The sequence below is a fragment of the Streptomyces sp. WMMC940 genome (assembly GCF_027460265.1).
GTDB lineage: Bacteria > Actinomycetota > Actinomycetes > Streptomycetales > Streptomycetaceae > Streptomyces.
On record NZ_JAPZBC010000001.1, the window covers coordinates 6,617,672 to 6,673,955 of the forward strand.

Here is a 56,284-nt window from a genome sequence, read left to right on the forward strand (position 1 = left end):
CGCCGTGGCGCAACGGGGCGGGGGCGTCATGGGCCCGCCCGGGGGAGCGGCGGGGGCGCCGAGGTGCCCCGCCGGGCGTATGCCGTCGCCGTCCCGGGGGACCGCCGCGCGTCAGCCCGCGGACTCGCCCGCGTGGGGGCTCAGTACGTCGGTGCCGACCAGGATGAAGATCAGGATGCCGAGGATGATGCGGTACACGACGAACGGCATGAAGCTCTTGGTCGTGATGAACTTCATGAACCACGCGATCACCGCGTAGCCGACGGCGAAGGCGATGACCGTCGCGAAGACGGTCGGGCCCCACGCCACATGGCCCTCGCCCGCGTCCTTCAGTTCGAAGACGCCCGAGGCGAGCACGGCCGGGATCGCCAGCAGGAACGAGTAACGGGCAGCCGCCTCGCGGGTGTAGCCCATCAGCAGGCCACCGCTGATCGTGGCGCCGGAACGGGAGACGCCCGGGATCAGGGCCATGGCCTGGCACACGCCGAAGATCAGGCCGTCCTTGACGGACAGGTCCCGCAGCGACTTCCGCTCCCTCACGACGCGGTGCTTGCCGCCCGTCTCGTCCCGGGCCGCCAGGCGGTCCGCCACACCGAGGACGATGCCCATGACGATGAGCATCGTGGCGGTCAGCCGCAGGTCACGGAACGGCCCCTCGATCTGGTCCTTGAGCGTGACGCCGAGCACGCCGATCGGGATGGATCCGACGATCACCAGCCAGCCCATCTGGGCGTCGTGGTCCCGGCGCATCGCCTTGTCCGTCAACGAGCGGAACCAGGCGCTGACGATGCGGGCGATGTCCTTGCGGAAGTAGATGAGCACCGCCGTCTCGGTGCCGATCTGGGTGATCGCGGTGAACGCCGCACCCGGGTCGTGCCAGCCAGCGAAGGCGGCGGTCAGGCGCAGATGCGCGCTGGAGGAGATGGGGAGGAACTCCGTCAGCCCCTGGACGAGCCCGAGGATGAGTGATTCGAACCACGACATGAAAGCTAAGCCGTCCAAGTACTGGTCAGGTCGGAACGTACGGTACGGGCCGCGATCATGCGCCCATCGCGTGGCAGCGTAGCGTCCGGAGGTTTCGGGGTCTCGGGCGGGCTGCCCCGCCGGCGGCAGCACGGGCCGGGACCGGCCGGAACGCCCGGCTCCGCACGACGGCGGTGTCGCGCGAGCCGTGCGCCGTCATGCACGGCCTTCTTCCGGGGACGGACCGGCGAGCGGGCGCTCGGCGACCGGTCCCGGGAGCGCGCCGACGGCGATGCCCGCCTAGCGGCGGAACGGGGGTGCGCGGCGGGGACCGGGGGCGGGCTCCCCGTGCCCCCTCTCAGACGCCGCGTGAAAGGCGGTGGCGCTTGCGCCAGGCGACGGTGGCGCCGGCCAGGGCCGAGACGGCGATAAAGCCCGCCGCGGCCAGGAAGACGGGCGATGTCGGCGACGCCGCGGTGCTGCCGGCGATCACGTACGCCGCGGTGTTCGGCACCGAGCCGAGGCCAGTGGCCAGCAGGAAGGGGACGTAGCCCATGCGGGACACGGCGGCGCAGTAGTTGGCGGCGGCGAACGGGATTCCGGGGAACAGCCGCAGCGCGAGCATCGAGCGGAAGCCGTGCCGGCTCAACTGGCCGTCGGCTGCCTTGAGCCAGCGGCCGCGCAGCAGCGGCCGCAGCGCCTCCTGGCCGAGGAACCGTCCCAGGGTGAAGGCGATGCCCGCACCCAGCACCGTGCCGGCGATCGCGGCCGCCAGACCGGCCTGTGAACCGAAGAGGGCGCCCGCGGCCAGGTTCAGCAGGGGGCGCGGGACGAACGCCGCGGTGCACAGCCCGTACGCCGCGGCGAAGAGCGCCACCGCCGTCGCGCCGCCGACCCGGGGCGGCCAGCCCGCCACCAGCAGGTGCTGCGGTTCGTAGGCCACGACCGCCGACGCGGCGGCCGCCAGGACGGCGACGAGCAGGGCCAGGCGGGACCGGGGGGAGAGAAGGACGCGGCCGAAGCGGGGAGCGAGGCCGTCGCGCGGCCCGGGGACGGGGTCGAGCATCCGGGGAGACTAACCGAACGCGCGATGTGATCGCCGTAAGGTGTGGCACATGACGCTCCCGGTGCCGCGCAGCGCCCTCGCCGACACGGTGCTCGAACGGCTCACCGCGACCTACCCGGCGGCCGCGGACCCGGTCCGGGCCCGGGAGGCCGCCGCGTACATGAAGGGCGTCGCGCCCTTCCTCGGGATCCGCACCCCCGAACGGCGCGCGCTGTCCCGGACGGTCCTCGACGGCACGCCCCCGCCGACGGAGGCCGACTGCACGGCCGTCGCCCTGCGCTGCTGGGAGCTGCCCGAGCGCGAGTACCACTACTTCGCCGCCGACTACCTGCGGCGACACGTCGGACGCTGCTCCTCGGAGTTCGTCCCGGTGGCGCGCCGGCTGATCACCACCGTCTCCTGGTGGGACACCGTGGACACCCTCGCCGCGCACGTCGTGGGCTCGCTCGTCGCGGCGGATCCCGGGCTGGTCCGCGTGATGGACCGCTGGATCGGGGACGACGACCTCTGGGTCGCCCGGACGGCCCTGCTCCACCAGCTGCGCCACAAGGAGGCCACGGACGAGGAACGGCTCTTCCGGTACTGCCTCCGCCAGTCCGGCCACCCGGACTTCTTCATCCGCAAAGCCATCGGCTGGAGCCTGCGCGAGTACGCCAAGACCGCCCCGGACGCCGTACGCGCCTTCGTCGACTCCGCCCGCGGTCGACTCGCGCCGCTCTCCGTGCGGGAAGCGCTGAAGAACCTCTGACGTGCGGCGGAGCCCGCCACTGCCCGGCGGGCCGGCCCGTGGAAAACCATTCGACGGGCGCCGCGAGGTCGGAGACCATCGACGCATGTTCCGGCAGACCTTCCCCGCAGCGCCGTCCGCAGTCGTGGACGCGCCGAAGGCTGCCCGCTTCCCCGCCTCCACGGCATTCCCCGCGGCCTTCGCCGTCGCGGCTGCCTTCCTCACGGCCGCCGCGGCGGCAGCCGCCGACGGCGCCCGAAGCTGACTCTCCCCGGATCGTCCGGCGGACCCCGCAGGGGGAGGGTCGGTACGGCCCAGGGGTCCCCCTCCGCGACGCGGAGTCCATCCTTCGAGTTCCGGGAAGGAACTGCGACAGCCATGCCCAAGACGGCATACGTGCGCACCAAGCCGCACCTCAACATCGGCACCATGGGCCACGTCGACCACGGCAAGACCACCCTGACCGCGGCCATCACCAAGGTCCTCAGCGAGCGCGGGACCGGCACCTTCGTGCCGTTCGACAGGATCGACCGCGCCCCGGAGGAGGCGGCCCGCGGCATCACCATCAACATCGCGCACGTCGAGTACGAGACCGACACCCGGCACTACGCACACGTCGACATGCCCGGGCACGCCGACTACGTGAAGAACATGGTCACCGGTGCCGCCCAGCTGGACGGGGCCATCCTCGTCGTCTCCGCGCTGGACGGGATCATGCCGCAGACCGCGGAGCACGTCCTGCTGGCCCGTCAGGTCGGCGTCGACCACATCGTCGTGGCCCTGAACAAGGCCGACGCGGGCGACCCCGAGCTGACCGACCTCGTCGAGCTGGAGGTGCGCGAGTTGCTGACCGCGCACGGCTACGGCGGGGACTCGGTGCCGGTCGTGCGGGTCTCCGGCCTCAGGGCCCTGGAGGGCGACCCGCGCTGGACGGCCGCCGTCGAGGCGCTGCTCGACGCCGTCGACACCTATGTGCCGATGCCGGTCCGCTACACGGACGCGCCGTTCCTCCTTCCGGTGGAGAACGTCCTCACCATCACCGGCCGGGGCACGGTCGTCACCGGGGCGGTCGAGCGGGGCACCGTCCGCGTCGGCGACCAGATCGAGGTGCTCGGGGCCGACACGGCCACGGTCGTCACCGGACTGGAGACCTTCGGCAAGCCCATGGACTCCGCGGAGGCCGGGGACAACGTGGCCCTGCTGCTGCGGGGCGTTCCGCGCGACGCGGTCCGTCGCGGCCATGTGGTGGCCGCCCCCGGCAGTGTGACGCCCAGCCGTCGGTTCACCGCACAGGTGTATGTGCTGTCCGGCCGAGAGGGAGGCCGGACGACACCGATCACCACCGGCTACCGGCCGCAGTTCTACATCCGGACGGCGGACGTCGTCGGCGACGTGGACCTGGGCGTGGTGGCGGTCGCCCGGCCGGGCGACACGGTCGACATGACCGTCGAGCTGGGCCGTGACGTGCCGTTGGAGCCGGGTCTGGGGTTCGCGATCCGGGAGGGCGGCCGGACCGTGGGCGCGGGCACCGTCACCGGTCTGGGCTGAGCACGGGGTCCGCCGCCCGCCACGACGGGCGGCGGATCCGCCCCGTACACGTCACACTGCATCCATGGCGGACATGGACCACAGGGATGCGGAGCCGGACACCGACGGGGGAGCACCGTCGGGACGACGGGGAACCGCGCTCGTGCTCGGCGGGGGCGGGCTCGCCGGCATCGGCTGGGAGATCGGCGTGCTGCACGGGCTCGCCGAGGCCGGTGCGGACGTCTCAGCGGCCGATCTGGTCGTCGGTACGTCGGCGGGATCCGTGGTCGGCGTCCAGCTCTCCTCCGGACTGCTCACCCTTCCGGAGCTGTATGAGCGTCAGCTCGCCGACCCGGAGGGGGAGGTCCCCGCCGGCATGGGGCCCAGCGTGCTCGCCCGCTACCTCTGGGGGGTGCTGCGCTCGCGCGACGCCGAGGCGTACGGTGCGCGCATGGGACGGCTCGCGCTGTCCGCCCGCACCGAGCCGGAGGAGGCCCGCCGCGCCGTCTTCGCCGCACGGCTCCTCACCCACGAATGGCCCTCGGCGCCTCGGCTCGTCGTCACGGCGGTGGACGCCGTCACCGGGGAGTTCCGCGCGTTCGACCGGGAGAGCGGGGTGGGACTGCTCGACGCCGTCGGCGCGAGTTGCGCCGTGCCGGGAGTCTGGCCGCCCGTCACCATCGACGGGCGGCGCTTCATCGACGGCGGGGTGCGCTCGTCCACGAACGCGGATCTCGCCGCTGGATACGGCACCGTCGTCATCGTCGCGCCCATCTCGGTCGGCGGCGGCCCCGTGGCGTCCGCACGCGCCCAGGCGGCCCGGCTCGCCGCGGCCGGGGCGCGCGTCGTGCTGATCACCCCGGACCGCGCGGCCCGGAGGGCGTTCGGGCGCAACGTCCTCGACCCCGCGCGCCGGGCGCCCTCCGCCCGCGCCGGCCACGCCCAGGCGGTCGCGCACGCGGATGCCGTACGGGCGGTCCTGCCGGTCTGATCCCCGGCCGGCGCCGAGTACCGGGCGCTTCCTGCCCCGGGACCCCTCCGGCGTTCGCGGGGACGCCCATGGGCGGACAATGGGAAGGGTGGACGACCCCATTCCCGTCGAGCGCGCCGTGGACAACGGCACCGCCAAGCTCCTTCCCGACATCGACCGGCCCCGCGCCTGGCTGCTCACCGTGGAGGGAGCGCCGCAGTCCTACGTGGACCTGGACGATCCGACGCATCTGGAGTTCGAGTACGCACGGCGGCTCGCTCACGTCCTCGACGGAACGGGGGACGAGGGCGCACCGCTCGACGTCCTGCACCTCGGCGGCGGTGCCCTCACCCTGCCCCGGTACGTCACGGCCACCCGCCCCGGCTCACGGCAGGACGTGGTGGAGGCGGACCGCGGGCTGCTGGCACTGGTCGCCGAACGACTGCCGTTGCCGCCCGGCTCCGGGATATCCGTGCACGCGGCGGACGCACGCGCGTGGCTGGAGCGGGCGCCCGAGAACTCGGCGGACGTCCTGATCGCCGACGTGTTCGGCGGCTCGCGCGTACCGGCGCACCTCACCTCCCGGGAGTACGCCGGGGCCGCCTGCCGTGCCCTCCGGCCCGGCGGCGTCTACGCGGCGAACCTCGCCGACAGTGCCCCGTTCGGATTCCTCCGCTCCCAACTGGCCACCTTCGCGGACGTGTTCCCGGAACTCGCCCTGGTCGCCGAGCCGGGAGTGCTGCGCGGACGCCGCTTCGGCAACGCGGTCCTGCTGGCCTCGCACACGCCGATCGACGTCGCCGCCCTGGCGCGCCGCACGGCGTCGGACGTCTTTCCCGCCCGCGTGGAGTACGGCGACGGTCTGCGGCGCTTCATCGGAGCCGCCCGGCCCGTGGACGACGAGGACGCGACGGGATCGCCCGAGCCGCCGGCGGGGTCGTTCGGCATCGGCTGACCGGCGAGTTCCGAGCGCGGGGCCGGGCGCCGGGCCGCTGCCCGTGGGAGCGGCGGTGCGGCTCACGGCACCCTCCCCCCGGCGTGGGCGGGGCGGGTCAGATGGTTTCCCGCGTGTGGAGTTCGGTGGCCGTGCCGGCGGCCGGCGCCGGGGCGGAGTCGTGACCGGCCACGTGCTTCGTACGACGCGTCAGATTCCGTACGTCCGGGACCAGCAGCACCAGCGCCGTCACGAGGACGATCAGCGCCGCGCAGCCCCACAGGGCGGTCTCCCGGCCGAAGAAACCCTCCGCCGGACCTGCCAGTGCCGTCGACAGCGGCAGCATCGCGGTCGAGCCGAACCAGTCGTACGCGGAGACCCGGGACAGCTTCTCCTCCGGGATCTCCTGGTGCAGTGCGGTCATCCACGCGACGCCGAAAACCTCGATCGCGACACCGCTGACGAACATGACCACGATCAGAGCACCGATCGGCACCGGCACGGCGAGCGCCGCCGAGGGGAGCGCCAGCGGGAACACGCACAGCGTGCCGACGAGCAGCATCCGCCGGGGCTTCCAGCGCATCATCAGCAGCGCCCCGCCCAGCGTGCCCGCCCCGAACGCCGCCAGTGCCAGGCCCCACGGGCGAGCTCCGCCCAGCGACTCCTCGGCGACCAGCGGCCCGTACACGGCGTCGGCGGCACCCACGACCGCGACCACGACCGAGAACTGCGCCACGATCGACCACAGCCAGGGGCGGCCGGTGACCTCGCGCCAGCCCTCCCGCAGGTCGGCGAGCAGTCCGTCGCCGGGCGCCCGCTCCGGGGTGTGACCGACGTCGAGGAACGCGCGAAGCGCACCGGCGACCGCGAAGGCGGCCGCGTCGACCGCGAGTACCCAGCCCGGACCGACGGCGGCGATCATGGCCCCGCCGAGCGCCGCGCCGCCGATGCCGGCCCCGTGCATCGCCATCCGGAAGAGCGCGAACGCCCGGCCGGCGTGCTCGCCGTCGACGGTGGACATCAGCATGCCCTCGGCGGCGGGGTTGAAGAACGCCTGCCCCGTGCCGCAGAGCGCGGTGAGCAGCATCATCTGCCACAGTTGCGGATCACCGGCCAGCACCAGCGCGGCGAACGCCGCCTGCGACACGCAGTTGAGGGCGTTGGCGGCCACCATCACCCGGTGCCGCGGCAGCCGGTCCGCGATCGCCCCGCCGATGAGCAGGAACAGCACGAGCGGGAGGGTGCGGGCCGCGGCGACCAGGCCCACGTCGCCGCCGTCGCCGCCGGACTCCAGCACCGCGAACGCCGCCGCGATCAGCGCGCCGTGGGTACCCAGGTTGGTGACGATCGCGGCGGCTGTCAGCAGTGAGTAGTTGCGGCCGGCCCATTCGGGACGGCGGCGGAGGAGCGGCGTACGAGAAGTCACCCGGGGACTATCGCCGCCGCCGCCTCCGCTTGCCAAACGGGTTTCAGGACGACGGGATCTCCGCGAGCCGCACGGTGCCAAGGATCCGCTGGATCGTCGCGTCCGGGATCTCGCCCGTCACGCCCTTGTTGGCGTACAGGACCCAGGAGGCGAAGTCACCCTTGGCGTTCTTGAAGGAGAAGGCGATCGCCTTGCCGTCGCTGTCGCACTTGCTCTCCTTCTTCACCCCGATCGCGGTCGCCGTCGCGACATGGCCGCTGAGCCCCGACTCGGTCGTGTACGGCTGCGCCTTGGTGACCTTCACCGTGCCCTTGGGCTCGGTCTGGGCGTAGGCGGCCCAGACCCAGTTGCCGGCCTCGTTGTACGCGGCCTCGGCGGTGTCCTTCGCACCCTGGCCGCCCTTGGTGCCGGTCGCGCCCAGTCCGGTGTCCTCGGCCTTGCCGTCGAGGTCCGAGTCGACCGAGCACCACTTGCTCTTGAAGTAGGCCGGCGCGGTCATCACGACGACGGGTGAACCGTCGCCCTTCTTCTCGTCCTCGAAGCCGGTGGCCACGCCCGTGCCGGCGACCTCCCAGCCCTCGGGCACGTCGAACTGCGTGCCGTGCTTGGGGTTGGTGACGACCTTCCAGCCCGGGATCGTCGGCTCGGCACCGCCCGAGCCGTCGCGGGGGTTGTCGGTGGGAGAGGGCGCCTCGGCGGGCCCTGACGACGATGCGGCGGGCTTGTCGCCGCCCGCGGCCTCGGGACCCTCGTCGTCGTCCCGCAGCACCAGGGCGCCGGTGATCACTGCCGCGGCGACCACGGCCGTGGCGGCGACGATCGCGACGACGGCCGTCTTCTTCCGGTCCGGGGAGGGGCCTCCGGACTGCGGCGGTCCGGGGACGGTGTACTGCGGCGCGGTCGGCTGCTGGTACGGACCGGGCTGCTGGTAACCCTGCTGCGGGTACCCGGGCTGCTGCGGGTGGCCCGGTTGCTGATACGGGTTCGGCTGCTGGTACCCCGGCTGCGTGTAAGGGTTCTGGTCCTGCGGGTTCTGCTCGCCCCCGGGCGGCTGCTGTCCTGGCCACATGGCGAGTAACCATAGAGGTGCGGCGTGTTCGGTGGCACGTCCGCCCCCGTGAGGGGATGGCGAAGTTCTGCTACTCGTGGGTAACATCCGGTGTATGAGTGCAGACCAGATGTCCGTCGGTGAGCTGCTTGCCGCCACGGTCCCCATGGCCAGGACCCTGAACCTGGAGTTCCTGGAGACCTCCGCAGAACGTGCCGTCGTCCGGTTGCCGGACCAGGCCGACTACCACAACCACGTCGGCGGGCCGCACGCCGGAGCGATGTTCACGCTCGCCGAGTCCGCCAGCGGTGCGATCGTGCTCGCCGCCTTCGGCGAGCAGCTGACCCGGGCCGTGCCGCTCGCGGTGAAGGCCGAGATCGCCTACCGGAAGCTCGCCAAGGGCGTCGTCACCGCCACCGCGACCCTCGGGCGCCCCGCGGCCGAGGTCGTCGCGGAACTGGACGCCGGGGGGCGCCCCGAGTTCCCGGTGACCGTCGCGATCACCCGTGACTCGGACGACGCGGTGACCGGTGAGATGACGGTCGTCTGGACGCTGCGCCCGAACGGCTGAGACGCCCCGGGGCGCGGTCGTCCGCGACCGCCCGCAGCGAGGGCGGCGTGCCGTCGCGCCCTCCTCGGACGCCGGATCCCGGAGCGTCCCCGCGGCCGTGGCCGGATGCGGCGACGCCCTCCGCTCCAGGTAGGCTGCCCGGCGTGCGCCGCAGGGGCGCACGCCGGGCAGCCCGAGCCCGATCGCACACGGGCACGGGCATCCGCTCCTCGACGACGGGCCGGCGCCCGGGACGACGGGAGGATCCTGCGTTGCACGTCCAGGAGTGGCTCGAGACCGTGCCGGCCGTGGCCGTCTACGTCCTGGTGGGCGGGGTCATCGGACTCGAGAGCCTCGGGATCCCGCTGCCGGGCGAGATCGTCCTCGTCAGCTCGGCCCTCCTCGCCTCCCAGCACGGCGACATCGACCCCTGGGTCCTCGGCACCTGCGCCACCGCAGGCGCGATCATCGGCGACTCGATCGGCTACGCCATCGGACGCAGAGGCGGACGGCCCTTGCTGACCTGGTGCGGCGGCAAGTTCCCCAAACACTTCAGCGAGGCCAACATCGCGCTGGCCGAGCGGTCCTTCCAGAAGTGGGGCATGTGGGCCGTCTTCTTCGGCCGTTTCGTCGCCCTGCTGCGGATCTTCGCCGGCCCCCTCGCGGGCGTGCTGCGCATGCCGTACTGGAAGTTCCTGATCGCCAACGTCTTCGGCGGCATCCTCTGGGCAGGCGGTACGACCGCCGTCGTGTACTCCGTCGGCATCGTCGCCGAGGCGTGGCTGAAGCGCTTCTCCTGGCTGGGTCTCGTCCTGGCCGTGGCCTTCGGCCTGACCTCGATGCTCGTGCTGAGGAGCCGCGCGAAGAAGGCGGCCGCGCGCGGCGGGGCGGCCCGGGCCGACGACGCCGCGGCGGCCGCCCCGGCGGAGGGCGCGGCCGCGCCGTCGCCTACGGTGCACGTGGGCGCGGCACGGAAGTAGCAGGGGTGAGGAGAAGACGATGTCTGAGCGCGAGCGGGCACTGATCTCGGCGGTCGGCGGCAAGGAACCGGTGATCTCCCCGGAGGCGTTCACCGCGCCGACGTCGGTGGTGATCGGGGACGTCACGATGGCCGCGGGGGCGAGCGTCTGGTACCACACCGTGCTGCGCGCGGACTGCGGGCCGATCGTCCTCGGGGCCGACAGCAACATCCAGGACAACTGCACCGTCCACGTCGACCCCGGATTCCCGGTGACCGTCGGCGCACGCGTCTCCGTCGGCCACAACGCCGTGCTCCACGGCTGCACCGTCGAGGACGACGTCCTCGTGGGCATGGGCGCGACCGTCCTCAACGGCGCCCACATCGGCGCCGGGTCCCTCGTCGCGGCGCAGGCGCTGGTGCCCCAGGGCATGCGCGTGCCGCCGGGCTCCCTCGTCGCCGGCGTCCCCGCCAAGGTCAGGCGCGAGCTCACGGACGAGGAGCGCGAGGGCATCAAGCTCAACGCGGCGATGTACCTGGAGTTGGCCGAGGGCCACCGGGCGGCGGTCGACGGCTGACGCCGAGGGCGGCCGGAGCCTCGGTCCCCAGCCGTCCGTCGCGCTCGTCCTGCCCGAGGGCGGGAAACCCCGGGCCGACGCAATCGGGAACGGGCGAAGGAACCGGGCGAGGAGCGCTACGGGCAACCGCTCGGCCGGCGAGCCGGTCGGCCGGGCCCGCACCGGAGTCGCGCACCTCGGGACTCCGGCGCGGGCATTCCCCGCCGTCACGCGGGTACCCGCATGCGCGCAAGGCCCGAACGACCTTCGAGACACCCGGAAGGCGCAATCATGACCACCCCGAAGGAACCGCCCCCGGACGGGCCCGAACCGGTTCCGAGCGGTCCCCGTCCCGTACCGCGTGATCCCCAGCCGCCCGAGCCCTCGCCGGACCCGGCCCCGCCGGCCGACCCCGAACCGGGCACCCGTCCGACCCCGGAGCCGCCGGACTGACGCCCGCCCCTCGACCGCCCGTGTGCTCGTCGTCACCGATTGCGAACCCTGGGTGAGGGGCGCACTGTGGACGTGCCAGTCCACCCCCCACGCTGAAGGGACAACCGACATGGGCAAGGCAAAGGCCAAGGCGAAGCAGGCCAAGGGCAAGATGAAGGAAACCGCCGGCAAGGCCATGGGCGACCGCCAGATGCAGGTCGAGGGCCGTGGCGAGCAGATGGCGGGCAAGGCCCATGAGGCCGCGCACGACGCCGGCGAGCGGATCAAGAAGTCCGGTCGCTGAGTCGGGCCCACGCCGCTCATGCCCGGGGCGGCCGCACCGCACGCCGTGCCGGTGCGGCCGCCCCGGCGCGTCAGCGGTTCCGCCGATGTGCCGGGGACGCACCGGACACCGTCCTCAGTCGCCGTTCCGCCCCAGGCTTCGGCGGATCCGGACCTTCGCGTCGTCCAGCCACCTGCGGCTCGACAGGCGCTCGCGGGCGTGCCGGTCCAGTTCCTCGATGAGGCGTTCGGAGCGCTTCTCCACGTCCAGTTCGTCGAGGATGCGGTCCGCCTCCGCGAGCAGGGCCCCGTGCAGCTGCCAGTTCGTGTGGTCCTCGCGGAGGTCGTCGAGCAGCATCGCGGCGACGCGGTCCCGGCAGGCGCGCCCCTCGGCGAGCTCCTCCGACAGCCGGGCCTCGGCGTCCGCCCCGGTGACCGACGTCTGGGTGGTGATCAGTGCCGTGAAGGCCGCGATCGCGTCGGACAGATGACCGAACAGATCCTGCAACCCCTTGGTCGCGGCCGGCGGGAAGATCGTCCCCTGGGGCTGGGTCTTCGCCAGGTCGGTGAGCGTCCGGCAGGAGACCCGCAGGATCACGGCGCAGATCTCCAGCGCGTCCAACCCGGTCCTGAGGACGACGCGGGAGAGCACCGGCTCCTTCACCCGCGGGTTGAACCGCAGGCTGTCCTCCGCCTGCCGCAGCGCGGCGTCGACCTCCACGATGTCGTGGTCCAGCCGGCGTGCCTCGTGCAGCCTGGCCGCCGCCTGCGCCACCGGCGTGTGCTCGCCGAGTTCCTCGGCGATGTGCGCCAGCAGCCCCCGCATCCGTCCCGACAGGTCGCCGATCGCGGCGCTGGCGTCGCTCACCCAGACGGGCGGCACGAAGAGGACGTTGAAGAGCAGCCCCACGACGGCGCCGATCAAGGTCTCCAGCACCCGGTCCCAGCCCGTCTCGGTCACCTGCGTCACGCCGAGGACGAGCATGGCGCTGATCGCCACTTCGGGCACGAACTCGCCGACCTTCACGAAGCGCCCGATCACCAGCGAAGCGAGGATCACCAGCCCCAGACTCCACCAGCTCAGCCCCACCAGAGCGCTGAAGCCGATCGCGATCAGCACGCCCGCCACGACCGAGTTCACCCTCCGGATGCCGGTGGTGAGCGTCGAGTAGAGGGTGACCTGGACGACGAGGAGCGCTGTGAGGGGCGCGGTCAGGGGCAGTGCCTCGCCGCTCAGCCGAAGGGCGATGACGTAGGAGACGACCGCGGCGGCGGTGGACCGCACCGTCTGGACGACCGCCGGCTCCCGATGACGCCTCACCAGATCGCGGAGCGGTTCGCTGGTTGCTGCCACCCTGTTCCTTTCCCCTCGTCCCCTCGTCACGGATACGCAGGTCCCCCACCCCAGACTGCCGTCTGGGCCGCCCCTCGCAATTCCGCGCGCGGTGCGGCGTGGGGCAAAGATCACAGCGCGCGCCCCGGGTCGCCCGCGCCCAGGCCCACTAACGTGTCCTGGTGCCGAAAAACCGAAACACGTTCTCCCCGCCGACGGCCTGGTGGCGACGGCTGCTGTCGCGGGCCGTGCACGGCGGCTGGGCCTGGGCGCGGGAAGCGGGCGCGGTGACCGCGGAGCGGCCCGGGCCACTGCGTTTCCGCAGGATCGGCACCGGCACCCGGCTGGCGTTCCCGCAGGGAACGGTGTTCGGTGAGGCGTGGATCGAGCTCGGCGAGCACTGCATCATCGCGGAGCAGGTGACGCTGACCGCGGGCATGATGCCGGGCCTCGATCTCGGACCCGATCCGATCCTCACCCTCGGCAACGGCGTGGTGCTCGGCCGAGGCAGTCACGTCATCGCCGACACGACGGTGACCATCGGCTCGGACACGTACTGCGGCCCGTACGTCTACATCACCTCGACCAATCACAGCTACGACGACCCGCACACACCCGTCGGCAAGCAGTGGCCGCGTGCCGAGCGCGTGGAGATCGGACCCGGCTGCTGGCTCGGCACGGGCGCGGTGATCCTTCCGGGGGCCCGGCTCGGCCGCAACGTAGTGGTCGCGGCCGGGGCCGTCGTCCGCGGCGAAGTCCCCGACCACGCGGTCGTCGCGGGGGCGCCTGCCAAGGTGGTCCGGAGCTGGGACCCGGTCCAGGGCTGGCAGCCGCCGCTGAGGACCCCCGCGCCGCTGCCGATCCCGGAGGGGGTCACTCCGGAGCAGCTGGTCGCCCTCGCCGAGCTCGAGGAGCGCTGACCCGATCCGCCGTCCGGCGGGACCGGGCCGGCGGACGCCGCTCAGCCCGTCGCCAGGAGGACCGTGCCGACGAGCGCGAGCCCGGCGCCGGCGGCCTGCACCGCGCGCAGCCGCTCCTTGAGCACGCCGCGCGCCGCCAGGGCCGTGACCACGGGGTACAGCGAGGCGAGCACCGCCGCGACCGCGACCGGGCCCTGCTGCGCGGCGATGGAGTAGGTACCGTTCGCTGCGACGTCCGCCAGGCCGACGAAGGCGAGGGCCGGCAGCGAGCGGACGATCAGATCCCGCCCGCCGTCCTCCGGCGGTGCGCGGCCGCCACGCTTCACCGACGCGTACAGCGCCGCGCCACCCACCAGGACGTTCGTGACGCGCTGGACGAAGAGCGCCAGGAAGAGGCCGGTGAGCGTGGCCGACGCCTCGGCGATGAGCGCCATGACGGAGCCGAAGCCGAACGCGGCGAGCAGGGTCAGCAGGACCGCCTGGCGCTGTACGGGCGCGCCCCGCAGCTCCGGGCCGCCCGCGAGCAGGACGCCCACGACGGCCACGCCGATTCCGGCGAACTGCAGCAGCCCGGGCCGCTCGCCGAGGAGCAGCCCCACCGAGACGGGCACGACGACCCCGAGCGACCCCAGTGGGGAGACCACGCCCATGGGGCCGAGCGCCAGCGCCTTGTAGAAGCTCAGCATCGCGACCGGCCCGACGACGCCGGCCGCCACCGCGTACCAGAGCTGGGGTCCGGCCTCGCTCCAGCCGCCGGTCGCCGCGACGATCGCGCCGAGAACGGCCACGGCGATCGTCTGCGAGACGACCACGACGGTCAGTGCGGGCGTGCGCCGCGTCAGCAGTCCGCCGCCGAAGTCGGCCAGCCCCCACAGGAGGCTGGTGGCCAGGGCGAACAGTGCTGTCATCGGTGCCTCGCAGTACAGTTCGGTGAACGATCGGGTGCACCACACCGTAGTGCAACACATTGAACTTATCCATTGAATATATTGGACGGAATGTGTCGGACCTCGACCAGCTCACGCAGTCGCTCGCCCGCAACCTCAAGCGCTGGCGCGGCGAGCGGGGTTTCACGCTCGACGCCCTCGCCGCCCGCTCGGGGGTCAGTCGCGGCATGATCATCCAGATCGAGCAGGCGCGCACCAATCCGAGCGTGGGCACGACGGTCAAGCTCGCCGACGCCCTCGGGGTCAGCATCACCACGCTCCTCGACTACGAGAGGGGCCCGCAGGTCCAGCTCGTGCCGCGCGAGCAGGCAGTCCGGATGTGGTCGAGCCCCGGAGGCAGCTCGACCACGCTGCTCGTCGGCACCGAGGCGCGGGGCCCGCTGGAGCTGTGGGCCTGGACGCTGATGCCGGGCGAGGAGAGCGCCTCCGACCCCCACCCCGACGGCACGGTGGAACTCCTGCACGTCACCTCGGGGGAGCTCACCCTCGTGGTCGACGGAGAGCCGTACGCCGTGCCGGCCGGAACCTCGGCGACCTACGAGGCGAACGTGCCGCACGTCTACCGCAACGCGGGCACCGGGACGGTGGAGATGACCATGGCGGTCTCCATCCCGCCCGTGCGCTGAGACGTCCGGCGACGGGAGCACCGTCCGCTGTCGGCGGGCCCGTCCGCGTGCACCCGTCGGACACCTCGACGACGCCCGGCCCGGGCCCGACCGCCCCGCTCGCCGACGCCGTACCGGGCCGGCGCGGCGACGTCCCGGCCGATCGTTCGCTGTACGCGGACACCACCCCGGCCGTCGACGGTTCCGCCCCGGCCGTCGACGGCACGGCCGTGTCCGGCCGGCACCACGGCGCCGACCTCCTCGGCACCCCGACCGAAAGCGTCGGCGTCGGTCAGTCGTGAGTCGGCCCGGAGGAGAGGCCACCGCACATCCTCACCGTCGGTCCAGCAGCGGGATCTCGATCGCCGGGCAGCGGTCCATGACCATCTCCAGGCCCGCGGCACGGGTCCGCTCGTACGCCGCCTCGTCGATGACGCCCAGCTGGAACCACACGGCCCTCGCGCCCTTGGCCACCGCCTCGTCGGCAACGTGGCCCGCGAGGCCGCTGTTCACGAAGACGTCCACGACGTCGACGTCGAACGGAACATCGGCCAGGGACGCGTACCCCCGCTCTCCGTGCACCGTCTCGGCCTTCGGGTGCACGGGCACGACGCGCTTGCCGTGGCGCCGGAGCACCGCGGCCACCCCGTGGGCGGCACGGGACGTGTTGCTCGACAGCCCCACCACGGCCCAGGTGTCACCCGTCCGCGTGAGGATCTTCCGGATCGTCTCTGCGTCTGCGTACATGCCCGGGACAACCGGCCCCCGGAGCCCGCCATTCCCGCCCGCCGACCGGGTGGGCCGGGGAGCGGCATAGGGTGGCGGGATGCAGGAGCAGTACCGGACGGTCGCCGGTGAGGGCAGGCACGAGACCGAGATCAACCGATCCCGCTTCATCTGCGCGCTCGCCCCGGCCGCGAGCGAGCGGGAGGCGCAGGACTTCGTCGCGCGCATCCGCCGGGAGCACCCGACCGCCACCCACAATTGCTTCGCGTACGTCATCGGCGCGGACGCCGCCGTCCAGAAGGCGAGCGACGACGGCGAGCCCGGGGGGACGGCCGGCGTTCCGATGCTGCAGATGCTGCTCCGTCGTGACGTCCGCTACGCCGTGGCCGTCGTGACGCGCTACTACGGCGGCGTCAAGCTCGGTGCCGGAGGGCTCATCCGTGCCTACGGCGGTGCGGTCGGCGAGGCGTTGGACGCGCTCGGCACCGTGACCCGGCAGCGTTTCCGGCTCGCCACCGTCACCGTCGACCACCAGCGCGCCGGCAAGGTCGAGAACGATCTGCGCGCGACCGGCCGCGAGGTCCGGGACGTGCGCTACGGGGAGGCCGTGACGATCGAGATCGGCCTGCCGGACTCGGACGTGGCCGCCTTCCGCGCCTGGCTCGCGGACACCACCGCGGGGACGGCGGGGCTGGAGCTCGGCGGGGAGGCGTACGGCGAGGTCTGAAGCCGAGCAGCATAGCCCGGATCGCGGGGATCGCTCCCGGAAACGGGGGAAAACCGAGCCCTCCGGGAAAGCGGTCGGCCGCCGCCGCTACCGTGGTCGGTGCTTCCGGCGGACCTCGCGCCCGCCGGGTGCCGGCTTTCGGGCCGGGGAGGGGACACGATCGGGTCGGAGCCGTTTCTTGAGATTTCTGCACACGTCGGACTGGCACCTCGGGCGCTCCTTCCACGGGGTGAGCCTGCTCGGCGCACAGGGGGCGTTCCTCGACCACCTCGTCGCGACGGCGCGCGAACACGACGTGGACGCCGTGCTCGTGGCGGGGGACGTCTACGACAGGGCCGTACCGCCCCTGGCCGCCGTGGAGCTGTTCGACGGCGTACTGCACCGGCTCGCCGACGCGGGCGTGCCCACCGTGATGATCTCCGGCAACCACGACTCGGCCCGCCGGCTCGGAGTCGCCTCCGGGCTGATCGAGCGCGCGGGGATCCATCTGCGCACCGACCCGGCGGGCTGCGCCACCCCCGTGGTGCTGCGGGACGGGCACGGCGACGTCGCGTTCTACGGACTGCCGTATCTGGAACCGGCCCTCGTGCGGGACGAGTTCCGCACGGCGACGGCGGGCCACGAGGCCGTCCTCGGGTCGGCCATGGGCCGGGTGAGGGCGGACCTCGCGGAGCGGGCTCCGGGCACCCGCTCCGTCGTCCTCGCGCACGCCTTCGTCGCGGGCGGCGAACCGAGCGACAGCGAGCGGGACATCACCGTCGGCGGCGTAGCGGCCGTTCCCTCCGGACTCTTCGACGGCGTCGACTACACGGCCCTGGGCCATCTGCACGGCTGCCAGACCCTCAACGAGCGGGTGCGGTACTCCGGTTCCCCGCTCGCGTACTCGTTCTCCGAGACCCACCACCGCAAGACCATGTGGCTCGTCGAGCTGGGCCCGGCCGGCGAGGTCGCGGCGGAACGGCTGGACTGCCCGGTGCCCCGGCCGCTCGCCCGCATCGAGGGGCGGCTCGAGGAGCTCCTGGCGGATCCGGCGCTGGCACGCCACGAGGAGTCCTGGGTCGAGGCCACCGTCACCGACCCGGTGCGGCCCGCCGAGCCCATGGCGCGGCTCGCCGAACGCTTCCCCCACACCCTGAGCCTCGTCCTCGCTCCCGAGCGCAGCGGCGAGGACACGGTCGCCTCCTACGCCGAGCGGCTGCGCGACCGTGACGACCACCAGATCGCGGAGGACTTCGTGACCCATGTCCGCGGGGGCAGCGGCCCCGACGAGCGCGAACGGGCCGTGCTCCGCGGCGCCTTCGACGACGTACGGGTGGACACGGCCGTCCGCGAGGTGGCCGGGTGAGGCTGCACCGGCTGGAGATCACCGCCTTCGGGCCCTTCGGCGCACGGCAGCGGGTCGACTTCGACGCACTGTCCTCCGCCGGTCTCTTTCTGCTGCACGGACCGACCGGGGCGGGGAAGACCTCCGTCCTGGACGCGGTCTGCTACGCCCTCTACGGCGCGGTGCCAGGCGCCCGGCAGAGCCCCGGCACCTCGCTGCGCAGCGATCACGCTCCCGTCGGCACGTACACCGAGGTGTGCCTGGACCTGACCGTGGGCGGCCGTCGGCTGGAGATCACCCGGCAGCCCGCGCAGCCCCGCCCCAAGAAGAAGGGCAGCGGTTTCACCACCGAGAAGGCCCAGAGCCGGCTGCGCGAGTACGACGCGGGGCGCGGCGAATGGAAGGCGCTCAGCCGCTCCCACCAGGAGATTGGTGAGGAGATCGCCCAGCTCGTCGGCATGAACCGGGACCAGTTCTGCCAGGTCGTCCTGCTGCCGCAGGGCGATTTCGCGCGCTTTCTGAGGGCGGACGCCGAAGCGCGCGGAAAACTGCTCGGCCGGCTGTTCGACACCCGCCGCTTCGCCCTGGTCGAGGAACGCCTCGCCGAACTGCGCCGCGCCGCCGAGCAGCAGGTGCGCGACGGGGACGAGCGACTGCTGGCCCTGGCCCACCGGATGGGGCAGGCGGCCGGGAGCACGGCCGGAGACTGGCCCGCCCCCGCGCACCGGCCGGGGGAACCCGGCCTGGCCGGCGCCGTGCTGCAGTGGGCCGCCGTGGCCCGCTCGGGCGCCCGGGAATCCCTCGCCGTCGCGGCCTCGGCCCTGTCCGCGGCCGAGGCCCGCCAGTCCGCCGCGCGGCGCGCGCTGGACGCGGAACGGGAGCTGGCCGCACTTCAGCAGCGCCACGCCGACGCCGTACGGCGGGCCGGGGAGCTGGAGGCCCGGCGTCCCGCGCTGGAGCGCCTGCGGTTGCGTCTGGAGCAGGCCCGAAAGGCCGAACTGGTCGGACCCGCGCTCCGGTTGCGCGAGGAGGCGGAACGGGAGCACCGGGCCGCCGACACCGCCTGGCAGCGGCTGAGAGCCGGCCTTCCGGCGGAGCTGGCGGACGCGGGGGCGGAACAGCTCTCCGGGACGGAGCGCGAACTGCGCCAGGAACTGGGCGGCCTGGACGCCGCGCGGCGCGCGGAGCGGCGCAGTGCCGACATCACCCGTGAACGCGAGGAACTCGACCGCCAGGCCCGGCACGACGACGGACTCCTCCAGGAGGCCGAGGGCTGGCTCGCCGACTGGGACTCTCTGCGCCGTGCGCTCCAGGACCGGATCGAGACCGCACAGGACGCCGCCACCCGGGCCGAACACCTCGCAGGACGGCTGGAGCCCGCCCGCCGCCGGGTGTCCGCCGCCCGTGAACGCGACCGCCTCGCCGCCTTGGCCGAGGCCGCCGAGGAGGACCTCCGTACCGCTCGCGAGCGGGCCGACTCGGCTCGCGAGACCTGGCTCGACCTCAAGGAGCGCCGCCTGCGCGGCATCGCCGCCGAACTCGCCGCGGGGCTGGAGCCCGGGCAACCCTGTGCCGTCTGCGGTTCCGCCGAGCACCCCGCACCGGCCGAGGCCGGTGCGGAGCACGTCGACCGCGCGGCCGAGGACACGGCGTACGGGGCGTACACCGCCGCCGACGGGGACCGTGCCGAGGCGGAGCGGCAACTGGCCGTGCTGCGGGGGTCCTTCACTGCTGCGAGGGACGCGGCGCGCGGGACCGGTCCGGCGGACGCGTGTGAGGGTGGCGGGCACCGCACGGTGCCGTCCGCGCCGGAAGCGGGCATTCCGTCACCGTCCGCGGCACCCGACGACCTGCGCCACGGCAGTCGGCGGAACGGTTCCGGCGACATGACCGCAGCGGCCGGCGAGGCCGCCCCGGCACCGGACGGCTGCCGCGTCGCGGACGCCCGGCGGGACACCGCGTCCGCCCCGGGCCGGGCCGCGGCGGAGGGGCTGCGGCCCCACCCCGTGGCCGTCGCCGACCCGTCGGTCGCGGCCCTGGAAGCGGTCGTCACCCGGCTGGAGCGCGAGCACCGGGACGCCCACGCGCTGGCGGCCGGTACGCACGCCGTCCGCGAGGAACTGGACCGCGCCGAGCGGGAGTACGACGAGCGGCTGGCGGCACGGCAGGAGGCGGAGCGACGCGCCGTCGCGCGGACGTCGCGGCGGGAAGCGCTCCTGAGCGAGCAGGCCGCGCTGGACGCCGAGGTGGCCCGGACCGTCGGCGGCTCCGGGACCGTCGCCGAGCGCACCGCGCAGCTGGAGCGCCGCATCGCGGTGCTGTCCGGGGCGGCCGAGGCCGTTCGCGCGGCTGACACCGCGGCCCGCCGGCTCAAGGAGGCCGACGACCGGCTCTCCGACGCGGCGTTCCGGGCCGGCTACGCCACCCCCGCGGACGCCGCCGCCGCGCTCCTCGACGACGCGGAACGGCGCGACCTCCAGCGGAGGCTCGACGCCCGGCAGGCCGAGGAGGCCGCGGTGGCCGACCGCCTCGCCGAACCGGAGCCCCTCTCCGCCGCGGCGCTGCCGCCCGCCGCTCCCGAGGCGGCGCTCCACACGTCCGACGCCGCCGAGACCGCGCTGCGCGACGCGGTCTCGGCCGTCGACTCCGCCCGCGAGCGCTGCGAGGAACTCGACCGGCTCTCCCGCCGCGCCACGGCCGAGGCCCGCGGGCTCGGTCCAACGCGCGACGAGTACGAGCGCGTCGCCCGGCTCGCGGGCCTCACCGCGGGCACCTCCGCCGACAACGAACGCAGGATGCGACTGGAGTCGTACGTCCTGGCGGCCCGGTTGGAGCAGGTCGCGGCGGCGGCCACCGTACGGCTGCAACGCATGTCCGCGGGCCGCTACACGCTGGTGCACTCGGACGCCCGGGCCGGAGGCAAGCGCTCCGGGCTCGGTCTGCACGTCGTCGACGCGTGGACCGGGAAGGAGCGGGACACGGCGACGCTGTCCGGCGGCGAGACGTTCTTCGCCTCCCTCGCCCTCGCCCTCGGTCTCGCGGACGTCGTCACCGAGGAGGCCGGCGGTGTGCGCCTGGACACCCTGTTCATCGACGAGGGCTTCGGCAGCCTCGACGACCAGACCCTCGACGAAGTGCTCGACGTCCTCGACTCGCTGCGCGAACGCGACCGCAGCGTGGGCATCGTCAGCCACGTCGGCGATCTGCGCCGGCGGATCCCGGCCCAGCTGGAGGTCGTCAAGGAGCGCGACGGGTCGGCCGTGCGGCTGCGCCCGGCCCCGGTCGGCGGCTGAGCGGCCGCCGGGGGAGGGGCGAGGAGCGCACGACGCTCGTCGTCACCGAGCCGAGTGCGCCGATCCGGCCCGGTACCTCCTCGAAACGGCTTGTGGAACGGGCGGCGGACCGCGGTGGCCGAGGCGCGGCGGTCCGCCGCGGAGACGGTACGCATGGGCGGGGAGGACCGCGGTGCCGAGGCACGGCGGTCCCGCCGCGCCCGGCCGACGCGCGGTCGACGGCCCCCTCGCCCCTCGGCGGCCGCGCGGCCGGAGACGGGTCACGGGGCAGGACATCGACGCGGAAGGCGGCATACGGCGGTCATGACAGGTGCGGCGGCCCCGGACACCGCCGCACCACCGAGTCCGCACCCCGCCGTACGGGCGGACCGCCCGGCGGCCCGTACACGGGAGAGCGACAGGACTCCTGCCTCAGAGCTTCGACAGTTCGTCCACCAGGTCGTCCAGCCCCAGCGGGCCCTGCGACAGCGCCGCCATGTGCCACGCCTTCGCGTCGAAGGCGTCCCCGTGAGCGGCCCGAGCCCGCTCCCTGCCCAGCAGCCAGGCCCGCTCGCCCAGCTTGTATCCGATGGCCTGTGCGGGCATGGAGAGATAGCGCGTGAGCTCGCTCTCGACGAAGTCGGCGGGCCGCCCGCTGTGCCGGCCGAAGAACTCCTCGGCCAGCTCCGGCGTCCAGCGCTCGCCGGGGTGGAACGGCGATTCCCCGGGGATCTCCAGTTCCAGGTGCATGCCGATGTCGACGATGACCCGGCAGGCCCGCATCATCTGGGCGTCGAGGTAGCCGAGCCTGCGCTCGGGGTCCGGCAGGAAGCCGAGTTCGTCCATCAGACGCTCGGCGTACAGCGCCCAGCCCTCCGCGTTGGCGCTCACCCCGCCGACGGTCGCCTGGTAGCGCGACAGCCGGTCGGCGACGTGGACCCACTGCGCGATCTGCAGGTGATGACCCGGAACGCCCTCGTGGTACCAGGTCGAGACCAGGTCGTACACCGGGAAGCGGGTCTCGCCCATGGTCGGCAGCCAGGTCCGGCCGGGGCGCGAGAAGTCCTCGGACGGGCCCGTGTAGTAGGGAGCGGCCGCGCTGCCGGGAGGCGCGATCCGGGACTCCACCACCCGTACTCGGTCGGCGAGTTCGAAGTGCGTGCCGTCCAGCGCGTCGATCGCCTCGTCCATGAGCTTCTGAAGCCACTCGCGGACTTCCTCGACGCCCTCGATGTGGGTGCCGTGCACGTCGAGGTGGGCCAGCGCCTCCCAGGGGCCCGCGCCCGGAAGGATCCTGTCCGCCTCGGTCCTCATCTCGTCGAGCAGCCGGTGGTACTCGGCCCAGCCGTACGCGTACGCCTCGTCGAGGTCGAGTTCCGTGCCGTTGAAGAATCGGACCCAGCGGGCGTAGCGCTCCCGGCCCACCGTGTCGGGTGAACCCTCGACAGCGGGGGCGTACACCTCGTGCATCCAGTCGCGGAGCGAACGGAAGGCCGAGGTGGCGAGTACCGCGGCGCTGTCGAGCTCGGCCCGCAGTTCGTCCGGGCCGGCCGCGACGAAGTCCTCGAACCAGCCGCGCCCTTCCGACCCGCCCGTCCACTCGTCGAGCTGTGTGATGAAGGCGGCCGTGGGGCGCGGACCGGCGGGGAGCTTGCGCTCCAGTCCGAGGGCCAGCGAGGCGCGATAGCCCTCGAGGGCGTCCGGGACGGCCCGCAGACGCTCCGCGACCGCCGTCCAGTCCTCCTTCGACGCCGTCGGCATCACGGTGAAGACATTGCGCACGCTGTGCGCGGGGGAGCGCAGGTTGCTGACGGTGCGCAGGCCCTCCTCGGCGTCGTGCACGGCGAGTTCGGCGGTGAGCCGTTCCCGCAGCAGACGGCCGCAGCGCCGCTCCGCGTCCGAGCCGGCGCCGGGAAGCTTCTCCGCCTCGTCGAGCCGGACGAGCGTCGCGCGGGCGAGTTCGGCCACGGCCTCCTGGCCGGCCGGGGAGAAGTCGGGGAGGCGGCCGGCGCTCTCCGGAACTCCCAGGTAGGTACCGGTGATCGGGTCGAGGGTGATGAGTGCGTCGACGTAGGCGTCGGCGACCTGGCGGGGCAGCGCGCTGCTCGGTGTCTCTGGCATGCGCTCATCCTGGTACGGGCCAGGGCCCGGCGTCATCACCGATCGATCTCACGGCAGCTCAGTCGGCTGACAAATGAGCATGCCCGGGGGGCTCTTGGGCGGGTGGGAGGAGGGGGCCGCACTCCCACTGCTGGAAGATCAGACGGGTTTCCACACGGGCGACTTCACGCCGCGACGTGAACTCGTCGAGCACCAGCCGCTGCAGGTCCGCCGTGTCGGTCACGGCGACATGCACCAGATAGTCGTCGGGCCCGGTCAGATGGAAGAGCGCACGTGACTCCGGCAGGGCCCGGATCCGCTCGACGAACGGACCGATCAGTTCCCGGCGGTGCGGGCGCACCTGGACCATGAGGAGTGCCTCGAGCCCCCTGCCGAGTTTGGCTGGATCGAGCCGTAGCTGGTGCCCGAGGATGATCCCGCTGCGGCGCAACCGGCCCACCCGGTCCAGGCACGTCGAGGGAGCGACCCCCACCTCGGCGGCCACCTCCCGGTAGGTGGTCCGGGCGTCGTTCTGCAGGATGCGCAGTATGTGCAGGTCGACCGGGTCCAGAGCGACAGAATCGGCCATGGCCCGAACGTAACACGGAGCGATCGCCCTACCGCCCGGTAATTGTTCACAGTGCGCGCCATGGGAATCGCCGCCTCGAACGCCCCCGTACCCACCCGGGCGCTCGCCACCGAAGCCGTGCACGCCGGACGCGAGGATCTCGTGGAGCTCGGCCTGCACGCCGCACCGATCGACCTGTCCACCACCTACCCCTCGCACGACATCGAGGCGGAGGCGGCTCGCATCGACACCTTCGCCGCCACCGGCGGGCGGCTGGACGGTCCGCCCGTGTACGCCCGGCTCGACAACCCGACGACTGCCCGCTTCGAGACCGCGCTGGCCCGTCTCGAGGGCACGGACAGCGCGGTGGCCTTCGCCAGCGGTATGGCCGCCCTCACCGCGGTGCTGCTGGTCAGGGCTTCCACGGGGCTGCGCCATGTGGTGGCGGTCCGGCCGCTGTACGGCTGCAGCGACCATCTGCTGGAGAGCGGACTGCTCGGTACCGAGGTGACCTGGACCGACCCGGCGGGCCTCGCAGCCGCGATCCGTCCCGACACGGGACTCGTGATGGTCGAGAGCCCCGCCAATCCGACGCTGGCCGAGGCCGACATCGCGGCGCTCGCGCACTCCTGCGGCTCGGTCCCGCTGCTCGTCGACAACACCTTCGCCACGCCCGTGCTCCAGCGGCCCGCGGAGCAGGGCGCCAGGATCGTGCTGCACAGCGCGACCAAGTACCTCGGCGGCCACGGCGACGTGATGGGAGGCGTCGTCGCCTGCGACGAGGAGTTCGCCGCCGCACTGCGTCAGGTGCGCTTCGCGACCGGCGGGGTGCTGCACCCGATGGCCGGCTATCTGCTGCTCCGGGGGCTGTCCACGCTGCCGGTGCGGGTCCGGGGCCGCGTCGGTCACCGCCGCCGACCTCGCCCGGCGGCTCGCCGCGGACCCTCGCGTCGCCCGCGTCCACTACCCCTCGGTCGGCGGCGCCATGGTCTCCTTCGAGGTGTACGGGGACCCCCGCGACGTGATCGCCGGTGTCCGGTTGATCACGCCGGCCGTCAGCCTCGGCAGCGTGGACACGCTGATCCAGCACCCGGCCTCCATCAGCCACCGGATCGTGGCCGAGGGAGACCGGCGTGCCGCGGGCGTCAGCGACCGGCTGCTGCGGATGTCGGTCGGGCTCGAGGACGTCGAGGACCTCTGGGCCGACCTGTGCCGGGCGCTCAGCGCTCGGCGCGGCCCCGCTCGGACCGCTGGGGGGCACGCTCCCGCTCCTGGGGCAGCGCACACGGCGCATCGAGCGGAGGTCCCGGGCGCACCGGAGTCGCACCCAGCCGTGCGGTGATCACGAGGGTGCCCTCCTCTATCTGGTAGTCGAGCGGGAGGCCGAGCCCGCGCATGGCCGCGACCATGCCGGTGTTGGACGACTGCGTCACGGCGTACACGCTCTCGCACCCCGCCTCGACGGCCATCGCCACCAGCCGGCGCAGCAGCTCGGCGCCGATGCCGCGGCGCTGCCAGTCGTCCTCGACGAGCAGCGCGACCTCCGTCTCGTCGCCGTCCCAGAGCAGATGGCCGAGGGCGACGATGCCGCCGGACGCCGTCCCCACTGCGAGGGTGCGTCCGAACCTCGGGCTGAGGAGATGGTTCAGATAGCGGTCCGCGTCGCCGACCGGCCCGTGATAGCGCAGCCCCAGCGTCCGTGCGGAGCAGCGGTCGTGCATCGCGCGGGCGGCGGCGACGTCGCCCTGGTCCGCGCGGCGGACGGTGATCTCGTTGCCCTCGGGGAGCGTCAGCACGTCCTGACTGCGCGGGATGCGAGGGCCGAGGCGGGCGTCGAGCTCGACGAGGGCGCGGGCGCGGGCGAACTCGGTCGGGGTGAACGGCAGATAGGCACGCTCGACCGTGATCGTGCCGCCGTGCGGGTCTCGCAGCCGTATCACCGTCTCGTCCAGGACGCCCTCCTCGGGCACCGGTTCACCGTTCGGCCGGCCCCCGAGGGATTCGGCGGGCAGCGAGTGGATGGTGCACCGGCCGAGCAACTGCCGGAGCGCGAGCGGAAGCTCGGCCGCGTCCAGGGCGGTCCGGGTGGCCAGCCCCAGCAGCCGGGTGGGGGTGTCGACCAGGTCGTGGGCGTCGGCGCGCTCGATCCAGGTCCTGCTGCCGCCCGCGGCCGATACCGCCTGGGTGATTTCCTGGGTCTGGAGAGCGGCGGGCGCCCGCAGGAGGAACTCGTCGACCGTGCCCTCCGCCAAGGGGTGCGTCTGCAGCGTCAGGATGTCCACCCCGTGGCGTGCCAGGGCCGTGCACAGGGCGGCGAGACTGCCCGGCTCGTCCCGGACGGTCGTCCGCATCCGCCACAGCGCGGTCTCGCGGGGAGCCGGTTCTCGGGCGCCGGCCGGGCCGGTTGCGCCGAACGTGCCGGCGGTCCCGGAGCCGGCGGCTCCGGGACCGCCGGTATCGCCGGTCGGAGGCGCATGGCTGTGGCGGCGTGCCCACCAGGTGTGGAACGCCGCCGTGGCGATGAGCGCGACGGCCGAGAAGACGAGCAGGTACGGCCCGTCGGGGCCGTGAGCGATCATGTTCGCAATGGCGTCCGCCACGGCGACGGCGGTGAACAGGGCGGCCAGTTCGACCAGATCCCGCCGCCAGTGGTGGCGGCGAGTGCGCTTCGCGGAGTTCACGTCAGTCATGCCATCACTGTGACCGAGTGGTGTTGCCTGATCACGAACGCTTTGTGACTGATGGGTTAAGGCCGGTTCTTGCATGTTATGGCCTGCTTTCTCCCGAATCTGTCGTTGAAGGATCACGGCGATGACGCAAGGCGGTCAACGGCGGGCCCGCCCGGGCGGACCGGCGTGGAGGAGCCACCCCGCGCGGCCGGCTCGTGGTGGCCGGCGGGCTCCTCGGAACGGGCCGCCGCCACGGCGGCCCCGCCGCTCCACGCGGTCGGCTGCCACGGAGGGCATCTCCCCCGTGCCCCGCGGTGGACCGCCGCCGTCCGGCACGCCGGGCAAGGCCGCCCCGGCACCGACCACGTCGTCGCGTACGCACCGGTCGCGGAGGCCGATCGGGCCGAGTCCGGCGGCCGGTTCGGCTCGACCGTACCAAGGGCGACGAGCTCCGCAACGTCGTGTCCCAGCCGACCTGCGTCGAGTTGACACGGGCCGCGAGGACGAGAAGGGCGTCGACGGCCGCGATCCGGTCCGCGGCATCACCGGCACCGAGACCGGTGGGCGGGCGCCAGATGGAGGACCGGGCAGGAAGGCGGCGGCCGGGTCGGCACGGTGTGCGCGGCCTCTCTCACCCGAACTCGCGCTCGGCACGAGCGGCCCGGGTGCACCGTGTCACCGCCGCACAGGAAGAAGCCGGGGTCGAGGCGCCGCATCTCCTCGGAGGTGCGGAACCCGCCGACGTCCGGGTCGATGCCCCGGCCCTGCTCGGCGACGTTCCCTGACCGGAGGAAGCGCACCCCGCCCGGCGCCCCGCGGGGGCGGTGCGGAACGTGGCGTGCACGGGCTCACCGGGGCGCCGCGGGTCATCGGGATCGGCCGGCGTCACCCGGCCGTGGATCTGCTCACCCGCCGGCAGCCGGCGCGGCGCGGTCGTCGCGGTGACATCGGTCCCCTGCCCGAGCAGCGGGCCGTGCCGTCTGCGCGCACGGCGGAACGACTCGGTCGCCGACGTCTCCACGATCATCCGCGCCGGTCGGTCCGACCGGACCCGCGCGGGTCCGGACGATGCCGTCCCATCGCCGGTCTCCACGCCCACGCGGCGCCCGGCCCGCCCCGCAGGGCCTGGGCGGGAGAGGGCGCGCCACCCATGGCGAGCGCAGTCGAGGCGGCAAGCGAACCACGCAGCAGGGTGCGGCGGTTGCAGGACGTCGGCCGGCAGCCGCCAGGCGGTCGCAGTGGAGGCCATCGGGTCGAACACCCCGTGCTGATGGCGCAGTACGGCCAGGTCGTGATGGCCTCGCCGCCGTCGGCGAGCACGATTGCCAGATCGGTCGCGATTCTTCCCGGGGCGAGTCCGGTGCCGTGCGGCACCGGTCGGAATTTCAACGCGGCGCAACGTCGATGTCGTCGCGAAGTTGCCTGTAGCGAAGGTCGAACTCATATACCTCCGCATCCTTCTCAGGGTAGATGCCGTGTGTAAAAGCCCTCGACATGACGCCTTTCTGGGCACGCTCACACACCGCGTTGTCCTGCTGCGCCACCAACTCGTTGAACCTGACCACGGGGCCGGGGTCAAAGTCCTCGCTGCTCACACTGTCGGGATGGAACAGATAGTCCGTCACGATTCTGCTGCTCGTGGGGCCGGTTGGCTGGATCATGCTGGCGATGGCTTCGCATCCACTGACGTCCAGAAACATCGCCGGGAACACGAGGGCGCCGTAGTACGAAGTAGCCGTTTCTTCGGTCATGCCCGGGATCAAAAGGAGCTTCGAGTCCGGCTCATCAGCAACACTGTTCCTCCCGGCGGCCAGGGAAACGCCTCCATCGCCTCTTCCTTCTTCGAAGACGGACCCCGAACGAAAGGCCGGCACCAGGTCCACCAGTTCCGGGTGCACGGTGGGGCAGTGGAGGCACTCGTTGTAATTGGAAATCAGGATCTTCCAGTTGGCCTGGACTTCATGCGTCGTACGGAATCCTCTCCGGAGGGCGGCCATGTCGAACCGCTCGAGATCGAGGACTCCATTGCTCTTGGCCAGTTCCGAGCGGAGGGGCGCTGGTGAGCCTCTGTCGAGATTGACGAAGACGAACCCGTTCCAGGTGTCGATGTGGACCGGCAAGAGGCCGTAGTCCTCGCGTACGACTTCGGTGCGGTCAACGTTCGGGGTGCCCCGCAGTTTTCCGTCGAGCGTGTAGCTCCAAGCATGGTAGGGACAACTGAAGGCAGACCTCACACGGCCGGAGGCTCCGTCGCACAGCTGGGATCCCCTGTGGCGGCACACGTTGTAGAAGGCCCGGAGCGCGTCGTCTCGGCCGCGCGCTATGAGGACGCTCTCGCCTACGACGTCGGCCGTGATCCACTGCCCCACCTCGAGGAGATCCTCGGTGCGGCCCACGCAGATCCAGGACCTGAAGAATACGGTCTCTCGGTCGAGTTCGAATATCGCCGGGTCATGGTAGTCGGTCCCGGGCAGGGTCGTTCGCACCGTGTTCACCCCTACTCTCGGCCCTCCGGAGCCTGCCGCGCCGACCTTGGGCCACACCTTCGAGGATTGACTAACTGATCAGTCAGGAAACCGGTTCGCGTCGCCGCTTGTCAAGACTCGCGGCGTCTTCTGCCGGCTTCGCGAACTCGCCACCCCGGACCCGGGGCGGCGAGTTCGCGACGGGATGGAGCACTTGACACCGACCCGCCGAGTCCGACTAACTGATTAATCAATCAGCATCGTGGGGCTCGAACAGGAGGGTCCGTGCGGAGCACCTCACATCCGGCATCTCCCTGTCCGGAACCTGCGCCCGGGCGTGTACTCCGCCCAGGCGTCCACACCGGCACAGTGGCTCTGGTGACCGGTGGCGGCACCGGTATCGGCCGGGCCACCGCGCTGGACCTTGCGGCTGCCGGAGCGGGTGTCGTCATCTGCGGCCGCCGCGCCGGTCCTCTGGAGGAGACCCGGCAGGCCGTGGCCGACCTCGGCGGTTCCTGCTTGGCGGTACCTGCGGACATCCGGCAGGAAGAGCAGGTCACCGAAGTGGTCAGCCGGGCCCTGGAGACGTACGGGCGCATCGACGTCCTCGTCAACAACGCGGGGGGACAGTTCTCCGCCCCCGCGGAGGAGATCAGCCCCAAGGGCTGGCGGGCCGTGCACCGGCTCTCCGTGGACGCCGCCTGGGCGGTGACCCGAGAAGTGGCCCGACGGGCGATGATCCCCCAGCGTTCCGGTGTGGTCTTCTTCATCGCCTTCTCACCGCGTCGGGGCATCCCCGGCTTCGCCCACGCGGCGGCGGCGCGGGCGGCGGTGGAGAATCTCGCCGCCGGCCTCAGTCAGGAGTGGAGTCGCTACGGGATCCGCTCCGTGTGCGTTGCGCCCGGCACCATCGCCACCGAAGGTCTCGCCGAGAACTACCCCGAGGCCGACCTGCGGAGCTGGGAACGATCGGTGCCGCTGGGGCGGTTCGGCCGCCCGGAGGACATCTCCGGCGTCATCGCCTTCCTCGCCTCTCCCGCGGCGTCGTACGTCACGGGTACCACCGTCGTCGTCGACGGCGGTGCAGACGCCTGGGGCGCCGGGCACCCGGCCCCCCGGCGCGTGGCGCCTCCCCGCTCGTGCGAGGACGCGAACGAGGTGCCCTGACTGTTCCGACATGCCCGAACGCACGCTCATCCACGAACGCCGATCCGCTCGCTCTCGACCACGAACCGGGGAGTAACGATGAATCCCGACGCCCGCCCCGAGGCCGAACCGGACCGGGGCGAAACCCGCGAGGCGTCCCGTCAGGGCACCGTCGAAGCCCTGCTGCACGGTGAGATCGCCGTGCTGACGCTTCGCCGCGAGGCCAAGCTGAACGCCCTCTCCACGCACATGGAAGCGGCCCTGCTGAATGTCTTGGGCGGGGAGCAGGTGGCCAACAGCCGCGCCGTGGTGGTGACCGGAGGGCCAAGCGTCTTCTCCAGTGGCGCCGACACCACCGAACTCCAGGCGATGACCCCGGAGAGCATCGCCGCGTATTACCGCTCGACCGGCACCGTGTACGAGAAGTTCGCCGCCCTTCGCCAGCCGACGGTCGCCGCGATCTCCGGCTACTGCCTCGGAGGGGGCCTGGAACTCGCCCTGGCCGCCGACATCCGGGTCGCTGACTCGACAGCCGCGTTCGGGCTGCCGGAAGTGGGGATCGGCATCCTGCCCAGTTCAGGCGGCGTGACACGGCTGGTCCGGGCCGTGGGACCGGCGCGGACACGCGATCTGGTGCTGCGGTGCCGACGGATGGACGCCGCTGAGGCACACGCCTGGGGTCTGCTGAGCGAGGTCACCCAGCCGGGCGCAGCGTGCCTGGATCGGGCGCTGGAGATCGCCGCGGAGATGGCCGCGCACCCGCCGACGGCGGCTTGGGTGGCCAAGCAGGTGATCACAGCGGCCACCGACGCGCCCCGTGAGAGCGCACTGCTCCTTGAACAACTCGGATACGCGGCGCTGAACGGGATGGGCTGAGCAGCCGCGCCTCGCACGCGTGCCGGGCCGTCCCGTCGTGACGATGCGGCGCACTCGCTCCTGAGCGCGGGTCCTGACAGTCGTGCGGATCCCACTCCGTCAAGCCCTGGGTCCGGGGGGAGACCGGGTCGGCCGGTCCACTGGAGTGACGCAGGGGGTTCGGTCGTGAGGTAGTGGATGGCCTCGTGTTCGAGACGTTCGGTATCGCGCTCGATCGCACCGGCCCTGCCGACGGGGTCCTCGCGGGCCCCGATCGCAGGCCGCGTCGCACGCTCGTGCGGTTCGTCGGGGTACTCGCGGGGGGAGGAGAGATGATCGGCATCCTTCCGGGTCTTCGGTCTCTCCGTCGACCCCGGGGCGGTTCACACTGCGGTGCGATGCCGCCGCCCCGCACCTTCGGCCGCCGAGTTCGCGGCCCCGCCGGGGCCGGCCGCCGCCCTCACGGTGATCGGCTTCGTCTGCCGGTGCGAGGCCGTGCGGCGGTCGGCGCCGAGCGGGTCACCTTGTTCTCCGGCCGCGTCCCGGTCCCGCCTCGCTCACCGCCCCCTCGTCGGCCCGGAACATGCGGTACGGGAGAGGCCCGTGGGCAGTGCCCTGGTCCGCGGCGGGGTGGACCTCGGCGCGGGCATGTCCGCGGGGCGGCGGGCCTCGCCTGCCCCCGGCAGGTCAGCGGCTCCCGTCGAGGATGACGCGTGCGACGAGGGCGGGATCGTCGTTCATCGGCACATGTCCGCAGCCGGGCAGGCGGACGAGCCGTGCACCGGGGATGGCCTGCTTGGCCCTGATGCCCTGGCGGCGCAGCAGCAGCCGGTCCCGGGCGCCCCAGGCGACCGTGACGGGGACATCGGGCACGTCGGAGGTGAAACGTACCCGGCGGCCGGCATCGAGCGTCTCACGGAAACCGGCGGCGCCGCGCAGGGCCAGGGTCTCGGCCACGACCGCCTGCGGTGAACGGCGCCCGGGGCGGGCGTAGATGGTGCTGGTCAGCGCCGCCCGTCCGGCGGCGGTGCGGGACAGCCGGTCCAGCATGGGCTCGGGCACCAGCCGGGCACCGCGGCGCATGGCGAGCAGCGTGCCGAAGGCGTAGCGGCGCTCGCCCTCCGTCCAGAACCCGGCGGGCGAGAGGGCGGTGACCGACCGTACGAGCTTCTCCCGGCCGAGTTCCAGCGCGAGCAGCCCGCCGAGCGAGTTGCCGGCGACATGGGGCCGCTCGACGCCGAGCGACTCGCAGAGGGCGCCGAGCACGGGGACGACCGTGGAGAGGTGGTACGACATGCCGTGCGGCAGGGCCGGGGACGTGCCGAAGCCGGGGAGGTCGACCGCGATCACGTCGCGTTCCGGTGCGAGCAGCGGCAGGACCGGCTCCCACGCCTGCCAGTGGTGACCGATGCCGTGCAGGAGCAGGAGCGGTTCACCTGTGCCGAGACGCTCGTACGACACCGACAGCGTGTGGGGTCCGCCGGGGGCGTCGACCGTGAAAGAGACCTTCGAGACCATGCTGCCGCTCCTGACGGTGACTTCATATACGCGTTGTCAGCAACAATTACCGCCCAGTAGGACCCGGGGCAAGAGGGTAGGGCGCAGGGATGCGTCTCAACGTGAGGCCGGGACAGAGGCGTTGGTGCCGAGGCGGTGCCTCTCCGCTCCGTCGTCCGGCGCCGGACCGCCGCCCGCGATCGCTCGCGGCGGCCGCGGATGTGGCCGGCGACGCACGGGAATCGCCTGGACAACACCGGTGCCGTGGGCTGGGATGAGCATGTGGCAGGCGATACGGCGACCGACGTCTTCGAGACCCACCGCTCCGTGCTGACGGGAGTGGCCTACCGCATGCTCGGCCGCTTCACCGACGCCGAGGACGTCGTCCAGGAGGCATGGCTGCGGTGGTCCGCGGCGGACCGCTCCGACGTCCGCGAGCCCCGCGGGTACCTCGTGCGCGTCACCACCCGGCTCGCCATCGACCGGCTGCGGCAGGCCCAGTCGCGCCGTGAGGCCTATGTGGGGCCATGGCTGCCCGAGCCCATCGCCACCCGTTCCGGGGCCATCGTCCCCGATTCCGCCGAGCGAGCCGAGCTGACGGAATCCGTCTCGCTCGCCGTGCTCGTGGTGCTGGAGTCGCTGTCGCCCCTGGAGCGCGCGGTCTTCGTGCTGAGGGAGGCCTTCGGCTTCCCCTACCGCGAGATCGCCACGACCCTCGACCGCAGCGAGGCGGCCGTACGGCAGCTCGCGGGGCGCGCCCGTCGCCATGTCGACGAGCGCAAGCCGCGGTACGACGTGGACCCGGCCGAGCGCCGCGATCTGACCGAACGGTTCCTCGCCGCGGCGTCCGGCGGCGACCCCGGGGCGCTGCTCGGCCTGCTCGCCCCCGACGTCCGGCTCGTCGGCGACAGCGGCGGGAAGGCGAAGGCCCCGCTGCGCGTCCTGGAGTCCGCCGACAAGGTGGGGCGCTTCCTGTTCGCCGTGGCCCAGCGGTCCGTCCCCGGCGCAGAGTTCCGCATCCTCGAACTCAACGGCGCCCCGGGCCTGCTGGTGCTGGCCGAGGGGAAGCCGCAGACCGTCGTCCAGATCGAGGTCAGGGACGGACGCATCCAGTGCGTCTACATCGTCCGCAACCCCGACAAGCTCACCGCGCTCACCGCGTAGCCCCGCGGCACTCGACGCGCGGTGCCCGCCGCGGTGGGTGACGGCGGTGGCCTCCCGTGCCGTCACCTCGGCCGTGCGGCCGGGGCGATGCCGTGTGCGTCCTCCCAGGGCGAGAAACGTCGCGTGAACGCTCTGCGGCAAGTGTCGATTCCCCTGTGTAACCGGCCCAGGATTGGTCTTGACCAAGGGGGTGGGCCGCCCTATGGTCGCAGAGATAGTGCAGGAACCTTTAATAAACAAGGGCGCGGAAAGCCGCCGGGGTCACGGCGATTGCGGAGGACAGGGTGGGGACCACGCAGCTGGAATCGGTGCCGGAACCGAAGTACTGGCACCTGAAGACCGTGATCGGCGAGGCACTCGACTCCGACTTCGCGGTCGGGGAGATCCTGCCCAACGAACGTGAACTCGCCGCCCGGTTCGGCGTCGCGCGGGCCACCCTCCGTCAGGCTCTCGAGCAGTTGGAGCTGGAAGGCAGGCTGCAGCGCCGCCGCGGTGTCGGTACCACCGTCGCCCCGCCCCGCGTGGGGGTGGACGTCTCCACCTCACCGAACGACTGGCCCGGTGCCGCCGGAGATGCCTGGCAGGCCGTCGACTGCACCCTGGCCGTGCCGCCCGCCGCCGTCGCGCGGGTACTCGACACGGAGAGCGACGAATCCGTGCACATCGTGCGCAGGCTCCTCGTCTCGCACGGTCAGCCGGTGGCCGCCGAACTCCTCTACGTCCCGGGCGCCTCCGTGCCCGATCTCTCCGGGATCGACGCCCCCTCCGGTGCGACCCGTGCCCGCGGGGTGCTGCGTGAGCTGCACCGTCTGACCCTCGAGGGCCAGGACCGAGCCGTCGAGCTCGGCTCGGCACGCGCCGACGACGCCAGGGAACTGGACCGCCTTCCCGGCGCGCCGGTGCTCGTCGTCACCACCCGCTACTTCTCGGAGCGCCGCACGGCCATCGCGTCGGTCGCGACCTACCGTGCCGACACCTGCCGGCTGACCTTCGGCGACTCGGGAGACCTGGAGATCCGGCACGACGGCCGGCGCCGCGCCTCCTGAACGCCGCCCGGCTCCCCGACACGATCAACGCCGGGCCGTCACCGTGCCCTCGACGGCGAACAGTTGCTCCTCCACATGGTCCAGCGCCAACCGGAGCGCTCCCGTCGCCACAGCCGCTTCACCGAGCACCGAGAGAGCCACGCGGGGCGGGCGCAGACAGTAGCGGGACAGTTCGTCCCGCAGCGGAGCGAGCACACCGTCAAGCCCCGCGGCCCAACCGCCCACCACCACCAGCTCCGGGTCGAGCGCCAGCACCAGCGCCGCCACATCGTGCACCAGCCGCTGGATGAACCGGTCGACCGCCGCCAGCGCCCGCTCGTCACCCTCGCGGGCCTCGGCGAACACCCTGGCCACCGCCTGCTCGTCCAAGGGATGCAGCGGCTCTCCGGTCGTCGACAGGAGTGTCTCCGGCGTGACGTCCCGGCCGAGTAGATGCAGAGCGCCGATCTCGCCGGCCGCGCCGCCGTAGCCCCGGTGCAGCCGCCCCCCGATCAACGAACCCGCCCCGGGGCTGAGCCCCGCGAGGACGAACACGATGTCGTCCGACTCCGTCCCCGCCCCCTTCCAGTGCTCGGCCACGGCAGCCGCGTTGGCGTCGTTCTCCACCAGAACCGGGCACCGGAACGACCGCCTCAGCCGCTCGCCCAGGGCCAGCCCCGTCCACCCGGGCAGCGCCGTGCCCAACCGGACCGTGCCGTCCGCCTCGACGATGCCCGGCGTGCCCACCCCCACCGCGCGCAGCGAGCTTCTGGCGACCCCGGTCCGCCGCAGTACATCGGCGACGACGGTGCGGACCCGTTCGAGACGGTCGTCCGCACAGGCGGTCTCGCCCACCTCCCGAGAGCCGGCCCCGATGATCCGGCCGTCGAGACCCGAGAGCAGCGCGGCGACCCGATGGGGACCGATCTCGACACCCAGGAGATGTCCGGCCTCGGCACGGAACCGGAACCGGCGTGCCGGCCGGCCCTGTCTGCGGGCCTCGCCCTCGTCGGGTCCGGTCTCCACGACCAGTCCGGAGGCGACGAGCCCTTCCAGGACGCCCTCGACGGTCGGCCGGGACAGACCCGTGATCCGGGTCAGATCGGTGAGAGTGGGGGAGTCCGAACCCCGCAGCGCATGGAGTACCACCGCGGAATTGATCCGCCGCAGCAGCGACGGGTCGCCCCCGGTCAGCCGGCCCACGGTGTGTCCTCCCAGCTCGTACACGTGTCTGGCGGATCGTACTCAATGGCGGCGGGGCCCGGCGAGCACTTCGAGCCATGCCTCAGCGGTCCCGGAGGTGCGGCATCCGGGTCAGGACGGGGCGGCGAAGCCGGACTCGTACGCCGCGATCACCTCCTGGGTGCGGTCCCGGGCGGCGCCCAACTTCGCCAGCACGGCGCTGACATGACGGCCGCATGGGCTGCCTCCGCCGTGCTTGCCGGATGTTGGGCGATCCGCCGCAGGGACGCCTGACAGCCCGCCACATGTCAGTGGGGAAAGGTTTACTGGATCCATGACCATCGCACGGCATCTGGCGACCATCGACCTGCTGCGCTCCCGGCCCTTCCCCGCGCAGCCGGTCCGGTCGGACGTGGGCACCAGTGCCCCGGGGTACCACACGGCCGAGCTGAGCACGAGCGAGGAGTTCTGGGACCAGCGGTCGCACATGGATGTCGTCGAGGAGCAGTACGAAGCTGAGCGAGAGGCGCTCGCCACCGTGCTCACCGAACGGTGGGGCCGGCCCCAGGTCTTCAGCCTGAGGTCGATGCTGACCAGAGCCGTCGAGGAGGAGCACATACCGCAACCCTGGGGTCTGCTGTGCGCATCGGTGCCGGATGTGCATCTGTGGCACGTCGACGGACAGTGGGTGGTGCTGGGAGTCTCGAAGTGGGACACCGAACTGCCGTACCAGCTGCTGGCGGTCGTGACCGAGATCGATCCACCCTAGGGCCGCAGTGGGGCCACCTTCGACCCGTCGCGACGCCCGGCAAGGGGATCGCGGCGCTGCCGAATCGACCGAACAGGCCCACCACGAGGTCGATCCGGCGCCTTGCGATCCTTCTCCTCGACCCAGAGGGCAGGGGGATACCCCAGGCACCGTATGCCGCTCCTCGACGGGCAGACCCTGCCGACGCGGCAACAGACACCCCATCCCCGAATTGACCCCGCCTGCGGGAGCGCGGTGTCCCGGGCTCAGGACCCGGGCGATGCCGCAGCCGTTCGCAGCCGCCCGTACTCCTCCGCCATGGTCTGCAGCGTCCAGTGGGCGTTGAGCCCACTGGGGTTCGGCAGGGCCCAGATCCGGGTGTCGCCGATCATGCGGTCCTGTGGGCCGATGCGTGCCCCACGGTCACCGAAGGCCGTACGGTAGGCCGTTACTCCCGCGACGGCCAGCCAGCGGGGACGACAGCGCTCGACCTTTTCCCTGAGGATCCGGCCGCCCTCGCGGAACTCCTCGTCGGAGAGTTCGTCCGCCCGCGCGGTGGCCCGGGCCGCGACGTTGGTGATGCCGAGGCCGTGAGCCAGCAGTTCGTCCTGCTCGGACGGCTTCAGCCGGCGCGCGGTGAAGCCCGACGCGTGGAGCACGGGCCAGAAGCGGTTTCCGGGCCGGGCGAAGTGGTGCCCGGTCGCTGCCGTCATCAGTCCGGGGTTGATACCGCAGAAAAGGACGGACAGACCGTCCGCGATCACATCGGGGACGAGGCGATCGCGGGCGGCCTCCAGCTCTGCGGCGGTGATCCGGGGCATGTGCGGGACCGGATCAGAGGATGGAACCCGGCGTGTACGCGGCGGCCTCGGGGTGCTGCTTGGCGATCTCCTCGATACGGGAGACCACCGAGGCGACCTGGTCACTCGCCGCACCGGTGAAGGACAGCCTGTCCGCCATCAGCGCGTCCAGCCCGGCGCGGTCGAGCGGAATGCGTTCGTCGGCTGCGAGCCTGTCCAGCAGCTCGTTCCGTTCGGCGCCCTGCTCGCGCATGGCCAGGGCGGAGGCGACCGCGTGCTCCTTGATGGCCTCGTGGGCGACCTCGCGGCCGACACCCGCCCGCACGGCGCCCATCAGCACCTTGGTGGTCGCCAGGAACGGCAGGTACCGGTCGAGCTCGCGGGCCACGACCGCGGGGAAGGCCCCGAACTCGTCGAGCACGGTCAGGAAGGTCTCCAGCAGGCCGTCGAACGCGAAGAACGCGTCCGGCAGGGCGATCCGGCGTACGACCGAGCAGGACACATCGCCCTCGTTCCACTGGTCGCCCGCCAGTTCGCCGGTCATCGAGGCGTAGCCGCGCAGGATGACCATCAGGCCGTTGACGCGCTCGCAGGAGCGGGTGTTCATCTTGTGCGGCATCGCCGAGGAGCCGACCTGGCCCGGCCTGAAGCCCTCGGTGACGAGCTCGTGTCCGGCCATCAGCCTGATCGTCTTCGCCAACGACGACGGCGCGGCGGCGAGTTGCACCAGCGCCGTGACCACGTCGTAGTCCAGCGAACGCGGATAGACCTGACCCACGGAGGTGAAGGCGTGAGCGAAGCCGAGATGACCCGCGATGCGCTGCTCCAGCGCCTCGAGCTTCGCGGCGTCCCCGCCGAGGAGGTCCAGCATGTCCTGGGCCGTGCCGACCGGGCCCTTGATGCCCCGCAGCGGGTAGCGGGCGAGGAGCTCCTCCACCCGGGAGTGGGCGACCAGCAGCTCGTCGGCCGTCGTCGCGAACCGCTTGCCCAGCGTCGTGGCCTGCGCCGCGACGTTGTGGGAGCGTCCCGCCATCACCAGCTCGGCGTACTCGGCGGAGAGCCTGCCGAGTCGTGCCAGCACGGCGACCGTCCGGTCCCGCATCAGCTCGAGCGAGAGCCGGATCTGCAGCTGCTCGACGTTCTCGGTGAGGTCGCGGGAGGTCATCCCCTTGTGCACGTGCTCGTGCCCTGCGAGGGCATTGAACTCCTCGATCCGCGCCTTGACGTCGTGCCGGGTCACCTTCTCCCGCTCGGCGATCGAGGCCAGGTCGACGTCGTCGAGGACCCGCTCGTAGTCGGCGAGGGCGGTGTCCGGCACCTCGATCCCGAGGTCCTTCTGCGCACGCAGCACGGCCAGCCAGAGCTGACGCTCCAGCTTCACCTTGTGCTCGGGGGACCACAGCTCGGCGAGCTCCGCAGAGGCGTAGCGGCCGGCCAGGACGTTGGGGATACGAGGCTTTGCAGTCACGTGTACGGATTCTACTGGCGGTTCACGCAGGCCGGCGCCCCGCCCCGTTTTGTGGCTTGCTACGAGAGGTCGATGTCGGGCCGGCCGGCCCGACGGCTCCCGTCCGCCTCCCACACCAGCAGCTCGGGTCTCTTCGGAGGGAGGCCGTCGCCCGACGAGCGTCCGGTGATGCGGCGCCCGATCCACGGAATCAGGTGTTCCCGGGCGAACCGGAGATCGGCGGACCGGCGGACGGCCCAGCCGAGGGGCACACGCGGCGGGAGGGGCGACCGCCAGTCGTCCTCGGCGGCCAGGCCCAGCGTCTGCCAGACGGCTTCGGCGACCCTCCGGTGGCCCTCGGCCGTCAGATGCAGCCGGTCCACGTCCCACATGCGCTGGTCGCCGAGGACCTCGGCCCCGTACAGGTCGACCACCAGCGCGCCGTGCCGGGCCGCCAGGCCGTCGATGTGCTCGAAGAGTTCCTCCATGCGGGGCCGGAAGCGTTCCATGACCGGCCCCTGCCGTCCCGGGCTGCGCATCAGCACCAGCCGGCGGCAACTCGGGGCGAGGCGTTCCACGGCCTCTTCCAGCAGGTCGCGTACCCGGCCCAGGTCGCACTTGGGGCGCAGCGTGTCGTTGAGGCCGCCGACCAAGGTCACCACGTCAGCCCGCATGGCGGCGGCGAGGCCCACCTGCTCCTCGACGATCTGCCCGATGAGCTTGCCCCGGACGGCCAGGTTCGCGTACCGGAAGCCGGGGGCACGGGCTGCCAGCCGGGCGGCGAGGAGATCCGCCCAGCCCCGGTACGTGCCGTCGGGGAGCAGGTCGGACATGCCCTCGGTGAACGAGTCACCGACCGCGACAAAACTGCTGTATGAGGCATTCATCTCCATGGCCGTGCGATCATACCGCTCGGTATGCCGCTTGCCCGCCGCAGCCCCGAGCCACCACGGTCGACGTCCGTCAGCGGGGCTGCCCCGGAGGCCCGACAAGGATCCGGAGCACGTCCTCCATCGTGACCAGGCCGGCGAGCCTCCCGTTCTCGTCCAGGACCGCTGCGAGGTGGGTGCGGCTGCGTCGCATGGCGGTCAACACGTCGTCGAGCGGGGTCTCGGCCCGCACCCGGGCGATGGGCCGCAGTGCCGACACGGGAAACGGCCTGTTGCGGGGCGCTTGGTCCAGGGCGTCCTTCACATGCAGATAGCCGAGGATCCGGCGGGTGCTGTCGACGACGGGGAAGCGCGAGAATCCGGACTCCGCGGCGAGCCGCTCCAACTCCTCGGCCGTCGTGCCGACCTGTGCGTAGATCACGCGCTCGACGGGCGTCACCACGTCCACGACCGGGCGCCGTCCCAGCTCCAGGGCGTCCTGAAGCCGCTCGGCGGCCCGGTCGTCGAGCAGCCCGGCGGCCCCGGAGTCGCTGACCATCCGGGCGAGCTCGTCGTCCGAGAAGGTCGCGGCGACCTCGTCCCTGGTCTCCACCCGCAGCAGCTTCAGCAGCGCGTTGGCGAAGGCGTTGATCGCGAAGATGACCGGCCGCAGCGTCCGGGTCAGCGCCACCAGGGGAGGGCCGAGGAGCAGTGCGGCTCGTGCGGGCTCCGCGAGGGCGATGTTCTTGGGGACCATCTCGCCGAGCAGCATGTGCAGATAGGTGGCGACGCCGAGCGCGATCACGAACGAGATCGGATGGATCAGTCCGTGGGGCACCCCGGCGGCGTCGAAGACCGGCTCCAGCAGATGGGCGATGGCCGGCTCAGCGACCACCCCCAGTACCAGGGTGCACAGGGTGATGCCGAGCTGGGCCGCGGCGAGCAGGGCCGAGACGTGCTCCAGCCCCCACATGACGCTCCGGGCGCGCCGGTCCCCGGCATCGGCCTCGGGCTCGATCTGGCTGCGGCGCACGGAGATCATGGCGAACTCGGCGCCGACGAAGAAGGCGTTGGCCACAAGGGTCAGCAGACCGATGAAGAGCTGAACGGCGGTCATCGTGCATCCCTCCCCTTGCCGGAGCGTCCGGAGCGTCCGGAGCGTCCGGAGCGTCCGGAGCTCGCTGAGCTCGCTGAGCCCGCTGAGCCGGCGGAGCGTCCGGAGCCCGCTGAGCCCGCTGAACGTCCGGAGCCTCCGGCCCGGCCCGTGCCTCCCGCGTCTTCCGTCCCTCCTCCTGCGCCGTCGGAGCGCCCCGTCCGGTCGGAGGGCCCGGCCCGGTCGGCGGTGCCGGTGGCATCCGGGTGCCCTCCGGAGGCGTCGGGAGCCTCCGCCCCCGCCCTCGTGCCGGGGGACTCGACGTACCCGTGCGACGCGCTCTCGTGTGGCCTGCCCGGCGTGCCCCCTGGTGTCCTCGCCCGAGAGCCGTCGGGCCCGTCCGGCGCGTCGGGGCCGTCGAGCGCTTCGGGCCCGTCCGGCTCATCGAGCCCGCCGGATGCTTCGGACCCGGCTCCGGTGGGCTCCGCGGCCCGGCTCCGCCGCTGTCCGCGAGGCCTGGTCCCCTGCCCCGGGGGCTCGTCCGCGATCCGCGGTTCATGGAGCAGTACCCGTGCCGCCCGCCGCCCCGACGCGTCGACGACGTCAAGACGCCATCCCGACGGCTCGATGGTGTCGCCGACGGCGGGGATCCGGCCCAGCCGCGTTGCGATCAGGCCCGCCAGGGTCTCGTACGGCCCTTCGGGCACCCGCAGTCCGATGACCGCGAGCTGGTCCATCCGGGCCGCGCCATCGGCCGACCACAGCGCGCGGCCGTCCTCGTCCTCGCCCGCTCGGGCGAGATCGGGTGTCTCGTGCGGATCGTGTTCGTCCCGGACCTCCCCGACGACCTCCTCGACGATGTCCTCCAGGGTCACCACACCGGCCGTGCCGCCGTACTCGTCGATGACGACGGCCATGGTCCGCTTGCCGGACAGCAGGTCGAGCAGCCGGTCGACGGTCAGGGTGGCGGGAACGAGCAGCGGTTCGCGCATCAGCTCGGAGACCGGATGGCGCGGGCGGCGCTCGGCCGGTACGGACAGGACGTCCTTGATGGGCACGACCCCCACGACGGTGTCCAGACTGCCCCGGTACACGGGGAAGCGCGACAGTCCCGTGGCCCGCGTGGCGTTGGCGACGTCCTCTGCGGTGGCCTGCGCGTCGAGGGCGGTGACCTGGACGCGTGGGGTCATGACGTTCTCCGCCGTCAGTTCGGCGAGCATCAGGGTCCGGACGAACATCTCCGCGGTGTCCGCCTCCAACGCCCCCTCCCTGGCGGAGTGGCGGGCCAGGGCGACGAGCTCCTGCGGGCTGCGCGCGGACGCCAGCTCCTCGGTGGGCTCCAGGCCGAGCCGGCGCACGACGCGGTTGGCCGTGTCGTTCAGATGGCCGATCAGTGGGCGGAAGATCGCGGAGAAGATCCGCTGCGGTGTGGCGACCACCCTGGCGACCGCCAGCGGCCGCGAGATCGCCCAGTTCTTGGGGACCAGCTCTCCCACGACCATCAGGAACACGGTGGACAGTCCGGTGCCGATGACGAGGGCCAGTGACGACGCCACGGACGGTGCGGCGCCCAGGGCCCTGAGTGGGCCGCTGATCAGCTTGGCGATGGACGGCTCGGCGAGCATGCCGACGACCAGGTTGGTGACCGTGATGCCCAGCTGGGCGCCGGAGAGGTGGAAGGTGAGTTCCCGCACCGCCTTCAGGGCGCCGCCGGCGCCACGCTCTCCCCGTTCGGCCGCCTCCTCGAGCTCGGCCCGCTCGACGGTGGTGAGGGAGAACTCGGCGGCGACGAATCCCCCGCAGGCGAGCGCGAGCAGCACCGCCACGAGAAGCAGGAGTACTTCGGTCATCGGTTCACCTCCGTCCCATGGTCGGCCAGGGCGGGAAGGACCGCGCGATGTCCGTCGGCCGGCTCGCGCAGGGGCCCGCGCCCACACCTTTCGTCCACACGGGGAGGGAGCGGGCTTCTCCTGGTCATGGGCCGGTACGGCGGTTCGGGGACCGGCGGGGCCCGGATGCGCCTGCCGCGGGGAGGGGGGCTGCTCCGACGTCCGACGGGAGGCCGGGACCTGGGGCGGGTTGCTCCGGCGGTGCCTGCGCCCGGTGGCCGGCCGCTTCCTGGCGGAGCGGTTTGACCCAGCGACTCCACTGCGGCTCGGGCGCGTATCCGGCCGCCCGCCACGCGGGGTGCGCGGACTGGTTCCGGTCGAGCACCATCGCGTCCGAGCGCCGCCCGCCCAACCGCAGGAAGCGCTCCTCCGCGGCCCTGAGCAGCGCGCCGGCGATCCCCTGCCGCCGGTGATCGGGATGGACCGCCAGCCGGTAGAGATGACAGCGCCAGCCGTCGAAACCCGCGATGACCGTTCCGGCCAGTGCTCCGCCGCGCTCGGCGAGGATCAGTGCCTCGGGGTCCCTGGCCACCAGTCGCTCGATCCCGTCCCGGTCGTCGCTGATGCTCGTGCCCTCGGCGGCCACCTTCCAGAAGGCGAGTACGGTGTCGAGATCGGCCGGGGTGGCGGCCCTTGTCCGAAGATCGCTCATGGCGGCCATCCCATCATCGTCCCGGCGGCGCGGTCGAAGCGATTCCCGGGCGCTCCCTCCGCGCCGCCGGTCGCGTGCGCCGGGCCGTCCGACAGCGCACCGCTCCGCCGGTGGCGGTGCCCACCCGCCCCACCGACCCCACCGGCCGCGCCGGTGCACTCGCGGCCACACCGTGCCGCCGTCCACGCGCCTGCCCTTGCCCACGTCGGCGCCTCCCCGCACCTGCTTCGGTGGCACGCTCCCACGCACCCGCTCCGACACGCGCTTTCCCCCAACCGTCCCGGCCATGCACCACAGCCGGGTGGTTCAGGCGGGGCGAGCGGGCTCCTCGACCACCCGGCGGAACGCCTCCGCCGACGTGTCGAGGACGGTCGTCAACGGGAGCGGCAGCGCCCGCGCCGCGCCCGCGCGCCTGTCCGGCGGTGAGAACTCCGGCCCTGCGGTGTCGTGTTCACGATTGCGCCGCTCCGCACCCCCGGGTGGCGCGCCGTGCCGCCCCGAACCGGAACGGTCTCGTCAACGCTTGTTGTCCGAAGGTTCGTTCAGGTGAGATCGGAGTTTGCGGCGGGACGGGGGACGCCCTTCCCTCCGGGCTTCCCTCCCTCTTGTCGGTACTAGCGCGGCGGCGCTAGCTTGGAGGAGTGGCCAAGACACAGTTGAACGTGCGGGTGGACGAGAGCACCGCCGCAGCTGCCCGCCGCAGGGCGCACCAGCGCGGGCTCAGCGTGAACCGGTACATCGAGGAGCTCGTCAAACAGGACGCGGGCGAGGCGGGGCGCGCCTTCGTCGAGGCGGCGGCCGACTTCATGAAGCAGTACGAGTCGGTGTTCGCCGAGGAGTTCGGGGCTCCGGCTCCGCCGCCCTCCGCGGTCAGCCCGTCGGGCGACGCGTCCCCAGGTGCGGGTGTGCGGCCGGACGGGACCGGGCGCCGGTCCCGTCGTCCCAAGCCGGCAGTGCAAGGCAAGCGTTGAGCCTGTCGATCGATCTCGCCTGGCTGCTCATGGTCGCCGAGCAGAAGACGCCCGGCGATCCGCAGGTCACCGACTGGGGTGCGCTGATCGCCGCGGTCAGCCGCCACGAGGCCGAGATCTTCGGAATGGCCGTGTACGACGACCCGTACACGCGTGCGGCTGCCCTGATGCAGGTGCTGCTGCACGTCCCTGCCCTGGAGCACTCCAACGCGATGTTCGCGACGGCCGTCGCCTACGGCTACCTCGTCGCGAGCGGACTGCGGGTGGCCACGTCCCCGGAGCGGGTGCGCGATCTGGCGCGGCTGGTGAAGGAGGGCAAGACCGGCGTTCACGGGATCGCACGTGAGCTGCGCGGCTGGATCGAGTGACCCCAGGAAGCGGCCGGTGGCCTTCTTCCGGCTCCGTGGCACACGGCCGGACTCACCTGGCCCATGGGCATACGGCCCGGACGCCCTCACGGCGCCGGAGCTCACGCCGTGTCGGCGGAAGCGGGCGGCGCGGTGCGGTCAGCGAGCGTCCTCGTGCGGCCGGCGCGCGACCCCCAGTACGCAGAAGGACGTCGGCAACCGGGGTCCCTTCTCGGGCACGCGCAGCCTGCGGTAGGTCCCCAGCTCGAAGCCGGCGGCCTCGATGGCGCCGAGCGGATCCCGGGCCGTGTGACAGCCCCCGAAGATCCGTGGCCACACCGTGCGGTCCAGTCCCCGCTGCAGCGCGGCCATCGGCCGGGTCGGAGCGGCCCCGTGTTCGAAGAACCGCAGTTCACCGCCGGGGCGCAGGACGCGCCTGATCTCCGCGAGCGCGCGCGGCAGATCCCGCACGCTGCACAGCACCAGGGAGGCGACGGCCGCGTCGAAGGCCTCGCTCTTCACGGGCAGCGCTTCCGCCGCGCCCGGCACCACGTCGACCGGCACCTCCGCGTGCATCGCGGCCGTGACCGCCAACTGCCGGAGGGTGCGCTCCGGTTCCAGGGCGACGACCTCGGAAACCGCCGCCGGGTAGTGCGCGAAGTTGAGCCCGTTCCCCGCGCCGATCTCGATCACACGGCCCGAGAGGCCGGTCAGCAGTTCCTCGCGGTGCGCGGCGATGCCGCCCTTGAGGTCGGCCGCCACGCTGAACCGTGCGTAGAAGCGGGCGAACAGCGGATGGTGTACGGCGTCCCGGGGGACCTTGTGGCGGCGCGACGGCATGGCTGGCCTCCTCCGGAGTACGACTCGGGCGCCCGCCGTGCGAACCGTCTCTCGACGGAGCGGCGGCGAACAGGGTGATTCTCCCCCCGAGCGCCCTCACTCACTCGGCCCCGTTCACCGACGGCGCGCCGCCACTTCCGGCGAGGCACCGGCCCACCGCGAGGAGCCGGGAGTCCCGGCCGGTCCGCCCCCGGAGCAGTCCAGCGGGCAACCGAGCCGCCCGGACCGCGCCGGCCAACGGTGTGCCTCACACGTACGGCCCGACCACCCGCGCCGACGCCCGGCCGTGAGCGCGCCCCCGTCAGCCGCCGACGAAGCAGAACTCGTTGCCCTCCGGGTCCAGCATCACCTGGAAGCGCCCGTGGTCGTCGGTGATCACGGCTCCCACCGCAGTCGCGCCGAGTCGGGCCGCCTCGGCGGCTGCCGCGTCCACGTCGCCGGCGTCCACATCCAGATGCAGCCGGTTCTTGGCGGTCTTTCCCTCGGGCACCCGCTGGAAGGCGACGCGAACGAAGCCGGGCGGGTCGACGTACGCCCAGTCGGGGCTCCGTTCGACGGCCTCCCCGCCCAGCAGTCCGGCCCAGAACCGTGCGAGGGCCGACGGCTCCGCACAGTCGAAGACGATCTCCTGAACCCGTGCTCGCACGGCTCTCACCGTTCGGCCGGCCCGAAGTCCGCCGCGAACGCCCCCGCGTCCCACGACCCGTCGAGTGCGGGCGCCAGCCAGCGCGGTGCCGCGGCCCGGAACGCCTCAGGCGCCAGCGAGCCGGCGCCCTCGGGTACCGCGCCGAGCAGCGCCGCCCCGGCCGACTCCGGCAGATCGGCGAGGTTGCAGCGGGCGGCGAGGTCCGGCGTCGCGGGCCAACTCCCGACCACGACGCCCAAGGGCTCCAGGGAGCGGGCGCGCAGGGCCTCCGCGGTGAGAGCGGTCGCGTTGAGCGTCCCGAGCCCGGCCGGGGCCACGACCAGCACGGGCGCGCCCAGCAGCCGGGCGGCGTCCGCCATCGTGCCGCCCAGCCCGTCGAACCGTACGAGCAGTCCGCCCGCGCCCTCGACCAGCACCAGATCGTGCTCCTCTGCCAGCTTCGCGGCAGCGTCGGCCGCCTCGTGCGGCCCGACGGGCGCCATACCGGCGCGGCGGGCGGCCGTCGCCGGGGCGAGCGGCTCGGGGAACCGGGCGAGTTCGACCCCGGTGACCCCCGGGCCGGCCAGACGTGCCGCCTCCTGGGCGTCACCCGGCTCGCCCGACGAGAGGCCGGTCTGAGCGGGTTTCAGTACCGCCACCTTCCGCCCCTGCCCGGCGGCCGCCGCGGCGACGGCCGCGGTGACGACGGTCTTCCCGATCTCGGTACCCGTCCCGCTGACGACGATGACGCCCATGGTGCTCCTTGCTGGTGAGGGACGGACGGGCGGGGGAGCGCCCCCGGACCGTCGCCGGTTCAGCCCGCCGCCGCGGCGGCAAGGACGGACCGCGTGATCAGGGCGAGATCCGCGTCGCCCGTGACGTACGGCGGCATGGTGTAGATCAGATCGCGGAACGGCCGCAGCCACACGCCTTCGCGCACGGCCGCCTCGGTCGCCGCCGCCATGTCCACGGGATGGTCGAGCTGGACGACGCCGATCCCGCCCAGAACGCGGACGTCCCGGACGCCGCCGATGCCGGTCGCCTCCGCGAGACCCGCGCGGAGCCCGGTCTCCAGGCGTTTGACCTCCTGTTCCCAGTCGTGGGAGAGCAGCAGGTCGATCGACGCGCACGCGACCGCCGACGCGAGCGGATTGCCCATGAAGGTCGGCCCGTGCGCCAGCACGGGCACCTCGCCGCGCGAGATGCCGTCGGCCACCCTCCCCGTGCACAGCGTCGCGGCCATGCTCAGATATCCGCCGGTCAACGCCTTGCCCAGACACATGACATCGGGTGAGATCCCCGCGTGCTCCGCCGCGAAGAGCCGTCCCGTGCGCCCGAATCCGGTGGCGATCTCATCGAGGATCAGCAGCACGTCGTGCTCGTCGCACGCCTCCCGCAGGACCCGCAGATACGCGGGGGAGTGGAACCGCATCCCGCCCGCGCCCTGCACCACAGGTTCCACGATCACGGCGGCGAGTTCGTCCGCGTGCCGCGCGACGAGTGCGCGCAGATGGTTGGCGTAGGCGGGGTCGTACGGCAGGTCGTGGCCGGCCGGGGGCGCGTCGGCGAAGATCTGCCGCTGCAGGACCCCGGACCACAACTCGTGCATCCCGCCCTCGGGGTCGCACACCGACATGGGCTGCCAGGTGTCGCCGTGGTAGCCGCCGCGCCAGGTCAGCAGCCGGCGTTTGGCCGGACGGCCCGTCGAACGCCAGTACTGGAGGCACATCTTCACCGCGACCTCGACGGACACCGAACCCGAGTCGCAGAGGAAGACGTGCCGCAGGGGGTCCGGAGTGATCTCGACGAGCCGGGTCGCGAGCCGGACCGCCGGCTCGTGGGTGAGCCCGCCGAACATGACGTGACTCATCCGCTCCAGCTGGCCCCGCGCGGCCTCGTTGAGCACGGGGTGGTTGTAGCCGTGGACCGCGGACCACCAGGAGGACATGCCGTCCACCAATTCGGTCTGCCCGTGTGCCGGTTCGGCGAGCCGGAGGCGCACCCCGGACGCGGACTCCACGACCAGCGGGTCCGTACGGCCCGGCATGGGGCCGTACGGGTGCCAGACATGGGCCCGGTCCAGGGCCACCAGCTCGCGGGCGTCGGAGCTACGCATTGGGGGCGAGGTCGGTTCCCGCGCCGCGGCGGCGGACGGCCACCAGGTCCGGGCGCGCCCCGGAGGCGCCTGCTGCCTCCGGCGCGGTCTCCTCGGCGCTGTCGCCGCACGGGGCGCAGCCCCCGCCGCCGTGCGAACCGCAGCCGCCCGGGGCGGCGTCCGCACGGTGCGCCGGTAGCGTCGTGGTGTCCGAGCCCTCCACCTCGAAGCCCGCGTCCGCGATCATCTCCAGGTCCGCCTTGCCTGCCTGGCCCTCACTGGTGAGGTAGTCGCCGAGGAAGACGGAGTTGACCAGGTGCAGTGCCAGCGGCTGCAGGGTGCGCAGATGGACCTCGCGGCCGCCCGCGAGGCGCACCTCCACGTCCGGGCACACGAACCGCACCATGGCGAGGATGCGCAGCGCCCGCTGGGGGGTCAGATTCCATTCCTTCGCCAGGGGAGTGCCCTCGAACGGGATCAGGAAGTTCACCGGCACCGAATCGGGGTCCAGCTCCCGCAGCGCGAACACCACGTCGACCAGGTCCTCGTCGCTCTCCCCCATGCCCGCGATCAGCCCCGAGCAGGCGGACAGTCCGGCGGCATGGGCCTTCTGGACGGTGTCCACCCGGTCCGCGTACGTGTGGGTGGTCGTGATGTCCCCGTACGTCCCCTCGGACGTGTTGAGGTTGTGGTTGTACGCGTCGGCGCCGGCCTCGCGCAGCCGCTCCGCCTGGCCTTCGGAGAGCAGACCCAGACACGCGCACACCTCGACGCCGTCGTTCTGCTCCTTGATGGCAGCGATGGTCTTCGAGACGCGGTCGACGTCACGGTCCGTGGGACCGCGGCCGCTGGCGACCAGGCAGACCCGCTTCGCGCCGCCCGCGACCCCGGCGGCGGCCGCCTCGGAGGCCTCGTCCGGCTTCAGCCAGGTGTACTTGAGGATCTCCGCCTTGGAACCGAGCCGCTGGGAACAGTACGAACAGTCCTCCGGACAGAGCCCGGACTTGAGGTTGACGAGATAGTTCAGTTTCACCCGCCGCCCGAACCACTGACGGCGCACCTTTCCGGCCGCGGCCACCACATCGAGCAGATCGTCGTCGGAGGTCGCCAGTACGGCGAGCGCTTCTTCGCGGGTCGGCAGCTCACGCCGCAGGCCCTTGTCCACCAGCGTGTTCAGGAGGTCCATGGCGCAGATCCTCGCCTACCGGGCGCCCCCCGGCCAAGGAGGAACTCCACAACAGCCCCCGTTTGAGGTGTGTGTATGGCCACACTCTGACCTCCGGCGTCCCCCGCTAGGGTCTGTTCGCTGCCTACAAAAGGACCGGACCATGCCCCGAGTGCCTCAGGATCCTTTCGACTGGACGGACGACGCGGCGCGCCGCCGTGCGGAGGCGGGCCTCGTCCGTGCGCTCCGTCCCCGGCCCGCCGACCCCGCCCTGCTCGACCTGGCGGGCAACGACTACCTCGGCCTCACCCGCAGGAAGGAGGTCACCGAGGCGGCCGCCTCGGCCGCCCGGCGCTGGGGCGCTGGGGCGACCGGGTCCCGGCTGGTGACCGGGAGCACCGAACTGCACGCGGAACTGGAGCGCGAGCTCGCCCAGTTCTGCGGGTTCGAGGCCGCCCTGGTGTTCTCCTCGGGGTACGCGGCGAACCTCGCGGCGCTCACGGCGCTCAGCGCGCACGGGTCGCTCATCGTCTCGGACGCCGGCAACCACGCCTCGATCGTCGACGGCTGCAGGCTGTCGCGTGCGGAGACCGCCGTCGTGGCGCACGCCGATCCGGAGGCCGCGGCCAAGGCGCTCGACGCCCACTCCGGCAGACGAGCCCTGCTCGTGACCGACTCGGTCTTCTCGGTGGACGGCGACGCCGCGCCCCTGGCCGCCCTCGCCGGTGTGTGCCGCGCACACGGGGCGGCCCTGGTCGTGGACGACGCGCACGGCTTCGGCGTCCTCGGCGAAGGAGGCAGGGGAGCCCTGAACGCGGCCGGTCTCGCGGGGGCCACGGATGTCGTCGCCACGCTCACCCTCTCCAAGTCCATGGGCAGTCAGGGCGGAGCGGTCCTCGGCCCGGCGCGGGTCATCGAGCACCTCGTCAACGCCGCCCGAACGTTCATCTTCGACACCGGACTCGCGCCGGCCGCCGTGGGCGCGTCCCTCGCGAGCCTGCGGCTCCTGCGCCGTGAGCCCGCACTGGCGGACCGGGCCAGAAACGTGGCGAGCACGTTGCACGGGCGGCTGACGGAGGCGGGACTGACCGCCGCCCGGCCGGACGCGGCCGTGGTCTCCGTGCAGGCGCCCTCACCCGAGTCGGCGGTGCGCTGGGCGGCGGACTGCCGTGCCGCGGGTCTGGCCGTGGGCTGCTTCCGGCCGCCGTCCGTGCCGGACGGGATCTCACGGATCAGGCTCACCGCGCGCGCCGACCTCACCGACCGGCAGATCGGGACGGCGGTCGCCGCCGTCCTGGAGTCGGCGCCCGGCGTCTGACGCGGTGCCGGGTGTCCGACACGGGATCCGCGCGCGGCGCGGGCCCGTTCACCGCGACGGCGCGCCGAGTCCGCTGAGGAAACCGGTCCAGGCGGCCGGTGAGAACACCAGCAGTGGCAGTCCGGGGTTCTTCGAGTCGCGCACCGCCAGCGCGCCGTCGGCGCACCGGGCGGTCTCCACGCAGTTGTTCATTCCCACGCTACGGCTGCTGCGCTGCCAGTACGTGCCCGGCAGAGGGCGTACACGTGCGTCGTGAGCAGACATTGGGGGGTGCCTTCCCTACACGCCGTCACGGATCCCTGCGACGAGATCCAACGAGTCAGTCGGCGAGAGCGCATGCGCCTGCATGGTGCGGAAAGCGGCGCCGTACGTCTCGAGGTCTTCCTTCCGTTCGAGATAGAGACTACTCGTCAAGTGGTCAAGAACAACCACATCTAGATCAGAAGTGTTCGGAAAGGAGAAGATAACGAAAGATCCGGTCAGTCCCACGTAGCCGCCCGTCGAGAAGGGCAGCACCTGCAGCCGCACATGCGGGAGTTGGGCCATCTCCAGCACCCGGCGTAGCTGGCCCCGCATCACCTCCCGACCGCCCACCTGGCGCCGGAGGACCGCCTCGTCCAGCACGGCACTGAAGGTCAGCGGGCGTTCCGCGCGCAGTACGCGCTGACGCGCGATGCGCACTTCCACCAGCGAGTCCACCGTCTCCGTCGGCACGCTCTCCAGCGCGGAACGGGTCACCGCCCGCGCGTAGTCGGGCGTCTGCAGCAGTCCGGGCACCACCGAGGTCTCCAGCGTGCGCGCCGCGCTCGCCTGGGACTCCAGGCTGATGAAGTCCCGGTACTGCGGCGGAATCACCCCGCGATACGCGTGCCACCAGCCCTTTCCCCCGCCGTCCGCCGTGCCGGCCAGCGTCCCCAGCAGCTCGCGCAGCCGCTGGTCGGCGACTCCGTAGACGTCCAGCAGCCGAGCCACATCGGCCGGTTTCACACCGCTCGTTCCGGTCTCTATGCGGCTCACCTTCGACTGGTTCCAGCCCACGAGCAGCGCCGCCTCCCGGCTCGTGAGGCCGACGCCCAGCCGCAGACCGCGCAGTTCCTCGCCGAGCTTGCGCCGGCGCACCGCGGGACCCTGCCGCATGCCGAATCTCCTCCTGTTCTCCGCCGTTCCCACGGCCGCCCGGCGGCGGACACCGGTGACCGTCCGGACGGGCACCGGCGGACGCAGTGCCAGGCGCCAAGTGTGCGCCCGAATACGCTCTCGCGTAGCAGGGTTCACCGCTTTGAGCGACAGATATATGCATATCCAGGTGGATCCCCTGCCGTGGGGGCGGCAACAGTGGCAGTCTGGCGCGAAGCGCAGTCCGAGGCTGTTCCGGCATCCAATCCGTTACGTGCCGCGCTCCGGCAGCCCCGGTGGGAAAGGGACAGCTCGCCATGGCAGACCATCAGGAAGCCTCCGTCACTCTGCCGAGCGATCCCGCCTCGGTATCCGCCGCGCGCAGATACGTCTCCGAGGTCCTCGCCGAATGGGGACTGCCGGGGGAGACCGGCACCGCCGAAACGGTCCGTCTCATCGTCTCCGAACTCGCCACCAACGCCGTCCAGCACACCTTCGGGCTGTCCCCGACCTTTACGGTGGACGTCCGTCTGGAGCGTGACGAGCGTCTGTGCATCGGCGTCACGGACAGCCATCCGCGCAGGCCCCAGCGGCTGCCCGCGGCCGTGCAGCAGGACAACGGCCGCGGCATGGTCATCATCCGCTGGCTCGTCGCGGAATGCGGGGGAAGGCTGCACGTCGATCCCACGCCCGAGGGCGGCAAGACCGTCTGGATCGCGATGCCCTGGAGCGCGGCCGACGCCGAGCCTCCACACTGAGGGCCCGGGCCGGCCGCCGGCGCCGTGAGCCCGGGCCGAACGACGCGCCCGGGCCGGTCGACGTCCTGCGCTCCGGGGCCGGGGTTCGGGACCGCCGCGCCGCTTCGCTTGACGTCACCTCTGCCGAGGGACGTCAGCGCCGCCCGGTGCGCGCGGCCGGTGCTGACGCGGCACTAGCGTACGCGCCCGTAGCGGACGCCCTTGGTCCAGATCTTGGTCAGCTTCACGACGGAACCGGTCTTCGGCGAGTGCCAGATCTTCCCGGCCCCCGCGTAGATGCCGACGTGGTACACGTGCCCCCGCGAGTGGAAGAACACCAGGTCGCCGCGCTGCCGCTGGGAGGCCGAGATATGACGGGTGCGGTTGTACTGCTGCTGGGCCGTGCGCGGCAGTTGCTTGCCCGCCTTCTTGTAGGCGTAGAGCGTGAGCCCCGAGCAGTCGAAGCGGCTCGGACCGGTCGCTCCGTACCTGTACGGGGCTCCCTTCTTCGACGCGGCGACCTTGAGAGCCTTCGTCGCGTGCGCCGAGGCCGCTTGTGCCTCCGGCGCACCGCCCGGCACGATCAGTGAGCCGCCGACGGCGGCGATCGTGAGTGCCGAGACGGCACCCGTCCGGGACAGCAGGGACGGGAGATGTGTCTGCGCAGTCATGCGCAACCCTTCGTCAGCCGCCTGTGAAGGATGACCTGTCGGGTTCGGACCGGCGAAGACGCCCGGCCGCTCACACGGCTTCACCCCAAGGACCGGCCACCGTTCCGGTGGCAGGCCCGCACTGCTGGGTCCTCCACTCCTGCCGAAGCCCTCATGTCGACCAGGCATCCGGTGCGGCGGCAGGACTCGGCGTCCGCCCGGACCGCCCCGCCGCGGTGGCGGGGGCTTGTCGTCCCAGGGATCTTGACCCACGAACTGCCGGATTTCCGAGTCGAAACGACGATTTGTGAGGCTCCTCACCACTGATCTGTTCGGGTGGACAGGGCCGTTCGGGGGACTGGGCGTCGCCGGGTGACGAGCCCCGTACCTGCGGCGAAGCGCGTCATTGGGCCGATCGGGCGATGCGGTTGCGCAACTTGCACGGGACGAAAGTCGAAGCGCTGACTGGTCCGGATGGGCGACACCCGGTCGTACGCTTCTCGGGCGGGTCGGAGGCGCCGGGGCACCCGTTTCACGCTGGACCGTCAACTCTGCTGATCCGGTGGCACGGTGATCCGCAAGGCTCGGCGTTCCCCGCCCAATACCCGTAGTGCGCGGGCCAATGTGACGGTGTGCAGCTCGCTCTCGCCGCGCATGTGCATGACCGTCAGGGCGTCGCGGAGCTCCGTGGCCCGGGCGACCAGGGCCTGTGCGGCGCGGAGGGCTCCATATGTGTGTGTCCCGCGTGCCGGGTTGATCCTTCCCAGTTGGTCGACCACTTCGAGATAGCTGTCGACGAACTCGCTCTCGGCGCGTGTCAGTGCGGGCAGCGGCGGCAGCTCGGGTGGCAGCACCGCCGGCTCACCCGAGGACGGCGGAAGTCGGGAAACACTTCCGGTTCTTGACGATGTGATCGACCAGCCCGTAGCGAAGGGCTCCCGAGGCGTCGAACACGGAGTCGCGGTCGAGATCGGCTGCGATGCGTTCGGCGCTCCGGCCGGTGTGGCGGGCGAGCATGGCCGTGAGCTGCTCCCGCAGCCGCAGCAACTCGCGTGCCCGGATGTCCAGATCGGTGGGCTGCCCCTGGACCGGCTCCGGCAGCGAAGGCTGCTGGACGACCACGCGGGCACCGGGCAGGGCCATGCGCTTGCCCGGGGTTCCGGCGGCGAGCAGCACGGCGGCGGTCGACGCGGCCTGTCCCAGGCAGGTGGTCACCACGTCGCAGGTCACCGTCTGCATCGTGTCGTAGACGGCGGACATGGCGCTGATGGGGCCGCCGGGCGAGTTGATGTAGAGCGAGATGTCCTGGTCCGGCGCGGTGTACTCGAGGTACAGGAACTGCGCGATGACGTCGTTGGCCGAGGTGTCGTCGACGGGGGCGCCGAGGAAGACGATCCGCTCGTCGAGCAGCTTGGCGTAGGGGTCGAGCGTGCGCTTCCCGCCGCTCGTGCGTTCGGTGAACTCGGGCAGGACATGACGGGCGGACGGTCGGTTCACGCGTACCACTCCTCGAGCGACCGCACCCGGCGGCCGAGTCTGCGCTGTCTGCTACGGCCTCGGAAGAAATGTACGGGACGTACAGACCGTTATGATGGGGAGCATGGCCTACGAGATTCCGGTGACGCAAGCCCGAGCTGAACTCGCCGAGCTGATCAATCGCGTCGTCTACGGCGGTGAGCGGGTTGTCGTGACCCGCCACGGGAAGCCCCTCGTGGCCCTGGTGTCCGCGGCTGACCTGGAGCGATTGGAGGCCGCGGAGCGGGCTGCCGATGAGTCCGTGATCACCTCCGTGTCGTCGCTGCGGTCCACGGAGCCGTCCGCTCCCGGCGAACGCGGCCGCTTCGGCATCGCGGCGGAGCACCGGCCACCCGGCACGAGCGGCGGCTCCTGACCAGCCGGGTCGCGCGGTGCCTGGGGGCCGCGGGCCGGTCGAGGGCCGCGACGGCCGGAACCAGGCGCGCCACCGCGATCGCGCGGCGGGCCGGGAGGTGCTGGGCGCGGCCCCGCGGCAGAGCGGGATCCCGCAGGCCGTCGAGCCCGCGGACCACGTCGCCGGGACGGTGACGGAGGGCCGGACCATGCGGCCGGCGACGGCTCCGGAAAGGGGCACGGTCGCGGACGCCCGGCCCGTCGTCCGGTGCGGGCCAGGGGTTCCTCGCGCGGCAGGCGTTCCTCGCTGACGTACGCGGCGAGGCGCCGGAGGACGGGCTGCGGGCGCCGACGTCACAAGTGCCGAAGATCAGTTAACGCGCCGGAAAAACTTCCGCCCTAACGTTCAAACCTTGGCGGCGGAAAGGTCGCGGAGAGTCAACCGACTATTGACGTCCGCCACGGTCCGCCGCACCCGGTTGCGTCCGGGCAGGCCGACTGTGAGGTGGAGAACGTGCAACTGACGCCGCATGAGCAGGAACGGCTGCTCATCCATGTCGCCGCGGACGTCGCGGAGAAGCGCAGGGCACGCGGGGTGAGGCTCAACCACCCCGAGGCCGTCGCCCTCATCACCACGCACATCCTGGAGGGCGCCCGCGACGGGCGCACCGTCGCCGAACTCATGGCGTCCGGACGCAAGGTGCTCACCCGCGACGACGTCATGGACGGCATCCCGGAGATGATCCACGACGTCCAGGTCGAGGCGACGTTCCCCGACGGGACCAAGCTCGTCACCGTCCACGACCCGATCGTCTGACGGGAGCGCCGATGATCCCCGGAGAGATCCTGCACGCCGACGGACCGGTCAGGCTCAACGAGGGCCGCGAGGCCACCCGGCTGACCGTCCTCAACGCGTCCGACCGGCCCGTACAGGTCGGCTCCCACTACCACTTCGCCGAGGCCAACCCCGGACTCGACTTCGACCGCACGGCCGCGCGCGGCCTCCGGCTGAACATCGCCGCGGGCACCGCCGTCCGGTTCGAGCCCGGAGTCCCCGTCGAGGTCGAACTCGTACCGATCGCCGGACT

General features: G+C 72.6%; 54 protein-coding genes, 5 pseudogenes and 1 riboswitch (1 of these 60 only partly in view). Of the genes and pseudogenes, 28 read left to right on the top strand and 31 right to left on the bottom strand.

The features are described 5' to 3' along the window. Positions 1-111: 111 nt before the first annotated feature. Together O7595_RS29185 and O7595_RS29190 are read right to left on the bottom strand one after the other, a co-directional pair. Positions 112-984: an undecaprenyl-diphosphate phosphatase gene (locus O7595_RS29185; protein WP_269731557.1), complete on the bottom strand. Its 873-nt coding sequence runs from the start codon at positions 982-984 to the stop codon at positions 112-114. Positions 985-1,321: 337 nt separating this feature from the next. Further along, complete coding sequence (locus tag O7595_RS29190) at positions 1,322-2,029, bottom strand: TVP38/TMEM64 family protein (RefSeq protein ID WP_269731558.1); 708 nt, start codon at positions 2,027-2,029, stop codon at positions 1,322-1,324. A gap of 49 nt (positions 2,030-2,078) precedes the next feature. On the opposite strand from O7595_RS29190, the gene O7595_RS29195 reads away from it, so the two are divergent. The 5 genes from O7595_RS29195 to O7595_RS29215 all read left to right on the top strand — a co-directional run bounded on the left by O7595_RS29195 (position 2,079) and on the right by O7595_RS29215 (position 6,208). Next, positions 2,079-2,777 (top strand): DNA alkylation repair protein, encoded by a 699-nt coding sequence (locus tag O7595_RS29195; RefSeq protein ID WP_269731559.1) that lies wholly within the window; start codon positions 2,079-2,081, stop codon positions 2,775-2,777. Between the two features lie 85 nt (positions 2,778-2,862). Further along, complete coding sequence (locus tag O7595_RS29200) at positions 2,863-3,021, top strand: hypothetical protein (RefSeq protein WP_269731560.1); 159 nt, start codon at positions 2,863-2,865, stop codon at positions 3,019-3,021. 113 nt (positions 3,022-3,134) lie between these two features. Further along, entirely contained in the window at positions 3,135-4,304 is a 1,170-nt protein-coding gene (gene tuf / locus O7595_RS29205) for an elongation factor Tu (protein ID WP_269731561.1), read from the top strand. A gap of 64 nt (positions 4,305-4,368) precedes the next feature. Further along, positions 4,369-5,274, top strand: coding sequence for a patatin-like phospholipase family protein (locus O7595_RS29210; protein ID WP_269731562.1), 906 nt, complete (start codon positions 4,369-4,371; stop codon positions 5,272-5,274). 88 nt (positions 5,275-5,362) lie between these two features. Continuing rightward, a complete protein-coding gene (locus O7595_RS29215) occupies positions 5,363-6,208 on the top strand; it encodes a spermidine synthase (RefSeq protein WP_269731563.1) in 846 nt (281 codons plus the stop codon). 97 nt (positions 6,209-6,305) lie between these two features. Here O7595_RS29215 and O7595_RS29220 read toward each other — a convergent pair whose 3' ends face one another. Next, positions 6,306-7,613 carry an MFS transporter gene (locus O7595_RS29220; protein ID WP_269731564.1) on the bottom strand — a complete coding sequence of 436 codons (1,308 nt, stop codon included), beginning with the start codon at positions 7,611-7,613 and terminating at the stop codon, positions 6,306-6,308. Positions 7,614-7,656: 43 nt separating this feature from the next. Further along, entirely contained in the window at positions 7,657-8,682 is a 1,026-nt protein-coding gene (locus O7595_RS29225; RefSeq protein ID WP_269731565.1) for a hypothetical protein, read from the bottom strand. 94 nt (positions 8,683-8,776) lie between these two features. On the opposite strand from O7595_RS29225, the gene O7595_RS29230 reads away from it, so the two are divergent. The 4 genes from O7595_RS29230 to O7595_RS29245 all read left to right on the top strand — a co-directional run bounded on the left by O7595_RS29230 (position 8,777) and on the right by O7595_RS29245 (position 11,462). Continuing rightward, on the top strand, positions 8,777-9,232 hold the full coding sequence (locus O7595_RS29230; protein WP_269731566.1) for a DUF4442 domain-containing protein: 456 nt from the start codon (positions 8,777-8,779) through the stop codon (positions 9,230-9,232). Positions 9,233-9,483: 251 nt separating this feature from the next. After that, complete coding sequence (locus O7595_RS29235; RefSeq protein WP_269731567.1) at positions 9,484-10,191, top strand: DedA family protein; 708 nt, start codon at positions 9,484-9,486, stop codon at positions 10,189-10,191. A gap of 19 nt (positions 10,192-10,210) precedes the next feature. Next, on the top strand, positions 10,211-10,747 hold the full coding sequence (locus O7595_RS29240) for a gamma carbonic anhydrase family protein (RefSeq protein ID WP_269731568.1): 537 nt from the start codon (positions 10,211-10,213) through the stop codon (positions 10,745-10,747). Between the two features lie 541 nt (positions 10,748-11,288). Beyond that, entirely contained in the window at positions 11,289-11,462 is a 174-nt protein-coding gene (locus O7595_RS29245) for a CsbD family protein (RefSeq protein ID WP_269731569.1), read from the top strand. A gap of 114 nt (positions 11,463-11,576) precedes the next feature. Here the strand turns inward: O7595_RS29245 and O7595_RS29250 are convergent, their stop codons facing one another. After that, entirely contained in the window at positions 11,577-12,794 is a 1,218-nt protein-coding gene (locus tag O7595_RS29250; RefSeq protein WP_269731570.1) for an FUSC family protein, read from the bottom strand. Between the two features lie 161 nt (positions 12,795-12,955). Here O7595_RS29250 and O7595_RS29255 point away from each other — a divergent pair, with 161 nt between their 5' ends. Continuing rightward, positions 12,956-13,693: an acyltransferase gene (locus O7595_RS29255; protein ID WP_269731571.1), complete on the top strand. Its 738-nt coding sequence runs from the start codon at positions 12,956-12,958 to the stop codon at positions 13,691-13,693. Positions 13,694-13,734: 41 nt separating this feature from the next. Here the strand turns inward: O7595_RS29255 and O7595_RS29260 are convergent, their stop codons facing one another. Beyond that, positions 13,735-14,601: a DMT family transporter gene (locus O7595_RS29260; protein WP_269731572.1), complete on the bottom strand. Its 867-nt coding sequence runs from the start codon at positions 14,599-14,601 to the stop codon at positions 13,735-13,737. 92 nt (positions 14,602-14,693) lie between these two features. Between O7595_RS29260 and O7595_RS29265 the strand changes: the two genes are divergently transcribed. Then, positions 14,694-15,266 carry a helix-turn-helix domain-containing protein gene (locus O7595_RS29265; RefSeq protein ID WP_269731573.1) on the top strand — a complete coding sequence of 191 codons (573 nt, stop codon included), beginning with the start codon at positions 14,694-14,696 and terminating at the stop codon, positions 15,264-15,266. 47 nt (positions 15,267-15,313) lie between these two features. After that, positions 15,314-15,547 (top strand): hypothetical protein, encoded by a 234-nt coding sequence (locus tag O7595_RS29270; protein WP_269731574.1) that lies wholly within the window; start codon positions 15,314-15,316, stop codon positions 15,545-15,547. 31 nt (positions 15,548-15,578) lie between these two features. Here O7595_RS29270 and O7595_RS29275 read toward each other — a convergent pair whose 3' ends face one another. Further along, positions 15,579-15,992, bottom strand: a complete 414-nt coding sequence (locus O7595_RS29275; RefSeq protein WP_269731575.1) for a CoA-binding protein — start codon at positions 15,990-15,992, stop codon at positions 15,579-15,581. Between the two features lie 79 nt (positions 15,993-16,071). On the opposite strand from O7595_RS29275, the gene O7595_RS29280 reads away from it, so the two are divergent. The 3 genes from O7595_RS29280 to O7595_RS29290 all read left to right on the top strand — a co-directional run bounded on the left by O7595_RS29280 (position 16,072) and on the right by O7595_RS29290 (position 21,315). Next, a complete protein-coding gene (locus O7595_RS29280; RefSeq protein WP_269731576.1) occupies positions 16,072-16,698 on the top strand; it encodes a YigZ family protein in 627 nt (208 codons plus the stop codon). Positions 16,699-16,876: 178 nt separating this feature from the next. Continuing rightward, the gene (locus O7595_RS29285) at positions 16,877-18,043 is read left to right on the top strand and encodes an exonuclease SbcCD subunit D (RefSeq protein WP_269731577.1); all 1,167 of its coding nucleotides are present in this window, start codon (positions 16,877-16,879) and stop codon (positions 18,041-18,043) included. Then, positions 18,040-21,315, top strand: a complete 3,276-nt coding sequence (locus O7595_RS29290) for an AAA family ATPase (protein ID WP_269731578.1) — start codon at positions 18,040-18,042, stop codon at positions 21,313-21,315. The genes O7595_RS29285 and O7595_RS29290 overlap by 4 nt, the downstream gene beginning before the upstream one ends. On the opposite strand, the pseudogene O7595_RS29295 reads toward O7595_RS29290, so the two are convergent. The 3 genes and pseudogenes from O7595_RS29295 to O7595_RS29305 form a co-directional block, all read right to left on the bottom strand. Beyond that, a pseudogene (locus O7595_RS29295) lies at positions 21,260-21,421 on the bottom strand (Lrp/AsnC family transcriptional regulator); the annotation flags it as partial. The gene O7595_RS29290 and the pseudogene O7595_RS29295 sit on opposite strands and share 56 nt — an antisense overlap. Positions 21,422-21,726: 305 nt before the next feature. Continuing rightward, positions 21,727-23,415: a DUF885 domain-containing protein gene (locus O7595_RS29300; RefSeq protein WP_269731579.1), complete on the bottom strand. Its 1,689-nt coding sequence runs from the start codon at positions 23,413-23,415 to the stop codon at positions 21,727-21,729. A gap of 58 nt (positions 23,416-23,473) precedes the next feature. Next, positions 23,474-23,983 (bottom strand): Lrp/AsnC family transcriptional regulator, encoded by a 510-nt coding sequence (locus tag O7595_RS29305; RefSeq protein ID WP_138056514.1) that lies wholly within the window; start codon positions 23,981-23,983, stop codon positions 23,474-23,476. A 60-nt stretch (positions 23,984-24,043) separates the two neighbouring features. Between O7595_RS29305 and O7595_RS29310 the strand changes: the two are divergent. Beyond that, positions 24,044-25,244, top strand: a pseudogene (locus O7595_RS29310) (trans-sulfuration enzyme family protein); the annotation flags it as partial. Here the strand turns inward: O7595_RS29310 and O7595_RS29315 are convergent. From O7595_RS29315 to O7595_RS29325, 3 genes and pseudogenes are all read right to left on the bottom strand, one after another. Further along, positions 25,183-26,652: a GNAT family N-acetyltransferase gene (locus O7595_RS29315; RefSeq protein WP_269731580.1), complete on the bottom strand. Its 1,470-nt coding sequence runs from the start codon at positions 26,650-26,652 to the stop codon at positions 25,183-25,185. The pseudogene O7595_RS29310 and the gene O7595_RS29315 overlap by 62 nt on opposite strands. A gap of 644 nt (positions 26,653-27,296) precedes the next feature. Next, positions 27,297-27,783 (bottom strand): annotated as a pseudogene (locus O7595_RS29320) (alkaline phosphatase D family protein); the annotation flags it as partial. A 233-nt stretch (positions 27,784-28,016) separates the two neighbouring features. Beyond that, positions 28,017-29,117 (bottom strand): aromatic ring-hydroxylating oxygenase subunit alpha, encoded by a 1,101-nt coding sequence (locus tag O7595_RS29325; RefSeq protein WP_269731581.1) that lies wholly within the window; start codon positions 29,115-29,117, stop codon positions 28,017-28,019. Between the two features lie 357 nt (positions 29,118-29,474). Here O7595_RS29325 and O7595_RS29330 point away from each other — a divergent pair, with 357 nt between their 5' ends. Then, positions 29,475-30,263 (top strand): SDR family oxidoreductase, encoded by a 789-nt coding sequence (locus O7595_RS29330; protein WP_269731582.1) that lies wholly within the window; start codon positions 29,475-29,477, stop codon positions 30,261-30,263. Between the two features lie 78 nt (positions 30,264-30,341). Next, the gene (locus O7595_RS29335; RefSeq protein WP_269731583.1) at positions 30,342-31,118 is read left to right on the top strand and encodes an enoyl-CoA hydratase/isomerase family protein; all 777 of its coding nucleotides are present in this window, start codon (positions 30,342-30,344) and stop codon (positions 31,116-31,118) included. Between the two features lie 666 nt (positions 31,119-31,784). Here the strand turns inward: O7595_RS29335 and O7595_RS29340 are convergent. After that, positions 31,785-32,615, bottom strand: a complete 831-nt coding sequence (locus O7595_RS29340; protein WP_269731584.1) for an alpha/beta fold hydrolase — start codon at positions 32,613-32,615, stop codon at positions 31,785-31,787. Between the two features lie 261 nt (positions 32,616-32,876). Here O7595_RS29340 and O7595_RS29345 point away from each other — a divergent pair, with 261 nt between their 5' ends. Both O7595_RS29345 and O7595_RS29350 read left to right on the top strand, forming a co-directional pair. Continuing rightward, a complete protein-coding gene (locus O7595_RS29345) occupies positions 32,877-33,758 on the top strand; it encodes an RNA polymerase sigma-70 factor (protein ID WP_269731585.1) in 882 nt (293 codons plus the stop codon). Between the two features lie 284 nt (positions 33,759-34,042). Further along, positions 34,043-34,804 carry a GntR family transcriptional regulator gene (locus tag O7595_RS29350; RefSeq protein ID WP_269731586.1) on the top strand — a complete coding sequence of 254 codons (762 nt, stop codon included), beginning with the start codon at positions 34,043-34,045 and terminating at the stop codon, positions 34,802-34,804. Positions 34,805-34,828: 24 nt separating this feature from the next. On the opposite strand, the gene O7595_RS29355 is transcribed toward O7595_RS29350, so the two are convergent. Beyond that, positions 34,829-35,986 carry an ROK family transcriptional regulator gene (locus O7595_RS29355; protein ID WP_269732674.1) on the bottom strand — a complete coding sequence of 386 codons (1,158 nt, stop codon included), beginning with the start codon at positions 35,984-35,986 and terminating at the stop codon, positions 34,829-34,831. Positions 35,987-36,299: 313 nt separating this feature from the next. Here O7595_RS29355 and O7595_RS29365 point away from each other — a divergent pair, with 313 nt between their 5' ends. After that, a complete protein-coding gene (locus O7595_RS29365) occupies positions 36,300-36,734 on the top strand; it encodes a hypothetical protein (protein ID WP_269731587.1) in 435 nt (144 codons plus the stop codon). A 245-nt stretch (positions 36,735-36,979) separates the two neighbouring features. Here O7595_RS29365 and mug read toward each other — a convergent pair whose 3' ends face one another. The 6 genes and pseudogenes from mug to O7595_RS29395 form a co-directional block, all read right to left on the bottom strand. Further along, positions 36,980-37,534, bottom strand: a complete 555-nt coding sequence (mug, locus tag O7595_RS29370; protein ID WP_269731588.1) for a G/U mismatch-specific DNA glycosylase — start codon at positions 37,532-37,534, stop codon at positions 36,980-36,982. Positions 37,535-37,547: 13 nt separating this feature from the next. Then, complete coding sequence (purB, locus tag O7595_RS29375) at positions 37,548-38,981, bottom strand: adenylosuccinate lyase (RefSeq protein WP_269731589.1); 1,434 nt, start codon at positions 38,979-38,981, stop codon at positions 37,548-37,550. 59 nt (positions 38,982-39,040) lie between these two features. Then, positions 39,041-39,853 carry an SGNH/GDSL hydrolase family protein gene (locus tag O7595_RS29380; RefSeq protein WP_269731590.1) on the bottom strand — a complete coding sequence of 271 codons (813 nt, stop codon included), beginning with the start codon at positions 39,851-39,853 and terminating at the stop codon, positions 39,041-39,043. 70 nt (positions 39,854-39,923) lie between these two features. Next, the gene (locus O7595_RS29385) at positions 39,924-40,946 is read right to left on the bottom strand and encodes a hemolysin family protein (protein WP_269731591.1); all 1,023 of its coding nucleotides are present in this window, start codon (positions 40,944-40,946) and stop codon (positions 39,924-39,926) included. 491 nt (positions 40,947-41,437) lie between these two features. Beyond that, positions 41,438-42,772: pseudogene (locus tag O7595_RS29390) on the bottom strand (hemolysin family protein); the annotation flags it as partial. A gap of 274 nt (positions 42,773-43,046) precedes the next feature. Further along, a pseudogene (locus O7595_RS29395) lies at positions 43,047-43,472 on the bottom strand (GNAT family N-acetyltransferase); the annotation flags it as partial. A 632-nt stretch (positions 43,473-44,104) separates the two neighbouring features. Between O7595_RS29395 and O7595_RS29400 the strand changes: the two are divergent. Both O7595_RS29400 and O7595_RS29405 read left to right on the top strand, forming a co-directional pair. Next, the gene (locus O7595_RS29400; RefSeq protein WP_269731592.1) at positions 44,105-44,434 is read left to right on the top strand and encodes a hypothetical protein; all 330 of its coding nucleotides are present in this window, start codon (positions 44,105-44,107) and stop codon (positions 44,432-44,434) included. Continuing rightward, on the top strand, positions 44,431-44,802 hold the full coding sequence (locus tag O7595_RS29405; RefSeq protein WP_269731593.1) for a fic family toxin-antitoxin system, toxin component: 372 nt from the start codon (positions 44,431-44,433) through the stop codon (positions 44,800-44,802). Before O7595_RS29400 ends, O7595_RS29405 begins: the two co-directional genes overlap by 4 nt. Before the next feature lie 138 nt (positions 44,803-44,940). On the opposite strand, the gene O7595_RS29410 is transcribed toward O7595_RS29405, so the two are convergent. The 5 genes from O7595_RS29410 to bioB all read right to left on the bottom strand — a co-directional run bounded on the left by O7595_RS29410 (position 44,941) and on the right by bioB (position 49,527). Further along, entirely contained in the window at positions 44,941-45,621 is a 681-nt protein-coding gene (locus O7595_RS29410; protein ID WP_269731594.1) for a class I SAM-dependent methyltransferase, read from the bottom strand. Between the two features lie 301 nt (positions 45,622-45,922). Next, positions 45,923-46,267, bottom strand: coding sequence for a VOC family protein (locus O7595_RS29415; protein WP_269731595.1), 345 nt, complete (start codon positions 46,265-46,267; stop codon positions 45,923-45,925). Between the two features lie 5 nt (positions 46,268-46,272). Continuing rightward, complete coding sequence (gene bioD, locus O7595_RS29420; RefSeq protein WP_269731596.1) at positions 46,273-47,001, bottom strand: dethiobiotin synthase; 729 nt, start codon at positions 46,999-47,001, stop codon at positions 46,273-46,275. Between the two features lie 59 nt (positions 47,002-47,060). Then, positions 47,061-48,362 carry an adenosylmethionine--8-amino-7-oxononanoate transaminase gene (locus O7595_RS29425; protein ID WP_269731597.1) on the bottom strand — a complete coding sequence of 434 codons (1,302 nt, stop codon included), beginning with the start codon at positions 48,360-48,362 and terminating at the stop codon, positions 47,061-47,063. Then, entirely contained in the window at positions 48,355-49,527 is a 1,173-nt protein-coding gene (gene bioB / locus O7595_RS29430) for a biotin synthase BioB (RefSeq protein ID WP_269731598.1), read from the bottom strand. The genes O7595_RS29425 and bioB overlap by 8 nt, the downstream gene beginning before the upstream one ends. Positions 49,528-49,678: 151 nt before the next feature. Here bioB and O7595_RS29435 point away from each other — a divergent pair, with 151 nt between their 5' ends. Next, positions 49,679-50,824, top strand: coding sequence for an 8-amino-7-oxononanoate synthase (locus O7595_RS29435; RefSeq protein WP_269732675.1), 1,146 nt, complete (start codon positions 49,679-49,681; stop codon positions 50,822-50,824). Positions 50,825-50,872: 48 nt separating this feature from the next. Here the strand turns inward: O7595_RS29435 and O7595_RS29440 are convergent, their stop codons facing one another. Together O7595_RS29440 and O7595_RS29445 are read right to left on the bottom strand one after the other, a co-directional pair. Continuing rightward, positions 50,873-51,088 (bottom strand): DUF397 domain-containing protein, encoded by a 216-nt coding sequence (locus tag O7595_RS29440; RefSeq protein WP_269731599.1) that lies wholly within the window; start codon positions 51,086-51,088, stop codon positions 50,873-50,875. 15 nt (positions 51,089-51,103) lie between these two features. After that, on the bottom strand, positions 51,104-51,961 hold the full coding sequence (locus O7595_RS29445; protein WP_269731600.1) for a helix-turn-helix domain-containing protein: 858 nt from the start codon (positions 51,959-51,961) through the stop codon (positions 51,104-51,106). A gap of 296 nt (positions 51,962-52,257) precedes the next feature. Here O7595_RS29445 and O7595_RS29450 point away from each other — a divergent pair, with 296 nt between their 5' ends. Continuing rightward, positions 52,258-52,698, top strand: a complete 441-nt coding sequence (locus O7595_RS29450) for an ATP-binding protein (RefSeq protein ID WP_269731601.1) — start codon at positions 52,258-52,260, stop codon at positions 52,696-52,698. Between the two features lie 173 nt (positions 52,699-52,871). Here the strand turns inward: O7595_RS29450 and O7595_RS29455 are convergent, their stop codons facing one another. From O7595_RS29455 to O7595_RS29465, 3 genes are all read right to left on the bottom strand, one after another. Continuing rightward, positions 52,872-53,348 (bottom strand): C40 family peptidase, encoded by a 477-nt coding sequence (locus O7595_RS29455; protein WP_269731602.1) that lies wholly within the window; start codon positions 53,346-53,348, stop codon positions 52,872-52,874. Between the two features lie 3 nt (positions 53,349-53,351). Further along, positions 53,352-53,525: riboswitch (cyclic di-AMP (ydaO/yuaA leader) on the bottom strand. Positions 53,526-53,872: 347 nt separating this feature from the next. Then, entirely contained in the window at positions 53,873-54,181 is a 309-nt protein-coding gene (locus tag O7595_RS29460) for a hypothetical protein (protein WP_269731603.1), read from the bottom strand. A gap of 7 nt (positions 54,182-54,188) precedes the next feature. Then, positions 54,189-54,824 carry an ATP-dependent Clp protease proteolytic subunit gene (locus O7595_RS29465; protein ID WP_269731604.1) on the bottom strand — a complete coding sequence of 212 codons (636 nt, stop codon included), beginning with the start codon at positions 54,822-54,824 and terminating at the stop codon, positions 54,189-54,191. 103 nt (positions 54,825-54,927) lie between these two features. Here O7595_RS29465 and O7595_RS29470 point away from each other — a divergent pair, with 103 nt between their 5' ends. The 3 genes from O7595_RS29470 to O7595_RS29480 form a co-directional block, all read left to right on the top strand. Continuing rightward, positions 54,928-55,218 carry a type II toxin-antitoxin system Phd/YefM family antitoxin gene (locus O7595_RS29470; protein WP_269731605.1) on the top strand — a complete coding sequence of 97 codons (291 nt, stop codon included), beginning with the start codon at positions 54,928-54,930 and terminating at the stop codon, positions 55,216-55,218. 492 nt (positions 55,219-55,710) lie between these two features. Then, on the top strand, positions 55,711-56,013 hold the full coding sequence (locus O7595_RS29475; RefSeq protein WP_123186946.1) for an urease subunit gamma: 303 nt from the start codon (positions 55,711-55,713) through the stop codon (positions 56,011-56,013). Between the two features lie 11 nt (positions 56,014-56,024). Next, positions 56,025-56,284, top strand: partial view of an urease subunit beta gene (locus O7595_RS29480; protein WP_269731606.1) — the 5' portion only. 88 nt of this gene lie beyond the right edge of the window; the window shows 260 of its 348 coding nt (coding positions 1-260); the start codon lies at positions 56,025-56,027; its stop codon lies off the right edge, out of view.

Coding starts and splice junctions, on each gene's coding strand:
- O7595_RS29315 (WP_269731580.1), bottom strand. CDS start 26,652: ATGACTGACGTGAACTCCGCGAAGCGCACTCGCCGCCACCACTGGCGG.
- mug (WP_269731588.1), bottom strand. CDS start 37,534: ATGCCCCGGATCACCGCCGCAGAGCTGGAGGCCGCCCGCGATCGCCTC.
- tuf (WP_269731561.1), top strand. CDS start 3,135: ATGCCCAAGACGGCATACGTGCGCACCAAGCCGCACCTCAACATCGGC.
- O7595_RS29335 (WP_269731583.1), top strand. CDS start 30,342: ATGAATCCCGACGCCCGCCCCGAGGCCGAACCGGACCGGGGCGAAACC.
- O7595_RS29410 (WP_269731594.1), bottom strand. CDS start 45,621: ATGCCGTCGCGCCGCCACAAGGTCCCCCGGGACGCCGTACACCATCCG.
- O7595_RS29275 (WP_269731575.1), bottom strand. CDS start 15,992: ATGTACGCAGACGCAGAGACGATCCGGAAGATCCTCACGCGGACGGGT.
- bioD (WP_269731596.1), bottom strand. CDS start 47,001: ATGGGCGTCATCGTCGTCAGCGGGACGGGTACCGAGATCGGGAAGACC.
- bioB (WP_269731598.1), bottom strand. CDS start 49,527: ATGGACCTCCTGAACACGCTGGTGGACAAGGGCCTGCGGCGTGAGCTG.
- O7595_RS29185 (WP_269731557.1), bottom strand. CDS start 984: ATGTCGTGGTTCGAATCACTCATCCTCGGGCTCGTCCAGGGGCTGACG.
- O7595_RS29470 (WP_269731605.1), top strand. CDS start 54,928: ATGGCCTACGAGATTCCGGTGACGCAAGCCCGAGCTGAACTCGCCGAG.
- O7595_RS29425 (WP_269731597.1), bottom strand. CDS start 48,362: ATGCGTAGCTCCGACGCCCGCGAGCTGGTGGCCCTGGACCGGGCCCAT.
- O7595_RS29200 (WP_269731560.1), top strand. CDS start 2,863: ATGTTCCGGCAGACCTTCCCCGCAGCGCCGTCCGCAGTCGTGGACGCG.
- O7595_RS29385 (WP_269731591.1), bottom strand. CDS start 40,946: ATGACCGCCGTTCAGCTCTTCATCGGTCTGCTGACCCTTGTGGCCAAC.
- O7595_RS29305 (WP_138056514.1), bottom strand. CDS start 23,983: ATGGCCGATTCTGTCGCTCTGGACCCGGTCGACCTGCACATACTGCGC.
- O7595_RS29210 (WP_269731562.1), top strand. CDS start 4,369: ATGGCGGACATGGACCACAGGGATGCGGAGCCGGACACCGACGGGGGA.
- O7595_RS29300 (WP_269731579.1), bottom strand. CDS start 23,415: ATGCCAGAGACACCGAGCAGCGCGCTGCCCCGCCAGGTCGCCGACGCC.
- O7595_RS29455 (WP_269731602.1), bottom strand. CDS start 53,348: ATGACTGCGCAGACACATCTCCCGTCCCTGCTGTCCCGGACGGGTGCC.
- O7595_RS29340 (WP_269731584.1), bottom strand. CDS start 32,615: ATGGTCTCGAAGGTCTCTTTCACGGTCGACGCCCCCGGCGGACCCCAC.
- O7595_RS29260 (WP_269731572.1), bottom strand. CDS start 14,601: ATGACAGCACTGTTCGCCCTGGCCACCAGCCTCCTGTGGGGGCTGGCC.
- O7595_RS29240 (WP_269731568.1), top strand. CDS start 10,211: ATGTCTGAGCGCGAGCGGGCACTGATCTCGGCGGTCGGCGGCAAGGAA.
- O7595_RS29225 (WP_269731565.1), bottom strand. CDS start 8,682: ATGTGGCCAGGACAGCAGCCGCCCGGGGGCGAGCAGAACCCGCAGGAC.
- O7595_RS29380 (WP_269731590.1), bottom strand. CDS start 39,853: ATGGAGATGAATGCCTCATACAGCAGTTTTGTCGCGGTCGGTGACTCG.
- O7595_RS29445 (WP_269731600.1), bottom strand. CDS start 51,961: ATGCGGCAGGGTCCCGCGGTGCGCCGGCGCAAGCTCGGCGAGGAACTG.
- O7595_RS29245 (WP_269731569.1), top strand. CDS start 11,289: ATGGGCAAGGCAAAGGCCAAGGCGAAGCAGGCCAAGGGCAAGATGAAG.
- O7595_RS29190 (WP_269731558.1), bottom strand. CDS start 2,029: ATGCTCGACCCCGTCCCCGGGCCGCGCGACGGCCTCGCTCCCCGCTTC.
- O7595_RS29230 (WP_269731566.1), top strand. CDS start 8,777: ATGAGTGCAGACCAGATGTCCGTCGGTGAGCTGCTTGCCGCCACGGTC.
- O7595_RS29450 (WP_269731601.1), top strand. CDS start 52,258: ATGGCAGACCATCAGGAAGCCTCCGTCACTCTGCCGAGCGATCCCGCC.
- O7595_RS29195 (WP_269731559.1), top strand. CDS start 2,079: ATGACGCTCCCGGTGCCGCGCAGCGCCCTCGCCGACACGGTGCTCGAA.
- O7595_RS29280 (WP_269731576.1), top strand. CDS start 16,072: ATGCAGGAGCAGTACCGGACGGTCGCCGGTGAGGGCAGGCACGAGACC.
- O7595_RS29440 (WP_269731599.1), bottom strand. CDS start 51,088: ATGTCTGCTCACGACGCACGTGTACGCCCTCTGCCGGGCACGTACTGG.
- O7595_RS29365 (WP_269731587.1), top strand. CDS start 36,300: ATGACCATCGCACGGCATCTGGCGACCATCGACCTGCTGCGCTCCCGG.